Below are 57,671 nucleotides of genomic sequence, written 5' to 3'. Positions count from 1 at the left end.
CGGCAGAACTCAAAGGCCGCAACTGGTTTGACAACTGCCTGCCCGCCGAGAACAAGGATGAGGTGTCCGTTTTGTTCTCGCAGATCGTGGCGGGCAAGGTCGAGCCCTTTGAATACCATGAAAATGAGGTGATCGCCTGTAACGGCGAACGTCGCACCCTTGCCTGGCATAATGCTCTCTTGCGGGACGAGACGGGCGCCATTACCGGGGTTCTGAGCGCCGGCGAGGATATCAGCGAGCGCAAAATAATGGAGGAGCGGTTGCGGCATGTAACTGCCGTGTTAAGAGGCTTGCGCAAGGTCAACCAATTGATCATCCATGAGAAGAACCGGGAAATTCTGTTGCGCCGGGCCGGCGAAATCCTTGTCGAAACCCGCGGTTATCATTCCGCCTGGGTCGCCTTGCGCGAGGGCTTGGGGGAACTGCGGGTTGTGGCCGCAGCGGGGGTCGGCGACAATTTTGCCAAGTTGCGGAGTGAGCTTGAAAACGGCGTCTGGCCGGAATGCTGCCGCCGGGCCCTGGCCGGACCTGAGGTTGTGCTCGGGCATGGTACGAAAGCTGATTGCCATGTTTGTCCTCTGGCTCATACCTACGGCGACACGGCGGCCCTGGCCGGGGCTTTGCGCCATGCCGGCGAAGAGTATGGCGTCCTCGTGGCCGCTCTGCCGGTTGGGGTGGCAGACGACGTCGAGGAACGGGCTCTGTTCGCAGAACTCTGCGGCGACCTCGCTTTCGCCTTACACGGTCTTGCCGTCGATCAGGAACATGATAAACTGCGGACTCAGCTCAACCAGGCTCAGAAGATGGAAGCCGTCGGCCGTCTGGCCGGAGGCGTGGCCCACGATTTCAACAATATTCTCAGTGTCATCATCGGTTACTCGGAACTGGCGTTGAATAAAGTGGCAGCTGAAACGCCGTTGCATAAGGATCTGCAGGAAATTCTGGCCGCGGCCGCACGATCCCGGGATATCGTTCGGCAGTTGCTGGCCTTCGCCCGCAAAGAAAACATTGCGCCCCAGGTTCTCGACCTGAACGCCGGGGTGCAGAACATGCTTAAGATTTTGCGGCGACTCATCGGAGAGGATCTTGACCTGGTCTGGCATCCGGGAAATGATTTGTGGCCGGTGCTGCTGGACCCGTCGCAACTCGATCAGATTCTTGCCAACCTCTGTGTCAACGCCCGGGATGCCATCAGCGATGTGGGCAAGGTCAGTATTGAGACGGCCAAGGTAAGCTTCGACGAGGCTTATTGCGCGTTGCACGCGGAGGCCGCGCCCGGCGATTTTGTGTTGTTGGCCGTCAGTGATGACGGTTGCGGCATGGACCGCGAGATCGTGGCGCAGATCTTCGAGCCTTTTTTTTCCACCAAAGGGGCCGGCCGGGGCACCGGCATGGGGTTGTCCACGGTGTACGGAATCGTCAAACAGAACCAGGGTTTTATCAATGTTTACAGTGAACCGGGCGAAGGCACCAGCTTCAGGATTTATCTGCCGCGGTATATGGGGGCAGAGCTTCCGGAGAAGCCTGTGCCGGTTCCCGAAAAGATTCATCCGGGCGCCGCTGAAACCGTGCTGGTGGTGGAAGATGAATTTCCCATTCTTGAGCTGGTTAAAACCATTCTCACCCAACTCAACTACAGGGTTTTGACCGCGCCGACCCCTTCCGACGCTTTGCGGATGGCCGCCGAGCATGACGGCGAGATCGACCTGTTGCTTACCGACGTGGTGATGCCTGAAATGAACGGCCGGGAACTGTCCGGACGCTTGCAGGCCCTGTACCCAAAGCTTAAGTGTTTGTACATGTCGGGATATACCGCGAACGTGATCGTGCACCGGGGGGTGCTCGACAAAGGTTGCCAATTCATTCAGAAGCCTTTTTCAACCAGGGATCTGGCCGCCAAAATCAGGATGGTGCTGGCCGACAAATGATGGGGTTTAACGCGTGTGTTTCCGGCAACGGTTGACCGGGTTTTCTTGAGCTCGTCTTCCCCCGTGGTCAGGCCGGAAATCGCGGCGCGGGAGCTGTTTTTTAAGATTCAAAATGGCCCCGATTATAAAGGAGCGTTGTCATGGACTGGTTTAGACATCTCAGGGGTAAAGTCAAAGCTGTTATTGAGCTTTGGGGTCATGGGCGCCCTGCTGGTCGGCTTGTCCCTGACCGCCTATGATAAACTCGCCCTGATGCAAAGGCTTGAGCGCTAGATGGTTGACCAGAGTTATGCGGCCTTGATGGCCTTACTGGAAACCCGCTCCGATCTGAATCGCATTCGGGGTTCCTTGCTGGGACTGCTGGTAGCCGAGAATGTCGCCGCCACGAGTACTTTAAAGCGCGAAATTGAGGACAGATTGCAGGAGATTGACCTTGCCGTTGATCAGGTCAAGACCTTTTTGCACAAGCATGCGCTCGCCGGAGAACTCAAACTGGTTGCCGAACTGGAGCATGATCTGGAGGCCTATTGTTTGGATCTCGCGCAACAGCTTAAACTGATTGGCGCCGGTAAAGCCGACGAAGCGCGTATGATCGGCACGGGAGCGCAAAAAGCGCGTTTTGAACGAATGCGTGCAACTTTGATCGCGGTTGACGAGGGGCTGCGAAAATATATCGCCACCAGGGTGGGCGAATCCGCGCGTCTGCTGAACCACGCGGTCATCACGTTTGTGATCATCGCGCTGGCGGCGATTTTATTTGCCCTTTTCATAGCCTGGGTAATGAACCGGGTGATCGCCTTTCCGTTACAGCAAATCACCGCCGCGGCGGAGCGGGTCGCCGCGGGCGATCTGGGCGTGCGCACATAAATTTTGACTCGTGATGAAATCGGCGGGCTCGGCGCGGCTTTCAACGACATGGCGGCTAAACTGCAAAGACAGGAGCGGCTGCGCGAGGGGCGGAACCGGCTGAACGAACACCTGCGGGGTGAAAAGGACCTCGTGACGCTCGCCGATGAAATTATCGCCTGTGTCGTCGAAGTCGTTGACGCCCAGTTGGGGAGCGCTTTTTCTGTTTGTTAACGGCCGGCTTCGTCTGACCGGTCGCTATGCCTACCGTAAACACGAGGCGGTGTCGGAGGTCTTTGCGGTTGGTGTGAAGGGTTGGTGGGGCAGGCGGCGGCCGGGAAAAAGCCGCTGTCGCTGCACGATGTGCCGGCAGACTATGTCATGATCGGATCGGCCCTCGGCCAACTGGGCCCCCGGAATATTCTCGCTGTGCCCTTCCTGTTTGAGCAGGAGCTCATGGGGGTTATTGAAATTGCCTCGCTTAAGCCGTTCTCGGCTCTGCACCGGGACTTTTTTGACCTGGTGACCGATTCGATCGGGATCGCCGTCCAGACCGCCCAATCGCGGGAACGCATGAAGGAACTGCTCGAGGAGTCGAAGCGCTTAACCGAAGAACTTCAGGTTCAGCAGGAGGAGTTGAGGGTTGCCAACGAGGAGTTGGAAGAACAGACTTTGCGCTTGCAGGAATCCGAGGAAAATCTCAGGCGGCAACAAGAGGAATTGGAGCTCACCAATGAGGAGCTCAAGGAAAAAAATGATCTGCTTGAACGCCGGACCCGGGAAATCGAACGTGCCGGAAAGGTCGTGAAGGAAAAAGCCGAGGAAGTGGCGCTGGCCAGCAAGTACAAGTCCGAATTCCTGGCGAACATGTCGCATGAACTGCGAACGCCGCTGAACAGCCTGCTGCTGCTCGCTCAAGGTCTCGCCCGAAACCAGGATGGCAATCTGGCCGCCGATCAGGTGGAGTCGGCGAAGATTATTCACGCCGCCGGTAACGATCTTCTGAACCTGATCAACGAAATTCTGGATCTGTCTCGAATCGAGGCCGGGCGCATAGATTTGCGTTTCGGACCGGTGTCGGTCAGCGAGCTTGCCGAACGCGTCCGCACATCTTTCGGGCATCTGGCCGAGGAAAAGGGGATCAGCCTGAAGGTGGTGATCCGTGAGGACGCGCCCGACGAAATTACCAGCGACCCCAAGCGCGTCGAACAGGTGATTCGCAACCTTGTCTCCAACGCCGTCAAATTCACGGAGACCGGCGGCGTCACGGTCACCTTCGCTCAGGGTCGGATCCGCGCTCCGCGACAGCTCGCCATCAGCATCACCGACACCGGAATCGGCATCGCCCGGGAACAGCATAAGGTGATTTTCGAGGCCTTTTAGCAGACCGACGGCAGCACGGCGCGAAAATACGGCGGCACGGGACTGGGGCTGTCGATTTCCCGCGAAATCGCAACCCTGCTGGGCGGTGAAATCCAGCTGGATAGCGAACCGGGCCGGGGATCGACGTTTCGCCTTGAACTTCCGGTTGAAGCTCAGACAGCCCCTGAAAACGGAGCGCGGTCGGCGAAAAAACATGCCGATGTCCAGACTGCAGAGCCCCGGATTCCACCCCCGATAAACGACGATCGTGATCTTCTCAGCGCCACTGACCGGGTTATTCTGATTATTGAGGACGATTTACGTTTTGCCGGGCTCCTGCGGGATAAATGCCACGAGAAAGGCCTGAAATGCCTGGCCGCGGCGACCGGGGAAATCGGTCTGGAACTCGCGGTCAAACATCTGCCGGAGGCGGTGATTCCCGACATCGGGCTTTCCGGTATGGACGGCTGGACGGTCCTGGGGATGCTCAAGGAAGATGTTCGCACCCGTCATATTCCCGTTCATGTGGTATCCGTTGAAGAACCCACGACCGAATCGCGCAGCCGCGGCGCGATCAGCCACGCCGTCAAACCTTTGAACGCGGAAGAACTCGAACTGACTTTCCGCCGGCTCGAACAGGTTGCCGCCGAACATTCCAAGCGGGTGCTGGTGGTCGAGGATGATCCGGAGATCCGTCATGCGACGGTGGCGCTGGTCGCCAGCGCTGACACCACGGTTGACGAGGCCGCGACCGGGGCCGAGGCCATGACCGCGCTGCGTGCGGAAAACTATGACTGTCCCGTTCTCGATCTGCGGCTGCCGGACATGGACGGCAACGAGTTGCTCACCGAGCTTGAACGCGAGGGGGTTGAATTACCGCCGGTGATCGTGCATACCGCCCGGGATCTCAGCCGCGACGAGGAAAACAGATTGCGCGAACACGCGCAATCTGTTTTGATCAAGGATGTGCGTTCCCAGGAGTGACTGCTGGATGAAGTCTCGCTGTTTCTGCACCGGGTGGTAAATCGCATGCCGGAGGCGTAGCAAAAGGTCATTCACGAATTATACGAAACGGATGAAAGGTTGCGGGGCTCGCTTCCCGTATTAGGGCAAAAAACAGTGCCGGTAAGGGTGGCTGAATGAGTTGTAAAGCTGAGATGGTTTTGGCGGAGAGGACTTGATATGGCTCAGAAAGACAACCGCAATCAAGACGTTTTTCCCGCTCCGGAGGTAGGCGCGCACATTTTGACCGCGAAGTCTTGTGGGCTTGCCTCAACTCCTTTTCGTCCGTTACGGCAGAAGGTTCTGATTGTGGACGACCACCGGGAAAACCTGGTCGCCCTGCGTCAGGTCCTGAGCGCCGTGGATGTCGAAGTCATCGAGGCCGGCAGCGGGAATCAGGCCCTGACCATGACGCTCTCGCACGATTTTTCCCTGGCGATTCTCGATGTGCGGATACCCGGCATGAACGGCTACGAGCTGGCCGAGTTTTTGCGGGGTGACCCCAAAACGAAAAATCTGCCCGTTATCTTCATGACCGCAGCTTACGGCGAGGAAGAAGACCTGTTCAAAGGCTATGAACTGGGCGCGGTTGAATATATCGTGAAACCGTACAAACCGGCCGTCTTGTTGGCTAAGGTACGTGTGTTTCTGGAACTGCAGCGTACCCAGAAGGAACTGGCCCGGAGAATCATGGAACTGTCCGCCTCTGAAGAAAGATATCGGACCCTGGTGACGACGATCCCCGACATCGTCTACCGTATCGACACCGAGGGCCGTTTTACGTTTCTGAACGACGCCGTGAAACTTTTAGGCTACAGCTCTGAAGAATTGATCGGGCTGCCGTTTGCCACGATTGCCCTGCCCGCCGAGGTTGAGAAAGTCAGTCGCTAAGCTGTCCTTCCCGGATTAGCGGGCCGGAAAACCGGTGACGAGGAAGCGCCCAAGCTCTTTGATGAACGTCGAACGGGTTCCCGCAAGACCCTGGCCATGGAGTTGCACCTGCTTGCGTGCGGAATCGATCAACCCGTGCCCGCGGAGTTGCACCGTGGCGGTCAAACCGGGTTCATCGGCGAGGTTAACAGTTCCGGCCTGTATGGCGCCGTTAATGGCGGTTTACCCACTTTTCTGGGCACGGTCGGTATTATCCGCAACATCTCCCGACGCAAAAAGGTCGAGGACGAATTGGCCCGGTACCGACAGGGACTGGAGGAAATGGTCGCGGAACAAACCGGAAGAATCCAGTTTCTGAACGAAGTTCTGCAGGGTGTCCGCAGCGTCAATCAGCTGATCGTGCGGGAAAAGGATCGTGACCGCCTGATTCAGGCCGTATGCCGGAATCTGGTTCGTGAACGCGGGCTCAGGGGCGCCTGGATTGTGCTGAACGATCACTTGCCGAAAAAGGTTGAGGGGGCGCAGAGCGGATTTGACCCCGATGCCTTCGCTCGTTTTTTGGGCCGGGCCGCGGAGGGGGAAAATCCTGTCTGCTGCGAGGGGGCACTGACCAATGATCCGGCGACCTCCTGCGAAAGCTGTCCCCTGGGAGGCCAATATGAAAAATGCGCCGGCATGACCCTCGCGCTCAGGCATAAGGGCCGGCAGTACGGCTGTCTGGGGGTTCTGGCGCCGCCGGAATTTGTGGGTGACGCTCAGGAAACCTCGCTGCCGACCGAAATCGCCGGTGACATCGCTTTTGCGCTGCACGGAATCGAGGTGGAGGCCGAGCGTCTAAGATCGGAACAAACCCTGCGCACCATCTTCGATTCGGCCGGCGACGGCATTCTGTTGGCAAAGGTCAAGTCAGGCCGTCTGGTCGCGGGCAATGAAGCGCTCTGTCGCATGCTGGGCTACTCCGTTACGGAACTTCACGAACTCTCGGTTTCCGACTTCTGCCCGGTGGATCGGCTGGCGGACTTTCGGGCACGATTGGCACCGTCGCCCCGCGATAAGATCGTGGTCATGCAGGATGTTCAGCTCAAGCGCAAGGACGGCAGTTTCTTTTCAGCCGATATCAACGCCGTGTTGGTTGAATTGGACAACCGTCTTCATGGCGTCGGCATTGTCAGAAATATTACCGTTCGCAAGAACCTTGAAGCTCAGCTTCACCAGGCTTAGAAAATGGAATCGGTGGGCCGTCTGGCCGGAGGCGTGGCCCATAATTTCAATAATATGCTCAGCGTGATTATCGGTTATACGGAGATGGCGCTGGAAGGGCTGGACCCGTCCACGCCTCTGTATGCCGATCTGGAGGAAGTGCTTGACGCCGCGAACCGCTCCGCGGCGATGACCCGGCAATTGCTGGCTTTCGCCCGCAAACAGAAGATCAACCCCAAAGTGCTTGATTTAAATATGACCGTGGAAAGTCTGCTCAAAATGCTGCGTCGGCTTTTGGGTGAAAACCTTGATCTTTTCTGGCGTCCGGGAGTGGGCTTGTGGCCTGTTTATATGGACCCGTCTCAGGTCGACCAGATTCTGGCCAACCTCTGCGTCAACGCCCGGGATGCCATCACCGATGTCGGCAAGGTCACCATTGAGACCGATAACGTATCCATTGACGAGGCCTACTGCGCCGCTCACGCCGGATTTATTATTCCCGGTGCCTTCGTTCTTTTAGCCGTCAGCGATGACGGCTGCGGCATGCCTCCGGAAATCATCGACAATATTTTCGATCCTTTCTTCACGACCAAGAAAGCCGGCGACGGCACCGGCCTGGGTCTGGCCACGGTTTACGGTATCGTCAAACAAAATAAAGGTTTCATCAATGTTTACAGCGAACCGGGGAAAGGCTCAACCATCAGGATTTATCTGCCTCGTCATCAGGGTGAAGACGAACCGGGCGCGGAGCCGGAGGTGACGACAGTTCCCGTGGGTCAAGGCGAAACCGTGCTGCTGGTCGAGGATGAAGTTTCCATCCTGAAACTCGTCAAGGCGATCCTCGAACGGCTGAATTATCGAGTGCTGGCCGCCGAGACCACGGATCAGGCTCTGAACCTGGCTGAGCGGCACGCGGGTGAAATCAGCCTGCTGATCACCGATGTGGTCATGCCGGTCATGAACGGTCGTGATTTGGCGGAGCAACTGCGCCGTCAGTATCCGGCAATGAAAGCCATGTTTATGTCCGGATACTCGGCCAATGTTATTGTCCATCGGAGCTTGCTGGATCAGGGGGTGATTTTTATTCAGAAGCCTTTTTCAAATCGGAATCTGGCGATCAAGGTGCGCGAGGCTTTGAACGGATAAAACGAAAACGGGTCAGGGCGTATGCCGCCCGTCACGGAAGCTAATTTGTAACCCTGGATAGACAGACGTGAGAATTAAGTTTGATGACTCAGCCTTTACTTGAAATCAAGAATCTTTCCGTGGCTTTCGGACGCGGGCCGGAACCGCTTTTGGCGGTGGATCGACTGTCCATGGCGATTGCTCCACATGAAATCGTGGCCCTGGTGGGCGAAAGCGGTTCCGGCAAATCGGTGACCGCCCATTCGATTTTGCGCCTGCTGCCTTATCCGGAAGCCTGGCATCCCGGTGAGGGGCACATCTTTTTCAAGGGCCAGGAGATTTTTACCCTGCCGGAAAGCCGCATGCGGAATCTGCGCGGTAATCGAATCGGCATGATTTTTCAGGAACCCATGACCTCGCTTAATCCGCTGCACCCGATTGTCCGCCAGATCGGGGAAAGCCTGAGACTGCACGGGGGGGGCGAGGGCCGCCGGGAACTGCGGCAAAAGGTTCGTGAACTATTGGAAATGGTGGGTATCGAAGACGCCGCTCGCCGTCTTGACGCCTATCCGCATCAGCTTTCCGGCGGTCAGCGGCAGCGGGTCATGATCGCCATGGCCTTAGCCAATCAGCCGGACCTGTTGATTGCCGACGAGCCGACGACGGCTCTGGACGTGACTGTGCAGGCCCAGGTACTCGACCTGTTGCGCGATCTGAATAAACGTCTGGGCATGGCGATGCTGTTGATTACTCACGATCTGGGAGTGGTCCGGCGTTATGCCGACCGGGTCGCGGTCATGACCGGTGGCCGTATTGTCGAAACCGGTACCTGTCGAGAGATTTTTGCCCGCCCGCAACATGTTTACACCCAAAAACTGTTATGCGCCGAACCCTCCGGCCGGCCCCCGGCTTTGAAAACGGGAAACGACTACCTTCTCGAAGCCCGTGATCTCAAGGTCTGGTTTCCCCTGCGTCGAGGTTTCTGGCGCAGGGTTCGGGATCATGTCAAAGCCGTGGACGGGGTTTCGCTGGCCATTCGCGCCGGGGAAAGTCTCGGCCTGGTGGGTGAGAGCGGCTCGGGAAAATCGACCCTGGGCTTCGCCCTGTTGCGTCTGCTGGCGGCAAAAGGTGAGATTTGTTTCGCCGGCCGTGATATCACCGGATTGAAAGGTGCGGCGCTGCGCGCCTTGAGACGTGATCTTCAGGTTGTTTTTCAGGATCCTTTTTCCAGCCTGAGCCCACGCCTGACGATTGACCGAATCGTCGGCGAAGGCCTGGCTCTGCATGGTCTGGGTGATTCCCGGCAACGCTTGCGGAAGGTGATCGCCACGCTGGCCGAGGTCGGTCTCGACGAAAGCTGTCTACGCCGTTATCCGCATGAGTTTTCCGGTGGCCAGCGGCAGCGGATCGCCATCGCCCGAGCCCTGGTTCTCGAGCCCCGGTTGCTGGTTCTGGATGAACCGACGTCCTCGCTGGACCGGTCGGTTCAGGCCCAGGTGGTCGATCTGCTGCGGGCCCTGCAGGAAAAACATAATCTGGCCTATCTTTTTATCTCGCATGATCTTAAAGTAATCAGGGCTCTGTGCCATCGCATCATGGTGCTGCACGAGGGAAAAATCGTTGAAAGCGGAGCGGCCGCGCAGGTGTTTAACCATCCGGTTCATCCATACACGCAAACCCTGCTGGCGGCGGCGCTGACCTGATCAGCCCAAGGAGTGACCATGCCGAAAAATCTGGTCCTGGTCGGCGGCGGGTATGCTCACCTTAAGACCCTGGCCGGTCTGCATGAGTTTGTCCGGCGCGGACATCGGGTAACGGTGATTCAGCCTTCGCCCTGACATTACTATTCCGGTATGGGACCGGGGCTGCTCGGCGGTTTCTATGAGCCCGAGGAGATCCGTTCCCCGACCCAAGCCCAGGTTGAGAAAAATGGCGGTTGTTTTATTCAGGAGCGGGTCGTGCGCATCGCGGCCGAAAAACGGGAACTGGAGCTTGAATCCGGAGAAACGCTGGGCTACGATATCCTGTCGTTGAATACCGGCAGCTACGTCCCGCATGGCATGATCAGGGAAAAAGCCGCCAATATCTTCATGGTCAAGCCGATTGCAAGTCTGCTCGCGGCCCGGACCTTTATTCGTGATCGCCTGCGAAAGCGCAAGCTGACGGTCGCCGTGGTCGGCGGCGGCCCGGCCGCGGTCGAGATCGTGGGAAATCTCCGGCGTTTGGGGGATAAGGCGGGTTGTAATCGTCTCTGTTTTAAGCTTTGCGCCGGCAGAAAACTGCTGGCTCGTTTTCCCGTCGGCGTCAGACGGCGGGTTACAGCGTCGCTGAAAGGACGCGCTATTGAAGTGCTCGAAGAAGGTCATGTCAACGCGGTTTATGGCGATCAGCTTGAACTTGTCTCAGGTTTACGGATTAATTTCGATGCCGTTCTGATTGCCACCGGGGTCCGGCCCCTGGTTCCGGCGGTGGAAACCGGCCTGCTGGTGCAAGGGGGTGGAGGCCTTGCGGTAAACCGTTTTCTTCAGTCCTGGTCTTGTCCCGAAATTTTCGGTGGGGGCGACTGCATCGCTTTTACGGAACAGCCGCTTGATAAGGTCGGGGTCTACGCCGTGCGGCAAAATCCAGTACTTTTTTATAATCTGCGGGCTGCCCTGGAGAACCGCCCACTGCGCCCTTTTTCCCCCGGGGGCGACTATCTGCAGATCTTCAATCTCGGCGACGGTAGTGGCTTGCTGTACAAATGGGGATTGACCTGTTCCGGCAAAAGCGCTTTCAGGCTCAAAGATTACATTGATCGCCAGTTCATGCGCCGCTTTACATAAAATAAGAGTACCTATTCAGCCAACCAGAATATCCTGCTTTCCATGGTTATATACGAGTGTCTAAGCGCTTGGCTGAATGAATTACAAAGAAGATTGACAGCTGCGGAAAAGGAGCGCGCCGGGCGAGAGCGGCCTCGTTTTTTCACCGTTGCCCGGGTCAAGGATGTATCACCAGGCAGTTTAAAAGGCGGGTTTACATGAAGGTAGCCCCTTATCAGAAGACCGCGACTGAGCTTTTTGCTGAATTAGTTTGTGACGGGCAAGGCCTCTCAGAAACCGAGGCCACCGCCCGGCTCGAAAAATACGGCTTCAATCGACTCAGAGAAATGCCGCCGCCTCATCCGCTGCGGATTTTTCTGGAGCAGTTTAAAAGCTTCATTATCTATATTCTTCTCTTTGCCGTGGCTTTCGCTCTGGCTATCGGTGAGTATGTCGATTCCCTGATTATTGTTGCGATAGTTCTGGTCAATGCGTTTATCGGGTTTTTTCAGGAATTCGGGGCGGCGCGTTCGCTGGCGGCATTAAAAGAGATGACCGAAGTCGAGGCCACGGTGCTGCGGGACGGCAACTGGCGCAAACTCAAATCACGCGATCTGGTCCCGGGCGATCTGGTCAGTCTGGTGGGCGGCGATCGGATTCCCGCCGATGCCAGGGTCCTGGAGGCGAATCGCCTGCTTGTCGATGAAGCCGTTCTGACCGGGGAAAGTCTGCCGGTAACTAAGACGACCGAGGTTCATACTCAGGTTCTGGAGCTCGGCGACCGTAAAAACATGCTCTTTGCCTCAACCGCGGTCGTCAGCGGTCGGGGGCTTGGGCTGGTGGTCGCCACCGGCATGGAAACCGAGATCGGCGCGATTGCCGGCCTGGTTGAGAGTGCGGTCGAGGAAGTAACCCCACTGCAACGCCGCCTTGATCGCTTTGGCCATCGTTTAGGCCTGGTGATCATTTTCATTTGTCTGATGGTCATGGTCCTTTCCTGCGGCAAGGAATATCTGCAGTTTCATAATGTCAGTCGTGAGTCGCTGATCGCCTTTTCCTTTATCGCCATCAGCCTGGCGGTGGCGGCGGTACCCACGGCCCTGCCGGCGGTGGTGACCATCGCTCTGAGCATCGGGGTTAAACGCCTGCTGCGCCGCAAGGCCTTGGTCCGGCGGCTGGCTGCGGTTGAAACCTTAGGCAGTTGCGATATTATCTGCAGTGATAAAACCGGAACTCTGACTTGTAATCAAATGACCGTGGTCAGGGCCTGGACCCTGAATCGGGAAATAGCTTTGGATGGGGAATCGCTTTCCGGCGCCTTGGAAGAGGTTGAGAAACTGCTTTTTACGGGTGGAGCTCTTTGTAATGACGCTGAAATCAAAGCGGGGGCGTCAGGCCGGGAAAAACGGGGTGACCCCACGGAAATCGCCCTGCTGATCAGTGCCGAGCAGGCCCATTGCCGAATCAGTGCGGCTCGGGTTGATGAAATTCCGTTTGACGGGCAGCGTAAAATGATGAGCGTGACGGTGATCGAGAACGGCGCTTTCAGGCTTTACGCGAAAGGAGCGCCGGATTCGATTCTGAAGGTTTGCGCGCAGGTTCTGCTAGACGGTGAAGTTCTGCCCCTGGATGAGAACCTGCGGCGTCTGATCGCCGGTCGTAACGATTTTTACGCCGGACAAGCCATGCGGGTTCTGGGCTTTGCCGTTAGTCCTTTGTTGCAGGCCGAAACCAGTCTGCCGGCTCGGGAGGAAGGGTTGATTTTTATTGGTTTGCAAGCCATGCTAGACCCCCCACGTGCCGATGTCAGAGCGGCAATCGTCAAAACCTATGCGGCCGGCATCAGGGTCATTATGATCACCGGAGATTACCGCGAGACCGCCCGGGCTGTCGGCAAGGAGGTCGGTATTGAGGGCGGTATTCTGACCGGAGCCGAGCTCGCCGGGATGAGCGATGCCGAACTGCGCGAACGTCTGGCCGGAGACACTAACATCTTTGCCCGGATGGTACCCGAACACAAACAAAGGATTGTCACCCTTTTACAGGAACTTGGCCATATTGTGGCCATGACCGGGGACGGGGTCAACGATGCTCCGGCCCTGAAAAAGGCCGATATCGGCATCGCCGTCGGCAGTGGTACTGATGTTGCCAAGGAAGCCGCCGATTTTGTTCTGCTGGATGACAGCTTCACTCATATCGTCAATGCCATCGAAGAGGGCAGGGGCATCTATGACAATATTCAGAAATCAATCATGCTCCTGCTTTCCGGTAATCTGGGCGAGGTTCTGATTATTTTTTTGGCGGTGCTGCTGGGCTGGAACCTACCTCTGACCGCAGTTATGCTGCTCTGGATCAACATGGTTACCGATGGGGCTCCGGCGCTGGCCTTCAGTGTCGACGGTTACGGGCGCAATATTATGCGGCGACCACCCAAGAAAAAGGATGAGCCTTTGCTGACCGGAGCCAAGTTGGGATTGATTGCTTTTATGGGGGTGACCGGCACCTTGCTGGGGTTGTTTCTCTTTTACCACTTTGGCGGGGTTGCCAGTTCGGAGGACCAGCTCAGCAAGGCGCGAACCGTGGTCTTCAATTTTGTGGTTCTTTATGAGATGATTCTGGTTTTCCTGATTCGCAAAGAATATGAAGTTCCCTTTTTTTCCAACCTGTGGGTCTGGAATTCCATCATCTTTTCGCTCTTACTGCAGGGTGTCCTCATGTATACGTCGTCGCTAGCGTTCTATTTCAGGATCACTCCTCTGAGCTTTTTCGATCTGGCCTGGATTGTGTCCCTTGGCTTGTTGTTCAGTCTTGTTTTTCTGGTTTACCGGTTTTCCCGGAGCTTATCTCTGAAGAAACCATCGCTCTGAGCCTTGTCGTAAAACGTCAAGCCAGCGCCGAAAGTTTGTTTCTGCAGATGCAATCTATCGCCGCCAACCTGAAGTTGGATTTGACTTGGTTGAGATAGACCTGGTTTGCGCAAGGATTATTTTATTTTGCCGTTTACCGGTTTTATGGTATCAGTGGATACTGTAAATCTGTTTTAAGGGCTTTGGTTCTGGGCCGTTCTCCAGAAGGATGGTCCCGGGGAGAAATGGAAGATGAAAAAAATTCTGGTAGTCGATGATGAAAAAGAGGTTCGGGAACTTTTTCTGCCGGGCTCTGGCTTCGGCACATTACAAAACAGAATCCGCGGCAAGTGGGGAGGAGGCCTTAAAGATCATTGAAAATGAGAATTTTTATCTGCTCTTTTTTGATCTCAATATGCCCGGGATGAATGGCATTGAGCTTTGCCGCAGGGTTCGTAAATTACAGTCTATCTCGATTATCTTCGCGATTACCGGTTATGCCTTGATGTTTCACCTGCATGAGTGCCGTGAAGCCGGTTTTGATGATTATTTTATCAAGCCGGTTTCTATTCGCACCCTGCTTTCCGAAACCGATGCGGCTTTTAAAAAGATCGATCGCTGGCTTGAGCGAACAAAATAGGTCAGGTAGACAAGTCTGACTTAGTTTGTTTTTTCGATAATTGACAAAGGAAACTTCTTTCACTAGAAGTCTGTAGCCTCTCCGCCGGCTGGCGGAGAAAACCAGGTCGGGGGAAAATAAATGTCCGGTAGACTTCCTGGTCGTGAAGACTGGTTGCTTTTGGCGGTGTCCGGCGGTGGTTTGGGCGCCTTGCCGCGAGCTCCGGGGACCTGGGGGTCTCTGGGCGCCTTGCCGTTATGGTTGATTTTTTCCCGGCTGGATCAGGCTGCATACCTGCTGTTGGTGCTGCTTTTTTCCGGAGTTGCCGTCTATCTTGCCGGGGCGGCCGCTAAGCCTCTGAAGACCACCGACAGTCCGGTAATCGTCATTGATGAAATCGCCGGTCTGGCCCTGGCGCTGACCGGAGTGCCGCTGGGATTAGGTAACGCCGTGGCCGCATTTTTACTCTTTCGTTTTTTTGACATCGTCAAACCCTTTCCCGCCGACTGGTGCGAAGCCAATCTTCCCGGAGGTTTCGGGGTTGTCGCCGACGATCTGGCGGCCGGCGTTATGGCCTGGCTGGTTCTGCAGGTAAAGATATTGATCATCTAATTTTTTCTATATTTGCTGGAGGAGTTGTTCATGGATAAAAATCGGCATCGGGCGATGGAGATGGCGGTCAGTCAGATCGAAAAGGAATTCGGCAAAGGCTCGATCATGCGGCTGGGCGATGAGTCCCGGGCTCAGAATATCGAGGTTATCCCGACCGGTTCATTGAGTCTTGATATCGCGTTGGGAGTCGGAGGTATTCCCCGGGGACGGGTTATCGAAGTCTACGGCCCCGAGTCATCTGGGAAGACCACTCTGGCGCTGAGCATCGTCGCCGAGGCTCAGAAAGCCGGCGGGGTCGCCGCCTTCGTCGATGCCGAACACGCCCTGGATGTGATCTATGCCCGCAAGCTGGGAGTCAATGTCGATGATCTGCTGGTTTCACAACCTGACACCGGCGAACAGGCTCTGGAAATCACCGAGATCCTGGTGCGCAGTGGAGCTCTTGATGTTGTCGTGGTGGATTCGGTCGCCGCCCTGGTGCCCAGAGCCGAGATCGAGGGGGAAATGGGCGACTCGCATATGGGTCTGCAGGCCCGGTTGATGTCGCAGGCTCTGCGCAAATTGGTAGCCGCAATCAGCAAATCAAAGACCACAGTCATTTTTATCAATCAAATCCGCATGAAAATCGGGGTTATGTTCGGTAATCCTGAAACGACGACAGGAGGTAACGCCCTTAAATTTTATGCAAGCGTCCGCCTTGATATCAGAAAGACCGGCAGCCTGAAAAAAGGCGATGACGTCTATGGCAATACGACTCGGGTCAAGGTCGTGAAAAATAAGGTGGCCCCACCTTTTAAAGAGGCTACATTTGATATTTTGTTTGGTGAAGGAATTTCTAAGTCCGGCGATGTTCTGAATCTGGCCGCTGACTGCGGGATTATTGAAAAAAGCGGCTCCTGGTATTCATATGATGGTGAACGGCTTGGCCAGGGGCGTGACTTTGTCAGTAATCAGCTACGGGAAAATCCTGAGCTGATGTCGGCAATCGAGCGAAAAGTTCGCGAATTTTATGCTATTCCGGCAGCGGTTGCAACACCTCCCCGGACTCCTGAAGATTCTGAATAGTCTTGTTTGTGGACGGCAGCCATGGAATTTTTTCACAGCATTCTTAAGACAGCCCTTAAATATAAGGCCTCCGACATCCATCTGAAGGCTGGGGCTCCGCCGATTGTCCGGGTCGACGGCAGACTTTATCCTTTCAAGGATTTTCAGCGGCTGGGGCCAGAGAATCTAAGAGCTATGGCGGAAATCATGATGGGCCCGACCCAGAGAGAATATCTGCGGAATTTTCATGAGGTTGATCTTGGTTATGGGGTGAGCGGCCTGGGGCGGTTTCGCGTCAATATCTATCAGCAACGCGGATCGCTGGTTATCGCCATGCGCACCATATCCTTTGATATTCTGGATCTGACTACCCTCAACATGCCGCCGATCGTCGAGAAACTGGTTGAGGAACAACGTCGAGGTCTGATCCTGGTAACCGGTACCACCGGGAGCGGGAAAAGCACGACCCTGGCGGCCATGATCGATTATATCAATAAAAACCGCAGTGAAAATATCATTACCATCGAGGATCCGATAGAATATCTGCACCGCGACAAATTAAGCCTTATCAATCAGCGCGAGGTTGGTTTCGACACCACATCTTTCGCGCTGGCGTTAAGGGCGGCTCTGCGGCAGGATCCTAATGTCCTTCAGGTCGGAGAAATGCGTGATCTGGAAACCGTTGAGATCGCCCTGACCGCCGCCGAAACGGGTCATCTGGTTCTGAGTACCCTGCATACCGTGGATGCGACGGAGACTATCAACCGCATCATTTCGGTTTTTCCGCCGCATCAGCAGCCGCAGGTGCGTTTGCAGCTGGCCAGTGTTTTGCGCGGAGTTATCTCGCAGCGGTTGATTGAACGCTGTGATTGTAAAGGACGGGTTCCGGCGGTTGAGGTCATGATTAACACGCCGCTGGTGCGAGAATGTATCGCCGACCCGGCCAAGACGATTAAAATCAAGGACGCGATTGTCAAGGGACATTTGATTTACGGCATGCAATCTTTTGACCAATCGATTCTGGGTCTTTACCGTAAAGGTTTGATTTCATATGAAGAAGCGCTTAGACAAAGCAGCAATCCGGACGATTTTCTGCTTAAGATCAAAGGGGTCAGTTCCAGTTCGGATACCAGCTGGGATGCCTTTGACGCCGCTTCGCAACCTGAGCCAGAGGATACCGCAAGCACTGCCAGGGACGATATCGAAAGATTCGCGAGATGAGTCGGGCCCCGGTTTCAGCTTGGTGGAAGGCCCAGGAACTGCTTGCCCGCCGAGCCCATAGCACCGGTGAATTGATTGAAAAGTTGCAGGTCAGAGGCTTTTCCGCAGCTGAAACAGAGTCCGCGATCAAGCGATTGCAGGAGTCGCGCATCCTTGACGACGAAAGTTTTGCCCGGGCCCTGACGGACGAGCTTTGTCAGCGTCGGGGTTATGGTTATCACGTTGTCGTCCAGCGTCTGCGGCAGAAAAAACTGCCCCCTGAATTAACTGAAAACGTGGTTCGGGGCTATTTCGCGGAGCTGGGTGAGTCCGCTTTAACCCACCTGATAAAGCACCTGGTTGAACGCCGTCGACCGTATGAAAGTGATCGTAAACGCCTTTTTGCTTGGCTTTTGCGCCGTGGTTTTCGCGGCGCTGAAATCGCTCGCGCCCTGGAATGCGAGCCTGAGAATGATTTTTAATGACTTCATCAAATAGTTCGCCGACTTTGTCTTCATTGGTAGCTATTCAGCCCGTTGAGATTATCTTCTTGGATTAAACCGCGAAGATCAGGACGTCCAGGTCCTGATTCCCGGAAAAATCGGGGTCGTGTACCCGGAATATCGGGTGTCTTGATAGTTACTTTTTATTAATGTTTTTCATGATAAAAGTTTATTGATTCCTAAGGAGATTTATGCTGATGACCGGAAATGAGATTCGCCGGAGGTTTCTGGAATATTTTCGCGGCCATGAACATACAGAAGTGGCCAGCTCAAGTTTGGTGCCGACCAACGATCCGACCCTGCTGTTTACCAATGCCGGCATGAACCAGTTTAAGGATACCTTTCTCGGATTGGAAGAAAGACCCTACAAGAGAGCGACGACCTCGCAGAAATGCGTGCGAGCCGGAGGTAAACATAATGATCTGGAAAATGTCGGGCGTACGGCCCGACATCATACTTTTTTTGAAATGTTGGGGAATTTCTCCTTTGGCGACTATTTCAAAAAGGAAGCAATTGCCTATGCCTGGGATTTTCTCACGGGAACCATGGGGCTGGCTAAGGATAGGTTGTGGGCGACGGTTTATCTGGATGATGATGAAGCTTATGGACTTTGGCGGGATGTGGTCGGCGTTCCGGAAGGCCGTATTGTCAGATTGGGCGAAAAGGATAATTTCTGGGCCATGGGTGATACGGGACCATGCGGGCCATGTTCCGAGATTCTGTACGATCAGGGCGAAAATATGAGCTGTGGCCCGAATTGTGGTATCGGCAGCTGCGATTGCGATCGTTATCTGGAAATCTGGAACCTGGTTTTTATGCAGTTTAACCGGGATGACACGGGCGAGATGAAACCTCTGCCCCATCCCAGTATCGACACCGGAATGGGCCTGGAGCGACTCGCCGCCGTAGTCCAGGGGGTTCAGAGTAACTACGATACCGATCTTTTACGAAACATAATCTCCGCCGCGGAAGCGCTCAGCGGCAAGGTCTACGGCGAAAGCGAGGAAAGCGATGTTTCCTTGCGGGTTCTGGCCGACCACAGCCGGGCCGTGACCTTCCTGATCGCGGACGGCATTCTTCCGGCCAATGAAGGCCGTGGTTATGTGCTGCGGCGCATTATGCGCCGGGCCGCGCGCCATGGGAAAATGCTTGGTCTGAACGAACCTTTTCTCTTTCGTTTGGCGCAGGCGGTCGCAGAAAATATGGCGACGGCCTATCCCGAGCTGAAACAGTTACTGCCTTTTGTCAGTCGGGTTATCAAAAGCGAGGAGGAGCGTTTCGGCGAGACCCTGGATCGCGGGTTGAAGGTCTTGGATGAGGAACTGGCTAAACTGAAGGCCGGAGGCCAGAAAACACTTTCCGGAGAAATTACCTTTAAGCTCTACGACACCTTCGGTTTTCCCGTCGATCTGACTTCCGATATTATTGCCAAGGACGGTTTCGGCGTTGATCACGCGGGTTTTTCCGAGCAGATGCAGCGACAGCAGGAACTTTCCCGTAAGGCCTGGAAAGGTTCGGGCGAGGAAGCGATTGGGGAAATCTACAAGAATATGCTCAGTGAAGGTTTGCGCAGTGAATTTGTCGGCTATGAGAAATTTGCCGCTACCGGTAATGTTATCGCAATCTTGCATGACGGAGAACGGGTTTCCCGGGCGGAGAAAGGGCAGGAGGTTGAATTGCTTTTCGATCGCACTCCGTTTTACGGCGAATCCGGCGGCCAGGTCGGCGATGAGGGCCGGGGAGAGAAAGATGGGGCGGCATTTACAGTCAAGAGCACAATCAAGCCCCTTGACGGGTTGATTCTGCATCGGGCTCTGATTCTGGAAGGAGAACTGCGCCTGCTTGATTCTTGTTATTTGGTCGTGGCCCGCGAAGAACGCCTGGCGACGGCCCGCCATCATTCCGCGACTCATCTTCTTCAGTTTCAGCTGCAAAAGGTTCTGGGAGAGCATGTGAAACAGGCTGGATCAATGGTTGGACCAAGTCGTTTACGATTTGATTTCAGCCACTTCTCGCCTTTAAGTGATGCAGAACTTGAAGAAATCGAGAGGCGGGTTAACCGTGAAATAATGGCTAATCTGCCGGTCCATACCGAAAATACCAGCATGGATGAGGCGGTCAAAAAAGGGGCCATGGCTATTTTTGGGGAAAAATACGGTGAGCGCGTTCGCATGGTCAGTGTCGGTGAAAACAGTATTGAGTTGTGCGGGGGGACCCATGTCGAGGCGACCGGCGATATCGGATTTTTCAAGATTGTTAGCGAAACCGGCATCGCGGCCGGGGTGCGCCGGATTGAAGCTCTGGCCGGCCTCGCGGCCTGGAATTATATCAATCAGCGGGAAAAAATCATACGTAAAGCCGCGGCCTTGCTGAAAGGGATTCCCGACGAACTGGTCGCCAGGGTGGAGAGGTTGCAGGAGCAGAACAAGGAACAGGCCCGGGAAATCAGCAGTCTGAAAGAAAAGCTGGTTAATGCCAATGTCGGAGAAGGCGTTTGCGAAGGAGAAGGCGGGCTTGAGGAAATTAACAAAATTCCGGTTCTGATCAGACGGGTTGAGTGCGAAGATCCCAAGGACATGCGTCGCATTATGGATATTTACAAACAGAAAAACAGCGCGGGGATCACCGCGCTGGGCGCGACCCATGCCGGCAAAGCCCTTCTGATTGTACATGTCGGCGCGACCTGGCAGAAGAGATATCCGGCCGGCACCCTGGTGCGCGAACTGGCGGCCCAAGTGGGGGGGCAGGGAGGGGGAAAGCCTGAGCTGGCTCAGGCCGGAGGCCCGGATGGGGCCCGTCTTGAACAGGCTTTACAGCATTTGCGCAAGCTTCTGGAGGTTGAATAAAATAAGCTGCCCTCTAAATAAGTCCGGGAAAACGTGGATATGAACCCAGGATTTTCATAAAGAGACAAATTCCCCTGGTGCTCTCAAGCATTGCCGCAATTTTTTCGTCCCGGCGGTGCCCCTCGAAATCGGCAATAAAAAAATAACTCCATTTTTCATTGCGGGTGGGGCGTGATTCTAGTTTTACCATATTGACTCCATATTCCGCCATCGGGGTCAGGACTTGGTACAAGGCTCCGGGCAGGTGAGGAGTCACAAAAAGAATAGAGGTCTTATCGTGTCCCGAAGGTGGGCTGTCTTTCTGGCCGAGAACCAGAAAACGGGTGGTGTTGCCGGAGAGATCCTCAATTTGGGCGGCGACAACCTGGAGATTGTAAAGCCCTGCGGCGGCGGCTCCGGCAATCGCGGCGCTACTACCGCCTGCGGCGGCAGCGCGCCGGGCCGCTTCGGCTGTGCTGCTGCATTCGATCAGGACCGCTCCGGGTAGATGGCGGCGAAGCCACTGCCGGCATTGGGCGAAAGCCTGGGCATGCGAATAAACCGTGCCGATTTTTTCCAGGGGCAGGTTTGTTTTTGCGAGCAGGTCGTGAGCGATAGTCTGGTAATGTTCGGCGCAGATTTTCAGGTCGGAACTGAAAAAAAGATCCAGCGTATGGTTAACCGCCCCCTCAATGGAATTTTCAACCGGCACCATCCCGTAATGGCAGCTGCCTTTTTCCACCGCTTGAAAAACCTCGGCGACATTGTTTTGTGAAATCGTGCTTGTGCCCCCGCCAAAGTGCCCCAGGGCCGCAAGATGAGTATATGAGGCCTCCGGGCCGAGAAAGGCGATCCGGTGAGGGTTTTGCAGCTCGCGTGCGGCGGCCATGATCTCCTTGAAAATCAAATGCAGGCCATTTTGAGTCAGTGGACCCTGGTTGAGCCGGTCAAGGTTTTGCAGTACCTGGCTTTCACGGGCATTATTGAGGGTCGTCAGACCCTCTTTTTGTTTCTGTTTACCGATTCTTCGGGCCAGTTCCAGGCGGCGATTGATAAGTCTGAGAATCTCCTGGTCTAAAGTATCGATTTCCTGTCGCAATGAATCAAGTTCCATGCTTATTCCTCAATTGATGAGAATTTGATATAGGCGGCCTTTGCGGCCTGGGTTATTCTCTGATGAGCCCAGCGTAAAAGTTCTGCCGTCATTTCCCAGGAGATGCAGGCATCGGTAACCGAAACCCCGTACTCCAGCTCATTTGAATCTTCCCGGCAGGGTTGACAGCCGGCAAACAGATTGCTTTCCAGCATCATCCCTACCAGGGCCTGATTGCCTTCGAGGCGCTGACCCAGAACATTTTGCAAAACGGTTTGCTGGACCTCGGGTTTTTTGCGGGAGTTGCCGTGCGAACAATCGACGATAATGGTTTCTTCCAGGCCCGCCTGGCGCAGCTGCTGGCAAGCCTCCTCGATGCTTACCGAGTCATAATTGGGCCGCAGGCCGCCGCGCATGACGATATGAGTCCAAGGGTTGCCGGCGGCAGAAACAATACAGCTTCTGCCGTTTGGATCAATCCCGATGAAACTCTGCGGGGTTCGGGCCGCGACCAGAGCATGAATCGCCTTGCTCAGACTACCGTCCGTACAATTTTTAAAGCCCACCGGCATTGAGAGTCCGCTGGCCATCTCTCTATGGGTCTGCGATTCCGTGGTCCGGGCGCCGATTGCCGACCAGCAGACCAACCCGGCCAGATACTGCGGGCTGATGGGGTCAAGCATTTCGGTTGCCGTGGGCAGCCCCATTTCAGTAATGCTGAGCAGGATGCGCCGCGCCCGGCGCAAGCCTTCATTCATGTCGCAGCTGCCGTTCATATAAGGGTCGTTAATCAGGCCTTTCCAGCCGATGGTGGTGCGCGGTTTGTCAAAATAGACACGCATGACGAGAAGCATGCTGTCAATTACTTCACGCTGTAATTCGGCCAGGCGTCCGGCGTAATCAAGGGCTGCCTTTTCATCATGAATTGAACACGGTCCGACAATCATCAGCAGGCGCGGGTCGCGATGCGCCAGGATATCGGCAATTCTCTGACGGCCAATGGTGACGACCTCGCGACTGGCGGAACTCATCGGTAGCTCCTGTTTAAAGCTGTTAGGATCGGTCAGGGGTTCGAAACTACGGATATTTACATCATCGGTCTGGTTACTAAGCATGGCTGTGACTCCTAAATCGTTGAATGCTGAGTTCTTATTTTCTATCAACCAATAAAAAGGGCCGGAGAGTATTTCCCACGGCCCTTAAAAGAAAAGCCGCAGCGGGTTTGCCTGCGGCTTGTATCGATTTTCTGTGAATCGTAATTCTACCGGGCAAACCTCTCCTTATCATTGCTAAAATAAAACCAAAAAAAGCAAGACAGAGAAACCGGGCGCACCATGATCAGACTAGACTATCCTTAAAATTGTGTAAATACTTCTTCGAGATCAGACCTGAAAGGCAGGATGGTCTCCTCTAAACCATTCCATTTCTTAAGTCAAGAAATTTTTCCTGAACATTCGGGCAAGCAAAAGCTGGTTTTTAACCTTTGATTGTGCTATCTCTGCGGCGTTTTTCAGTCGTGGCGCCGGCTGGGGTTTAAGCGCTCTTCGCAGTTGTTTAACTACCAGGAGTTATCGGGAAATGATTAAAGAAAAAATTCCGGTTTATAGAATGATTGTTTTCTTTATGACATTTTTATTAACCGTCGGTCTTTTTCTGTGGATGATCAAACCTTTTTTCTCGACACTGATCCTGGCGCTGATCATGGTTGGTTTGTGTTATCCGGCTTATCAGAAGCTGATTAGACCTTGCGGTGGCCGCAACTGGCTGGCTTCAGGTCTGATCTGCTTGGCAATTTTTATGGGAATTTTCGTTCCCCTGGTTTTTCTGATCAGTTCCCTGTCCGTCGAAGTCGCGGAATTTTATAACTATCTACGCCGCGAACTAACGGTTGACACCCTTAACCAGCTGATTGCGGCTCATTCCAGCAAGGTCGGCCGTTTTACCGATCTGCTGGATCATCTCGGTATCAATTATGATCTTGCCGACATCCAGAATGATATCATTCGGTTGAGCAAGGATATCGGCTTGCGGGCTTATAATTGGACTCGAAGTATGGCCGGACAGGTGATGAATTTTTCAATGCATTTTATTTTCCTTATCATTTTTGTTTATTTTCTTCTGCTCGAAGCCCCCCGGGTGAAGGCCTATCTGTTGGCTCTCTCTCCTCTGCCCCATAAACAGGAGGAGATTTTGTTACAGAAATTTAATGACATGACGGTGGCCATGGTAGTTGGCAATGGTGTGGCAGCGATTATTCAAGGGATTGTCGGGGGCTTCGGACTGGCTTTTTTTGAGATCAAATCGCCGATTCTCTGGGGCACGGTCATGGCGATTGTTGCCTTTATTCCGTTTATCGGCATTTCAGTGGTTTTTATTCCGATCGGAACTTATCTGTTGCTGACCGGTGAAATCGGCCGGGGCATCGCTTTTCTGCTCTCTTTCGGTTCTCTTTCACTGTTTGTCGAGTATCTGTTCAAACCTAAAATGGTGGGTGACCGAGTCAAAATTCATGTTTTATTGATTTTTATCGCCATTTTTGGCGGGCTTGCCACTTTCGGTGTTCTCGGAATTATTTTCGGACCGTTGATAACCATTGCTTTTTTGAGTATGGTTGAGATTTATCATCAGAATTATGGTAAAAAATAATGCGGGAGCGATTCCGCAACCCAAAACGGCCTTCACAGCCCATACCTAAAGGTATTTCTTTTGGTCAGTGCTCTTATCAGAACATCTTCTTGTTTTTGTTGTCGTAAAAAATGTTGAAAAAAATAAGACAATAACCTGTAAGACACTGATGCGGACAGAAGCCCGTAACCTCAAGGCGTTCTTTTGCTCCGCAGCGGGCGGTCTTCCCGATGACCGCAAATAAGTATTTTACCGGATTCTTTTCTGGTTTTTAAATCGAAAAAGGTAAACTTTTCAAGCGATATCATCACCAACTATTTTAAGGATTATGAGTTTTGCAGAAAAAACGGAAGTCAATTCTTTGTCCTGGTTGCCGTAAACTCATCAACCGCGACGAGCTTTTTTGTCCCTTTTGTGGTCTCAAACATCCCGGTCGGCATCTGCCCGATATCTTTCAACGCTGGAGTGCAACTCCCGCCGAGATTGTGCGTCCGTTGATCATTATCAACGTCGCGTTCTATTTTCTGACCCTGATGATGGCCCCCCTCCAGTTTGACGGATTGCATAATCCTCTGCGTTTCCTGGCCCCCGGCAGCCAGTCATTGCTGCTGGTTGGCGCCAGCGGTTCGATGCCGCTTTTTCATCTGCACCGCTGGTGGAGCTTGATTTCGGCGTCATTCCTGCATGGCAGCCTCCTGCATCTGCTGTTTAATATGGTTGCCCTCAACCAGTTGGGAAGAATGGCGGCTGAAATTTTCGGTTTATATCGGTTTTTGCTGATCTACCTGCTCAGCGGCGTCATCGGTTTCTATCTTTCATGTCTCGCCGGGGTAATGCTGACTATCGGGGCCTCAGCTTCTCTCTGCGGTTTGATCGGAGCCCTGCTTTTTTACGGCCTAAGTCGAGGCGGGGAGTTTGGACGGCTGGTCGTGCTGCAGGTTCGCGGCTGGATTGTCGGCTTGGTTCTGATCGGTCTTTTTCTGCCGGCGATCAATAACTGGGGGCATGGCGGCGGGCTGTTGGCCGGAATTGGCTTGGCGGCTTTGCTGGGTTATCAGGAACGACGCCAGGCAGGGATGTTCATTCGGCAAACTTGCGCCGTCGTGGTGATTATCTCGTTGCTGATTCTGGCCTGGGCCTTTGCCCAGGCCCTGTTTTACCTGTTCTGAAGGTGCTCGATTTCTGCCAGGAGTTGGTGGGCGGTGTTCGCGGTTTTCGGGTCCGTGGCTGATTCCAGTGCTTCATGCAGATAATAGGCGGCTGCGGTCAGCTCGCCTGCCGCAAAACGGATTTTCCCCAAATCCAGAAAGATCAGAGCCAGATCAGAACTTCCGGCATGAGTTTTGACAAAACTACGGAGCAGCAGGTCGGCGCTTTGCTGATGTCCGTCCTGGCGTACCCAGGAAGCCAATAAACTGGTTTCCTGGGCGTTGAGCGAGTTCAGGTCGCTGGGGGCAAGCAGGGGCAGGACCGTCATGGCGGAATCCCGATCCTGTAGAGCCAGGGCTTCGCGCAGCCGTTCAAAGGGAAGTGGAAAGGTTTTTTCTCGGGATTTTCGAAAGTCTTGATAGGCGTGCATTTTCCATTTCCGGTTCCAGATGAGGGCGCCGGCCAGACCGCTGATAAAACCACCGATATGGGCTCCATAGGCAACGCCTCCGCTGCTCGCCATGAGAAACGGAAGCACGTTGTCAACCAGCAGGTAAAATCCCAGCACCAGTCTCGCCGGAAGTCTGACAACATTAAAAAAAAACGGGAACAAGGCAAGAAAGACCTTGATTTGATTCCGGGGAAAGAAAATAAAGTAAAAACCCAAAACCCCCGAGATCGCGCCCGAGGCTCCAATCAAGGGGGTCATCGAGGTCTGGGTGAAGATGGAGAAAAAGAGGGTCGCCGCAATTCCGCAAAACAAGTAAAGAAGAAAATAGGGCAGGTGACCGAGACGATGCTCGACGTTGTCGCCGTAGATCCATAAGAAAAGCATATTGCCGGCCAGATGGAGAAAACTGCCGTGCAGAAACAAAGAAAAGAAGAGATCTTCAAGCTGCGGAGCTCCGGCTTTATAGCCATTGGCGAAGACAAAGACCTCGTAGGCCGAGATGCGCTGCAGCATGGCGGTCAGAGGCAGGTTATGCGGTAACCTTGGCGTCAGAAAACGAAGATATTCCTGCAGGGCCGGATCGTACAGATTCGCCGGCTGTTGCGTCAGGGGATAGGAGATGAAGATATAAACGGCAAAATTGGCCGCAATCAGCAGCCAGGTTGCCCACGGGGTATAATTTTCAGGGTTGGGGGAGTCTCCGATCGGCAGCAGCATGGTCGAGTGGTTCAGCTTTCCGAAAGATTATTGCCCAGCAGTTTCATGATCAGCTGCATGTCTTCCCAGGTTTCTTTTTTTCGTTCAGGACTGCGCAGCAGATATGCCGGGTGAAAGGTCGGTACCAGCCGACAGAGGTTTTTGTAGTTATAAACCTGTCCGCGCAGCCGGCTGATTGACTCACTGCTGGAGAGCATGGTCTGGGCCGAAAACTTACCCAGGGAACAGATGATCCGGGGGCGGATGGCCTCTATCTGGCGATCGAGAAAAGGAGCACAGATGGCGATTTCATCGGCTTCTGGGTTTCGGTTGCCCGGAGGGCGACATTTAATAATGTTGGCAATATAAACCTCTTCCCGGGTTTTGCCGATAGCCGCGATAATCTTGGACAGCAGTTGTCCGGCCCGACCGACAAAGGGTTCCCCCTGCAGATCTTCATCCGCTCCGGGGGCTTCGCCGACAAACATCAGTTCAGCCTGAGGATTGCCGGCCCCGAAAACCAGATGATTGCGGGTTTCACAGAGTCGACAGCGGCGGCAGTCGATAAGTTCCCGGTGAATGTCCTCCAGCTTCGAAGGCGGTAGCGGTTTATTGTTCAAGCTGATCTGATTTTCAATTGCATCCTTTCCGAGCTCGTTTACCTTTGGTTTTTCCGTTTTCCGGCCTGGTGTGAACGTGTTTTTTTTATCTTTCATGATGCCCTGATTTCTCAGTTGAAGCTGGCGTTCGAGATGATCTTTGAGCGCGCTTAAATCTTCCTTGAAACTACGGTCCATGCTCAAACCCCGGGCCCTCCGCGCCGGCGGCGCTCGCGTTTCAATTCAAGCAGGTGGTCAAAAATGATTCCGGCCACCTTTTCCTTGCTCATCAAAGGAAAATCAAGCACCTTTCCGTCCCGGTCGATGATCTTGATGATGTTGGTGTCAACACCAAAGCCAGCTCCCGGAGCCGTGACATCATTGGCGACAATCATATCCAGGTTTTTGCGCCGGATTTTATCTTTGGCATGGTCCAACAGCATGTTGGTTTCCGCCGCGAAACCAACCAGAAAAGGTTTGTTCTGACGCTGTCCGAGACCGGCCAGAATATCCGGATTGGGCTCAAGCTCAAGGCAAAAGCGGCCCTCGCGCTTGATTTTTTCGACGGCTTTAGTCGCCGGCCGGAAATCGGCCACGGCGGCGGCCATGATTACCGAGGTGACCCCTTCCAGATTCGCATCAATGGCCGCCGCCATTTCTACGGCGGTTCTGCAGGGAATCACCTTGATTCCCCACGTTTCGATTTCGGCGCAGGGACCGGCTATGAGCGTGACCTGGGCCCCACGTCGCCTGGCGACCGCCGCCAGGGCATACCCCATTTTGCCGGAAGAACGATTGGTCAGACAACGGGCCGGATCAATCGCTTCCTCCGTGGGGCCGGCGCTGATCAGAATCTTTTCTCCGCGCAGATCGTCCGGGCTTAACAGGGCTTTGATTTCATCCATGATGGCTTCGATATCCGCCAGCTTACCGCGGCCGACAACCCCGCAGGCCAGCTCGCCTTCGGCCGGATCCATGAAATTATAGCCCATTTCTTTGAGACCGGAAATATTTTTCTGGACAACTTTGCTGGCCCACATATTGGTATTCATGGCCGGAGCAAACAGAACCGGAACCCGGGTTGCCATGACCATGGTAGTTAAAAAATCATCCGCGATTCCGTTGGCGATCTTGCCGATAATATTGGCCGTGGCCGGGGCAATGACGAGTAGATCGGCCCGGCTGGCCAAAGCAACATGACCAATTTCCGCAGAGGCAAAGAGGGTGAAGATTTCGGTTGTGACCGGGTTGCCGGACAAGGTTTGAAAGGTCAGGGGCCCGACAAATTCGGTGGCGCTCTTGGTCATGATAACATTGACGTTGGCCCCCTGTTTAGTCAGCTCACGCAGCAGTAAAACTGATTTGTAGGCGGCAATTCCCCCGGTGACCCCGAGCAGGATCTCTTTTCCATGCAACATGATCGGCTGAGCTCCACTTGGAAAGTTTTCTGAGTTGTTGACTTATTCATGGTAAACAGGTTAGGCAAGTCCTCTGGCCGAAGATGACGGTTTATATCATGACCGGCGGTCTCGCCCGGCCCGGGTCCAGGGCCTGAAGATGTTATCCATGTTATTAAAATTACATTGCAACCTAACCCAAATTTTATTTTGAGACAAGGACATTTCGAAAAATTATGGATTTTTTGTCATCGTTAACCCCTCCGGCCTGGTTGCCTTTTGTGGTGCCGCCGTTATTTGGTGCCGTAATCGGCTATTTTACCAACTACCTCGCCATCCGTATGCTGTTCCGCCCTTTGAATAAAAAATATATCCTGGGTTTGCCTCTGCCCCTGACCCCGGGAATCATTCCGGCCCGCCGCCGGGAATTGGCAAGACGCATTGGAGAGATGGTCGGCGACCATCTTCTGACGCGTGCGGTAATTCTTGAACGTCTGCAGAGCCCGGCCGTTGATGATGCTCTTTATCGCTGGGTGGCGGGGCGCTGGAAGGCCGTGGTTGATGCCGATTGCGGTCCTCCGCTTGAATTGATTCCGGATGATCTGCGGGCCGCCTGGCAAGCCTGGTGGGGGCGAGGCTGGCGTCCGGTTTATCAGTTTGTGAATTGGGTCGTAGAACATCCTGAGCTGAAAAGTTTTCTCCGCATTCCTGTTTCACAATTGCTGGGTCGCCTGCTTGAAAGCGAGCTGAAAAGTTTTTTGACTCCGTCGCAAAAGGAAAGCTTGCGGCAAAAACTTCACATCATCATCGAGCATGCCGCGACTTCTCCGACCTTGAAAAAACGGTTTGAAAAAGAGTTGGATGAATTGGGCCGAAAACTGCTCAGCGCGGAAAAATCATTAGGTGAAATTCTGCCGGTTGATCTGCAAAGCGCCTTGTTAAACGAACTTCATCGGGAACTTCCGACCCTGTTGGTTCGCTTCAGTCGCCTGCTTTACGATCCGGAAATCAGGAGTCGACTGAAAACTAAATTATATCAGGGCATCAGTGTTTATATTGAAAATATGGGATTCTGGCGGCGCCTGATTACCAGTCTGGCTATGTCGGATGATGAAATAAAGCTCAAGATCGACCAGCTGGTTGATGATATTGCCGGTGATCTCGCCGCCTCCTTGCAGCAACCTGAATGGCAGGCAAAGATTTTCGATTTACTGGCCGAGCGGCTCGCAGCATTGCTGGCGATGTCGCCGGCAATGATCTCCGGTCGGCTTTCTTTTACCCGGGTCGAACGAGGTTGGATTTTTTTTCGCAGAAAACTGCTCGCCCACTTTCCCCTAAGTTACTGGAGCCAAAAATTGAAGCCCGCTGCCGAACCGTTATGGGATTATCTTGAACAACAAACCAGCGCCGGAATTCTGGAAAAACTGGGGCTGACCCCGAACCGGGACGTACTGACTGAACGGCTGGTCGACAGAATCAGTCAGCTCCTGCGCTCGCGCCGGGTGAAACGCCGACTGGCGGCAGTGATTTCCCGCCGTCTCAATGACTGGCTTCATAAACAGCCCTTAGGCCGGCTTTCCCATTACCTGCCCGGCAGTGTGCATGAACCCTTGACCACTTTTTTTTATCAATTGACGCGCCGCTGTCTGGCCGAGGAGTTACCCCAGTTAAGTGAGCGTTTCGCGGTCAAAAAGGTAGTCGAAGAACGTATTAATACCTTACCGGTGGAAAAGGTCGAAGACCTTCTTCTGGGAATTATGCGTGAGCATTTTACCTATATAAATCTATTCGGAGCCCTGGTCGGCGCTCTCATCGGCGTCGGCCAGGTGCTTCTATTTTATGTCAGTGCCCGGTAATCCAGGGCGTACTTTGAGCAGGATTTCTTTGCGCACGGTTACGGTTCCAGGTTTGGCTCCGCAGGGTTTGCCGACAAATTTTGCTTTGCAGCAGGTGACCGCGACAATCCCGCCCATCCGCGCCTTGCTGTGCCAGGCGGCAACCGCCGCCGCCTGCTGCAATCGTTCTTTGCCGGGATCCATCGAGCTGTTTGCCGGTGCCTGCAGAATGACATGACTGCCCGGCATGCCCCTGACATGAAACCACCAGTCTTCCGGGCGCGCGACCTTAAGACTGAGAATATCGTTATCAACATCCTTTTTCCCGGCCAGAATCGTCCAGCCGTCCGCCAGACAATATTCGTAAACTTGCAGGTTGTCGGTTTTCATAAAGATCTCTCCCTTTTTTTCTCAGAAGTCGCATTCCCTGCGACTGGCGTACTGGTGCAGCAGGTCCGGATTGATTACCTGGTAAACAGGCTTTTCCGCCAGGGGGAGAATGAATTTTTTCCTAACCAAAATATCCAGGCCGTCGGTTAGTTGCTGGGCCCCGAAAGCAGGGTGGTTGTCAAGCAGGATCTTACTGGAAAAAATGTTCTGTGTCGGTCCGGAATCACAATGATGAAGAATCATCTGGGCAAGCTCATAGGTCGGGGTCGAACGAATACCATCTCTGACCCTCAGCAGCAAGGCGCAGCTGAAATCTTCCAGGTCAGGGATCTGATCGGGGGCGACTGTGATCGGGGATCCCAGGTTGACATAGGTGGCGGTTTTTTTGAAAGAGCCATATTCGCGATTGAGTCGGGCCAGCTGCTGAATAAGATCGCCATGGCTGATATCGGTGCCCTTGCGACTTTCTTCAATCTCCAGATCCTCCGGAACGCAGGTGTAGGAGAGGGACACCGGCACGAAATGGACGGCCCGCTGGTTTTTTCTGACAAAATCAAAGATATTTTTGATGATCCCGAGCTTGGGTTTAAGTATTTTTCCAGATCGGGAACGACCGCCTTCCGGATAGAACAGATAGGGTTCATTGTGAAGCCAGGCATACTGATTGTGTTGCTTGAAGGTTTCGATATAGACCGGATTACCGAGCCACTTGATTTTTTTTTCGATCATGTCATCGCGCTTGAGCTGACAGACATTGAGTTTGGGGAGCAGGCGGGCGGAAAGTCCATGATAGAGGTTGCTGCCGCCGATAACTACCGGCGAAATCAGTCTGAATCGGTTGAGGGCAAAAAGAATCGGCAGATGATCGGCATTGGAAATATGATTGGCGATAAAGAAAACCGGTTCTCTTCCGATCAGGGTGCGTATTTGTTCGATTGTCCCCGGCTGGGATTCAACGGCTCTGATTGATTTGATAAAGTTATTAAACAGGCGCTGAGCCACGGTTCTAAAGATGAGCAGAAAAACCGGGTTGAAATCAGGAGCGATATCCTCAAGATACAGTTTGACGAGAAAACCAAGACTCTCCGGGCCCTCAAGCTGTTTCAGAGACTCAATTCGTTTTTCAAGGTTTCGGATCGAGCTTTCGTACCTGACGCGACGTTCGCCGTCCTTGTCCTGAAGGCGGCTTTTGAGCCGATGAAGAAGCATGTTGTCATGCATCAACTGCAGATTTTTAGCTTCAAAAACCGAAAGCTCGCCCAGTATGCCACCGCTGCCGTATTGCTGCAGTATCTGAGTCGTGACCGTGTTGATCAGATGCTCTCTTTGAATTCGACATTTATTGACCGCAAAACAGTTCGCCAGCTTGAGCAAAAACGGATTGCGACTGATTTTTAAAAGGATTTCGAAAACGGGCTCAAGCTGCATTTTAGAGGAGTTTGTATGTCTCGCGCAAGGTTGATGAAATTTGCCGCAGTTGGCTGAATGCCAGAGTAACGGTTTTTTCCTGGTCCGGATTGACCAGACAGCAAGTCGCCGGAGAGAGCAGGCTCCTCTCAAACAGCAGATCGCGATCGAGACCGTCGTCAATCAGGCCCTGCCAGGTGGTTTCCAGCAAGGCGATCAACCGATCCGGGGTTTCTTTTTTGAAGGGCTCGATATTAGTCGGCACGATTCCCCAGACAATCGTGCCACCCCGCTTGATAAAGTTGATGATTGAGCGCCGGTAAAGAGGCAGAATCCGGGCATTGGAATAGAGATCGATGGAAACGATATCCATGTCAAAAGCAAGGAGGAAATCCCAGTCGGGATTACCGCAGAGATGGATTCCCCGGGGACGGTCGATCAGGGCAAGAAAATTCGCAATATCATCCCTGGCTAAAGTGTCGCTGTATCCTGACATGGCACTGAAAAGGAACTGCAGTCCGGGTTCATCGACAAACATGAAGGCATTGGCGTTTCTGCGTTTAAGGCGGGCGAGTTGAACATTGACCCGCCGCGCCATGAATTCATAAAGAAAAGGTCTGACCGTATCATCAAAGATGATAGGTCGATCATCCTCTTCGTTTTTAATAAACAAACCGAAACTTACCGGTCCTTCCAGTTGTCCCCGGATAGCCGCCCTTTTCTTGAGATCAAGTTTAAGAAAACGATGATAGACCACCGAGTATTCAGGGCTGACATCAAAATACTCAGGTTCTTCAAAATGAGCCAAAGTTTCTTCTAGTTCACGGATAAATTTAGCGGTTGAAAAACGCAAGCTCTCCTTTTCCAGATCGAGAATAATTCCTGGAAAATGCTCGGCCGCCTGGACATACATATCTTCACGATAATCGTAGAGGGGCAGTTGAGGCCAGAAGGGGATATCAAGCGAGAGCGCGAGGTCAAGGGCTGTATCAAGCTCGGTATGCGGCATCACCGCCATCGCCGTCGTCTGTAGCTTGCCTGGTAAGCTCACGCCTGGCCTCCGGTTTTCTCTAGCACGACAAAAGCCAAGGCGAATTCCTGCTCATGAGTCAGGCTCAACCAGGCGGTCGCCCGATTGAGTTCATTGCAAAGTTTGTCGGCCTTGTTATAAAGTTTAAGCTCCGGGCGACCAAAGGCGTTATTGACGACCTCGATGTCCCGCCATTCCAGGCCGGCGCCGAGACCGCGCCCCAACGCTTTAAGGAAAGCTTCCTTGGCGGCAAAGCGGGCCGCCAGATGGAGCGCCGGCCGTTTTTTCGGGGATGCATAGTCTATTTCCCGGGCCGTGAAAACACGCTCTGAAAAATGCTCCCGATAACGTTCGAGCAAGGCTTCGATTCGACTGATCTTGACCATATCGCTGCCGATTCCGATGATGGTCATGGCAGCAGAGCTTTCATCTCCCGCACGGCTCGTTCAAGGCCGACAAAAACCGCGTGTCCGATAATGCTGTGTCCTATATTAAGTTCCTCGATGCTCGGCAGATGGGCGATGGGGGGAACATTGCGATAGTTCAGACCATGTCCGGCATTGACCCTGAGACCGAAATTAGAAGCGGTGATGCATGCCTGGTCAATTAGGGAAAACTCTTTCCGGATGTCTTTTTCATGGACGGCTTCACAGTAGCGGCCGGTGTGGATTTCGATAAAATCCGCTCCGATCTCGGCTGCGGCCTCAATCTGGCCGGGATCCGGATCAATAAATAAACTGACAATCAGACCCTGGGCCTGTACATTTTTGATGACCGGTTCCAGACGTTTGTAATGAGTCACCACGTCAAGACCGCCTTCGGTGGTCAGTTCCTCACGTTTTTCCGGCACAAAGGTCAGCGAATCAGGTTTTATTTCCAGGGCGAGGTCAATAATTTCCGGAGCCAGTGCCAATTCCAGATTCAGCCTGGTTTTGACGGTCTGTCGTAGGAGCCGCAGGTCCCGTTCCTGAATATGGCGTCGGTCTTCACGTAGGTGAACCGTGATGCCATCGGCTCCGCCGAGTTCGGCCAGCACGGCGGCGGCTATCGGATCGGGTTCGCCGATTCCCCGGGCCTGCCTGATAGTCGCCACATGATCGATATTAACCCCAAGTTTCACCATTAATCATCTCCCTTCAGTCCAGACCACCGGAAACTGTAAATAGTTTCTCCGGTTAAATAAGATTTTTCCAGCGAATAGATTTTCTCCCGAGGCACCATAGAGTGAAAATCGTCTGCTTGTCAAGCCGGCTGACCGTTGGCGGTTCATAAACCCAGATAAGGGAGTAGTTTGATAATGCCGATGACCACTAAGGCGATGGCCGCGAGACCGACGAGGATCTTCAGGATGAAAGCCCCGATGCGAAAAGCGATATAGAGCACCAGAGCTCCGGCAATTATCATCAGGATACTTTGCCAGTCGAACTGCAGGTTGGCAAAAAATCGGTTCAAATCATGCAGATTATCCATGTTCAGGTCCTTTTTTATGAGGGCTTTAGCGATCTTATTGCGAGAAGTTCAAAGGTTCAAACCGCCCGACCAGCGCCGCGCAGAGTCCTTGTTCAATGTTTTATGGTAGCGTTTGTCTTGCGCTCGTCGCTTTTTATGAAGCGCTGATTGATAATAAAAAGTTCTGTATAAAACAGAAAGCTTATTCAAAACCCTGGTCGCCACCACCGCTTGAACGGGGCCGATCAGGTGACTTCGGAGCTCCGCCGGCAACAACCCTGGGGCTCAGGTTGTTGATAATGCGAGCTACGAGAAGGGCTGCGATATCCGGAAGTTGCTGACGCAGAGGACGACCGCCGCTGACGGTCAGAGGCGGCAGCTTGAGGACTCGGCGCTCCTTATCCCCAACAAGACTGGCCTCTCCGTTAAAACCGGCCGTGATTGAAGAGCTGAGACGGTCTTCGTCACTGTCCCAGCTTTCCTGGATTTCAATTAATTCGACACGTCCGGAAAGAGACAGGAGCTTGCCGGAGAGGTCGCGATCGGCATCGAGGGAGGCCTGTAAACGGGTCTTTGTCCATTGCGCCAGGCGATCGGCCAATCCGGAATTGCCTGAAAGGGTGATGGTCGGGCGCCGGGCCACAGCTTGCCGGTCAAGGTTTGCTTCGTTTCCATGGACTGGCCGGAGAGAGCTTTCTTGTGCCTGGCTTAGCGGTTCAGAAGTCGTTGCAACAGCTGTCGGCGAAGAAGTTGTATGGCTTTCAGATGGCTGTTTGATGTTTTTAAAAAAAGCCGGGGAGGAAGATGGGCTTTGACCTGCATCGGAAAGCGTCGGCCGGGCCGCAAACTTTACGGCATCAGATTTTTGTGAAAAATTAAAGCTTTTGAAAATCGCAAAGGTCATCAGAATGATTGCCAGCAGGAACGGCAGAAAATGCTTGTAATATTGTGCGCTGCTTTCGGCCGCAGACTTAGGTAGTAAATTGGTTTCTGACTTGCGGCCGACTAAACCGGCGCTTTCCGGGACAATAAATGCCAACGCTTCAGCGACACTGTTAACCGGCAAAGACCGAATTTGCTTCTCGGCCAAGGCCTGTTTTAATTCGGCGCTGAGCTCCGGGTCGTTCTCTGCCGGGTAGAGAAAATAACTTCCCGGGGAAAGCCGGGACAGCGCAGCCCGGCCTTTGGCTTCAATCGCGTCGATTTTTTGCAAAGGGCCGCCATCGGTGCTGCGGGAGATTTCCCCGGTAGCCGCCAGGGAAACCGGCGTCAGCGCCGGCCAAAGTCTGCCGGCCAGGGCCAAGGCCAAGGCCAGACCGCTGCTCTGGCCAACGATTGAGGCACCGTTTTCAAGCCCTTGCAGATCGAAACCGACTACCGTCGGTGGTGGGGCACAACCGGCCTCATGGGCAATTGCGTAAACCGTTTCTGCCGCACGGCTGGCACTCCGGCTGAGATCGTTGCCCAAATCGCTGACCATGTAGGCTTCAATCGGACGGCTGCGCTCCGTTGCCGGGTTATAGAGTGAAAGCTCTATCCTGGCGCTGTTTCCGCTGGCAAAAGGCAACCAGACTGGTGAATTCGAGCGGCCCACTTGCACTTACCCCCGACACACCGTCCAGAGACTTAAGTCCAAAGCGCTGAAATCAGCGCAGGGACGGGCCAGCCGACCATTTTCAAGAAAACCGGTCAGAATCTCCCGCCCATTGCGATCCCGAACCGAAAATTTCCCCGCAGCCTTATGCTTTTCGGCGCGCAACACGATTAATCCTTCCTTCGGATTTTCCCGGTTTGGCAGAATTTCAAGCCGATAAGCGCCGCAGCGACTTTCCAGAACCAAACCCTGGGTCGTTATTGAGGAACTGGCTGCAGCTTCGAGATAGCCGTAACCGCCATCTATCTCAGAGCTCGGAGGAAAATCCTGTTCCTCCATGTCGGCTCCGGCTGCGAAGCTGAAAGCCCTTCGCCAGGCCGACCAGGCCGCAAGGCAGGTGGCACAGTTGTCGAGATGCCTGAGCTCTTCTTCCTCGGCCTCGGCTAGTCCCCGATCCGCCGCCAGTCGGATCAGGGTTTTTTCGTCGAAATGGCGAGTCTCGGCAGAGGGGGAAATTTGTTTGGGATGGTCGCGCCAGAAAATGAAAATATCTTCCAGACTCTTGTTAGCAATTTCATTAGCCATAGTCAATTCCACTCCATAGATATTTCAACCCGGTTTGGTGGCTTTGCTGAAATCTATAAATCGAGGTGCAAAAACAAAACGTGCAGCTTAGCGGGGGGCTGCCAGCCAACCATGTCGTTGCAGACATTCCCGCAACTGAAGCAGCGCCGTCTTTTCACGTTTGCGGATGGATTCGATTGAACAGTCAAAAGCTTTGGAGAGTTCCCGCAGGGTGATGTCTTCAAGCTTTCTTGCCTTGACGATAACGCGGTCGCGGGTCTCCGGCAGACTTTCCAGGCAATGCATCAGGATTTGCAAAAGTTCCTGGCGCAGCAGCTTATCGTGGGGGTCGGTTTCCGCGTTGTCGTCGGCCAGGATCACCCCCGGGTTGCCGTTCTCATTGTTATCGGGGTTGCACTCCTCGGCCAGAGGGCTCAGCGAAGGAACCAGAGCCAGATGTTGTGTGACCGTGTCGGTCGCACAACCCAGTTTCTTGGCAATCTCAATCGGCGTTGCCGGTAAGCCCTGTTGTTCAAGTTCATTTCCGGCCTTCCTGATCTCCCGGACCTGTTCTTGAATCTTTTGCGGCAGCCTGATCATCGGCGCCTTGCGAATATGATCGAGCATTTCACCCTCAATTCTGAAGGCCGCGAAAACCTCCCAGGCCACCCCTTTTTCGGAAACGTAATTTTTTTGCGCTTCAAGTAAACCGATAACCCCGTAGTGAAAAAGTTCCTCGCGGGTCAAAGCCCGTCCATTACTGCCGCCGGGCGTGTAGCGGATAAAGACGCGGTTGGCAATTCTCTGGATCATCCTTTGGTCGCTTGCTTTCAGTCGGGGGGTGATTTTGGTTCGCATCACGGCAATCAGATCCTGCTCCGAGAAGATTATCGAAAAAAAAATGACCTTTTCAACCCGATAATTGATTTTGCGCTATAAACTTCAGGCTGAACCTTTAATCCCGTCGTCAAGAATTCGAAATCCGTTCAACCGACAATGATAGTAAATGCAAAATCGCACTATATAAAGGCAGTCATCGTAAATTGCAAGCAAGTTCAAACCAGGAGCGGCTATCCGTTTTCATTCCTCGCCCCATTGAGGATCTTCTTAAAAATAAACTTCGGCAAGTTGATCGCTTCTGCATATTTTTTTTGAAAACTATTTTTTCTCTTCGATAAGGAAGTCAGGTGTAATCGCCATCAGCGCGGCAAAATAAATAATGGGGGTTCGGCAATCCTAAACCGGGGGGGGAATTATTATGGAAAAGAGAACATATCGCAACGGCTTGATCTTGATGATGGGAGGAATTTTTCTGTGGCTTATGGGTTTGACAGGCTGTGCCTCTCACAATACCACGGCCCTGGCTCCACCCAGCTGTGAAGTAGCTCTGGGTGAGAACTATTACAGGTTAACTGATTTTGAAATCGTCCGCCTGCTTGATGAGGCGTTGCTCGAAGAATGCAATGGATGTATTTATAATTGCTGGATTCCTTTGATGGAGAAAGCTCTACAAGACGGTCGTGATTTGCCCCGTAAACATCTTTTGCAGGCGGTCAAAGTGTTTAATCAAAAACAGTACGACAAGTTTTTTCATCTTGCGGTGTATCGCTATTTCGAGAACCTGGATCGCAGCCGTGAAGCCTATCGTGAGATCGACCGTAAGTTTCTGCGAGCCTACTGCGCCACACTGGTTAATCAATCCAGGACTCGCGATGACCGGCTCCTGGTCAAAACCATGGAGCTTTGTCGCCGTCTTGACCAGGAACTTTATCGGAAAATGTTTCAGTGATAATCAGGCTCCCCGTTGTTAACTCTTTACGTGCTTTAAAATTTTTAGTGCTAGCAAAAATCAAGGAGAAAGCCATGCGAAACATGTTTCTTAACGCGCAGGGGAGGAGTTTTTTCCGGGGCTTGGCCGGAGCTCTGCTTCTGCTGAGCCTTCCCGTCGTGGGACAAGGCTCCCTGACCGCCGGGCAAACCCCGGATCGCGCTGTTCAGATCGCTCAGAAATCAAGATTGCGGGTTGAGCGTAGCGGCAATGAGGTGAAAAATTCTTCGCAGCTTCTTTTTCAGGAGTTTTCCGAAAGTACGGTTGCTCTGCAGGAGCTTCTTGACACTCGCAACCAACTGGAAGCCTCCGACTTGCTCAATCCCCATGAGCCGGAAGGTGCGGCCCGCCGGGCCCATCTCAACGGTCGTATTTTATCTGAAGTCGGCAGGTTGAAAGATGCCTGCGACCAGAACCTGGAGCCTCTCCTGCTGGCGCTGGATCAATTTGATCAGTCCGTGGCGGCTTCATTGGTTGACAGTCAGGCAACCCGATCCATCAACACAAACTACGAACTTGCCCTGGAATACTACCTGGAAGATGAAAAAGGACGTTTTGCCGAGGCCTCCGACGAAGCCCAAAAGGCCCTTGAAGAATATCAGGAAGCCGAAAACGAAAAAGACCAAAAACGTCTGTTGCAGAAGTACAATCGAATCAAGAAACGTTTGCTTCAGGTGGAACAGCGGCGGCGTCTTTACGAAGCCAGGGTCAAGGTTGCGACTATGAACCAGCAGTATTCAGGTCTCGTTCGTGAAAAAATCAGGGCTGATGGCAGTGATATCTCAAATCGCTTCCGCGATCTGCTGGCTAATCTTTATAATGTCTTCGCCAAGATAACCCCGGTTGCCGAAGTCGGGGGGACGGGGACTCCGGGACTGATGGCTAATCTGGGATTTCCTAATGTTGAAGAATTGCGGAATACCCTTTCTTTAGTCAATAGCGCCACCAACAAACTGGGTGGGGTGCTTGATGAAATGGTCAACGATGTCTTGGCTGGCCTGGGAGAAATCCGAGTGGTCAGCAGTACTGGCATCAGCGGTGAGGTTTTGAGTGTTGAAGAAGAACTCGACTTTTTGCGACAGGCCCGTTTGAGTTGGCAGTAACAATAACCTCTGAGGATAGACCGACAAGGAGTTTGCCATGAAAAAAAAATTACTATTGATGATTATTCTCGTTTTTTCGGCTGGAGTGAGTCTGGCGGCTGCCAACGACGCTCACGCCGCCTCACTTTATGAATACTACGCGGAAGCGGCGTTACCCGAGCTTGAGAAGGAAACCGGAGAAATGGGGGGCAGGCTGAAACAGAAATTCAGCCAGGAAAATATTTATAACAATCAAAGGAAAATAGATTTTGCCACCTATGTCATCAATCTCAAAAAAGCTGTGCTCTATGGCACTAAACTAGCCCGTTACAGTGATTATAAACAGGATTTGGATTTTGCCAGGGATAACGAGGTGTTCAAGGGACTGCCCGAAGATTCCCAGGATCTGGCCGCGCTTCGCACCATCAATACGCGCAGAAAGTTTACTCAGGAAAAATATCTGAGAACGAAAATCAACGTTGAGGAGGAGATCGATATCTATCTGGATCTTCTGACGCAAGCGCTTGATATCTGTGAAGCCATGACAAACAACGATCTGAGTGGTTTCAGTGACCTTGAGGAAAACCGCAGGATCGTCAAAAAATGGCTTAACGGGGAGCAATTCTCAGCTTACCAGGCCAAAGCCGTCGATCTCGGTCGGACTTGGCCGGAAATCAATCTTAGGATTACCGGGCAGTGCGATCTTTGGCGCGAGCGGTCAGAGACCCCGGAGTCGCCGATCATCAATGCCAGGCTGGTTGATGCCCTGTAAAAGCAGTTGTTGCCGGCGGTGAACGCGTTAGTTTTCCGCCGGTGAGTTAACCGTTTCTGATCTTGATCTCTATGGGTAAGTAAGGATTCAGCTGATGCACTCATTTTTTGTATACAACAATGGCAGACTTAAAACCGGCCGCGTCAGCCTGGTATTTTTTCTGGTTTTTATCGGGGTTTGCGGTCTTCTTTTTCAGTTGCACCGGCCCGTCGATGAGGCCGTAGTCATTGTTCGACATCTGTTTACTCCCGAAAAAATGGCCGCTGAGCGGGCACCCGTTGCGCTGAAAAAGAAGGGGTCGCCGGTGGAAACTCAGGCATTCGAACCGGAAGCGGATCTTCCCACAGAGGCTCAATCCGATCCCTTGCCACCAACGGGAAAAATCGAAAAAACAGAGTCGAAAGATCTGGTTGCGACAGCCGCGTTGGCAGCTCCAGAGGTAAAACCTGAAAGCAAGGGCGAGGATACTTCGCTGTTTGTCGCCGGTGAAGAGTTGGTGGGTGAGACGGAGAACCAGGTTGAAACGGAATCTTCGGCTGTTCTTTCGCAAGATGATGTCCTCGATCCGGAACCGGAAATCCTAGAGAATAAGGCTGAAATCGTCACCGACCTGCATAGCCGTAACCATGTTGCAGCTGACTCAGGTAAGACCGCAGTTCAGCTTTTATCGGAATCAGACCGGCAGCAGCTGCGAAGTTATGCTGAAAGTTTGGTGAAAAAAAACTTTCCAACTTTACAGGAAGATGAACTTCAAAAAATCCGCTCCTCTCAGGACCAGGTTTCACCGAAAACAGCCGAAAAAGATACGAATTCCATGAACATGGAGAAACAGCCTTTGTCGTCTCTGACAAAAAAGACAAAGATGACAAAAACGACAGTTCTTCCCAAATTGAAGCTTGATCGAAATAAATATACCCAACTCCATCAGGCCTGGCGCAAGGAAGGAGAAAAGGAGCGCTCGCCGCAGCAAATAATTCCTTTACGTATCGAAAATCTGCGGGAATCATATAGCTTTCTGCAAATGAAAGCCGTGGCCCTGCTCAAGGATGGTCGTTGTCTTGACCTGGATGACGGCAGTTTGATCCCCGCGGCCTCACTGGAAAGTTTTTCCAGTACGGTGATCGAGGTTGATAACCCCTGGCAAAAGTGGGGGCCGGAACTGAAACGGGCCGGGCTTTATCCGGAGCAGATTTCCGCTGTTCGTTATTATCTCTACGATTTCGTCAAGCGAGCGATTTATACCAGGGTTAACCAGGCTTTTACCTGGAGCCTGGAAAAAGGTCTGCTGAAGGCTGGGGTCAAACCGGAAGAAGTTGATGTTCTGGGACGAACGTTCGTACTGGAAGGTCCAGGGGGGGGGGCTTTCGGGGTCTTCGTTCCTCTTTCTCTTGCTACGCACGATGGTCGAAGCATTGAGCTTGATCCATGCTCGTTCTGTAACGCTCCTGATCTTGCGGCCTTGCATGCGGCGGGCTTAATCTGAACCTGACGGGGATAATCATGCAGTTTGCCAGCTGGTTTTTACATAATTTCGGCGTCTTCTTCGGTTTGATTTTTTTGTTTTATCTCTATCTGATGGTACATCGTCTGACCTTGATCTACGATTATTTACGGGGGGTGGTCGTTGCCGATGAAAGTTATCAGGAAAAGGTCGGCAAACATGCTGCTCTGGTTTTTCTGGTGCCGTTATTCCGGCGTCTGCAAGCCACTGAAGGTTCGGCCCGGGAAGCTATTGTTGATGCCATCTGGTCGGAAGTGGAAAGTCGTATCGGCATTCATTTTACGGCCCTCAACGGCTATGTCAACACCTTGATTCTGATTGGTTTTGCCGGCACCATTTTTGGGTCAATCGGAGCCTTTAATGAAATGTTCGCCGGTCTTGCCGGGGGTGAGAGCGCAGCCGTGGTTTTCGCCGCAGCCTGGAACCATGGCTTGGCGACGGCGCTGTACACCTCCCTGGGCGCTGGTGTGATTGGCGGGCTGACAGTGACTTTGATCTATTCAAGATATCTGATGACGAGAATGAAACGGCTTGAAACCCTGATTGGACTGCGTATCGGTGAAATATGCAGTGAAAGGATTTAAAAATGGGGCATTATCGCAGAGGCGGCATGAGCCGGCTAAACCAGAACGCGCTTGATCCAGGTAAAGATCTTTTCGCCTATCTTTTTATCTTAGTCATGGTTTTTACCTTTATGTTGCTAATGACAACCGAAGAACGCCGTTCCCGAGAAGCGGAGCTTAAAGCTCCGCAGAGTCATCAAGCCGGTAATTCCCGTTTCGCTGCCGTTGAAAACCACAAAATCGGCCATCTGGAAAAAAAAGGCTCTGAAATCAGCCTCGTTTTTGCCGGGCGCAGCTATCATCCCTGGAGGGATCTGGAAGCCTTGCGCAAGGATGGTCGAATCTCCCGACTAACGCAGACCGGGGGAGGTGCGGAAGAGGTTATCTATCTGGCTGCCGACAACATCAACCACGTTTCTCTTGCGGAATATTTCGCCGCCTTCAGATATTTGGGTGAACAGGGAATTAACATTGCGTTTGCCGAAAAGTTGCGTTGATCATGAAATCACCACAAAATTTAGGTGTTTTTTTTCTGATTCTTCTTCTCTTGGTCTGGACCGATGCGGCTGCCCAGGAAGACCAGGATCCCTGGATACGCCTGCAGCATAATTATGCAGGGGAAAAGGACAAACGGAGGAGATTTTCCAAGCCCCAGGAAAATGATGCAAGCGATCCCTGGGATCGCTTGCGCAAAGTATTCATTCCCTTGGAGTCTCCCGTTCCGGCGATCACCAACCCCAAGGCTGGAGCAAAACACTCTGATTATAATAAAAACGTCACCACTATAATTCAAAAAAAACTTGCCCCCTGGCAGGAATCGATTGATCAGGCGGCCAGAATCTTCAATGTGCCGCAAGCGGTTATCAAGGCAGTAATAATTATGGAGTCAGGGGGGGATCCCAATGCCCGGGCCGATTCAAGCAGTGCGGCCGGCTTGATGCAGACCATCAAAGCAACGTTTGCAGAGGCTCATCGTAGGTTAAGTGAGCGCGGCATTGTTTTGGTGAATAATCCCCTTGATCCCCACGCCTCGATCATGGCAGGGAGCTGGTATTTGGGAGAGATGTTTGAAGAAGCTGAACAGGATGGCAAGCCTGGAGTGGGGTCTCGAACCGAGCTCTCATCCTGGCGTCATGCTCTTGAGTATTACTATGCTGGGCCGTTGCATGGGCGCAAATCGTCCCCTCGTGTTTTAATCTATCGCAACGGGAAAAGTTTATTGATCGATAAAAAAGCTTATTCAGATAAAGTTTTGGAGTGGGCTGCGACGCTGGTCTGAAAATGAAAATAAACCGCTGCCAAGCTTAGCAATCTGAGACTACCGCCTGATTTAAATCCCCGCAGCGTAGACTGTCCCGACAATTGCCATGGTTTACGAAGGGAGAGTAATTTCATCTTCGCGATAGGATTCAGTTTGTCGCCATAAAAATCTGCTGGTTTTTCTATAAAAACTTGACTTCTTCTAGTTTTCGTTTACTATTCAGATGTTATCATAGGTTGAAATCATAAGGATGTAGCTTTGCAATTCGCCTGCAGCCTGAGATTGGTAAAAGTTTGCGTACTTTTATTGTGGTAAATATTTTTAGAGGATTGAGAATCTATGAGTGATTGTCCTTGTGGTTCGGGAAAAGATTATAGTCAATGCTGTGAACCCCTTATCGAAGGTGAATCCAAAGCGGATACTGCGGAGGCTCTTTTACGGGCCCGTTACAGCGCCCACGCCAAAATGGAAATGGATTTCGTCAAGAATACAACCCATCCCGATCAACTACCTAAGTACGAAGCGACCACGGCCCGCAACTGGGCTGAAAAGTCAACATGGGATCATCTCGAAATCATTAATGTTGAAGCCGGACAGCAAGCCGATGAGGAAGGCAGAATTGAATTTGTTGCCCATTTTCGGCAAAAGGATAAAGCCAAAACTCATCATGAGCTTTCATCGTTCAAACGCCATGAGGGTGACTGGTATTTTTATGACGGACAAGGGGTGGTTCCCAGACAGGTGGTCAGAGAACATAATAAAGTCGGTCGTAATGATCCTTGTCCCTGCGGGAGCGGTAAAAAATATAAAAAATGTTGTTGCGCATGAACCAGGACTGTTTACAGGTTAAAAGGGAGGAAATACTTCCCTTTTAACCTGTAAACTAATATGCTCAACTGCTCTCGGGTCATATTTTTGTTCGAACCATCCAGACCAGGCGGCCCGGGGAAAGATTCGAGTTTGGGCAGAGAAAAGTTTACGAACAGCAAGAGCTGCTGGATCCGCAGCCGGAACAGCTTCCACCCCCCATTTTACTGAGGTCAAGATTCGCAGAGATGGTGAAACCGACGTTTTTAAAATCAACTTTGATCGGTTTGACCTTTTCCATGAAATCACGATCGACAAGGAATGTGAAGTTCTCGATATTGTAGGTTTCGTCGTTGGGGCGTTCCTGATCCATGACCATGGAAAGAGACGGGCCACCTCAGCCGCCTTCGTTCAAAAATATTCTGATGGGTTCCGGTTCACGATTGGTGAAATAGCCGGCAATCTGTTCGACTGCGGCACTACTGACTTCCAGCATTAGGTGCTCTCCTTGATTTTCGATGTTTGAATTTTAAATTATAGAGTAATCCTATAAGTAATGATAACTTTATATGAAAAAAGAATAGTTATTGAAGATGATTCTGTCAACATTCTTTTTAAATCATGAAGGTTCTTTTTGCATAATTTTTTATTATTGATTCAATATGAAGGGGTAAAATGCGGGTCTTAGTCAGTGGTGGAAGCGGCTATATCGGCAGTCATACTGTCGTTGAACTTCTCGCATCAGATTATGAAGTCGTTATTGTTGATAATTTAAGCAACAGCTCACCTGAGGTTCTGGCGCGGATAGAAAAGATAACCAACAAGCGGGTGGGGTTCCATAAACTTGATCTGCGTGACCGGCCCGGGCTTAACCGTCTGCTGGCCGAAGGTAATTTCAATGCGGTAATTCATTTCGCCGGTCTCAAGGCCGTCGGCGAATCAGTCAAAATGCCGCTGACTTATTACGATAATAATCTCTGCGGTACCATCAGCCTCTTGCAGGCCATGTCTGAACATGGTGTCAAAAATCTGGTATTCAGCTCCTCCGCCACGGTTTACGGTGACCCCGTGACAGTACCGATTGACGAGACCGCGGCTTTGCGACCTACCAATCCCTACGGGCGCAGCAAGTTGATGCTTGAAGACATGCTGCGCGATCTACAGATTTCAGATAAGGACTGGAATATCGTTTTATTGCGTTATTTTAACCCGATCGGAGCGCACGCCAGCGGTTTGATTGGCGAAGATCCACAAGGCATCCCTAATAACCTGCTGCCTTATATTTCTCAGGTAGCGGTTGGTCGGCGGCAACGCCTGGCGGTTTTCGGTAATGACTATGATACCCATGATGGTACGGGCGTCCGGGACTATATTCATGTCGTTGATTTGGCGCGCGGGCACTTATGTGCTCTTGAAAAAATGCAGCTGAATCCAGGCCTGATTTGCTGCAATCTGGGCACGGGCCGTGGTTACAGTGTTCTTGAGGTGATAGAGACCTTTACAAAAGCCAGCGGGATTGAAATTCCTTATTCGATCGAACCCCGTCGAGCTGGAGATATCGCGGTTTGTTATGCCGATCCTACTTGGGCCGGCGATGTCTTGGGCTGGAAAGCAGAGCGTGATTTACTTTCAATGTGTACCGATGCTTGGCATTGGCAGACAAATAATCCTGATGGATATGGAGGAAAAGATGAATAGTCAAATTGGTGTGGACGCCGGCAGAATCTGGAAGGAACTCGAAATTAATGGAGAAATGACCAGCGGTCAGCTGAAAAAAAATCTTGCTCTGGCGCCAGTCGATCTTAACCTCGCACTGGGTTGGTTGGCCCGGGAAGACAAAATCGGTCTGAGTCGCAAAGGGAACCTGATTAAAGCAGGGTTGAAATAAGGCTGTTTCTGGTCTGATTTGGTACCAGAAGATACTGACAAATTTTGAGTGCTAGTTGAGGGGTGTAAATTGTTGAAAATTTTAGTTTTATATCATTCGCGAGGTGGTAATACCCGAAAGCTTGCGGAAAAAATAGTTGCCGGAATAGAAGCACAAGGTGCTATTGCGATCCTGAAAAGTACGGATGAAGTGGTTAAAGATGATTTTCTGGTCGCTGCCGGTATTATCGCCGGTTCACCCGTATATTTTGGCGGGATGGCGGCGGAATTGAAAAAAGTATTTGACGATTTTGTCGGCCTTCGCAAAAAAATGGAGAATAAGGTCGGAGCCGCATTTGCCACCAGTGGCCATCACACCGGGGGTAAGGAAACCACTATCATGTCGATAATCCACTGCATGATGATTTACGGTATGATTGTTGTCGGCGATCCCCTGCATGCCTCCGGGCATTACGGGGTTGCCTGTCTGGGAGAGCCTGATGCCGGAGCGGCCGATGACGCCGAAAAACTGGGTTATCGGGTAGCCGAACTGGCAACCAGAATTGGTCGTGAATGAACACAAGAAGGGTGTATTTAGCGACTACTGCAAAGTATGACAGCAGGATAATTGCCGATATTCTGCGTCAGGGACTCACAACGTTAGGTTTGGAAGGAACTGTAAGCCGAGGCGACCGGGTTCTTCTGAAACCGAACTTGGTGATCGGCAAAGCCCCAGAACTGGCTGTGACTACCCATCCGGAAGTTTTGCGGGCAACCGCGATGGTGCTGCAGGATTGCGGAGCCCGGCTTTTTCTCGGTGACAGTCCAGGCTTCGGTGCGCTCGAAAAATGTTTGCTTAAAAGCGGTCTGCAACCGGTGATGCGGGCGCTGGCCATCACCACCGTTTCTTTTGAAGAGCCTAAGAAGGTTGCGCTGACAAATAGTCTGGTGGCTAAGGAAATAACCTTGGCTGACAGGGCTTGCGATTTCGATAAGCTTATCAATCTGCCTAAATTAAAAACCCATGTGATGATGGGTACGACCTTGGCGGTGAAGAATCTTTTTGGCCTGGTTCCGGGCCTGCGCAAACTGCAATGGCATTTACGCGCCGGTCATGACCGGCGACTGTTTGCCCGTATGCTGCTTGATATCTACCGGCAAATGCCTCCAACCTGGAGTTTTCTTGATGGGGTTGTGGGCATGGAAGGGGAGGGGCCAACTAATGGAACCCCCAGGAACTGTGGTCTTCTGGCCCTGTCCAACGGTGCCCCGGAACTTGATTATCAGGTGGAAAAATGGGTTGGTTTCCCTGGCTTGCCCCCAATCAGCCAAGAGGCTTTGAATCTGGGGATACTCGAAAAGCGGATTGAAACTGTCGGACCGGCTGCCGAATCATACCTGGAGCCAGCCATCAAACCTGCTCGCGGAACCGGACAGGCGACCTTTTTCGGCCAGCGTTTCTGGGGTAAGTTTTTTATTTCAAAACCCAAAATTACCATCAGTCGCTGCCATCTTTGTCAAGTCTGCGTCATTCATTGCCCGGCTCAGGCCATGAAGCTGATGGATCGTAGAATTGTTATTGACTATAAACGCTGTATTCGTTGTTACTGCTGCCAGGAACTATGCCCTTATGGTGCGGTTCTGGTTAGATGAAAGGTCTTAAAAGGTTTTTTAATGAATCTCAACAATCTCAATTGCCTTGACCTCGACCAGCCTCAGTTGGAAGGTTTCAAACAATTCTTGAGCGCCTGGCTTTACCGGGGGGGAAAGTTTACGTTTCTGGTCGATCCGGGCCCCTTATCCACCATCCCGCTTCTACTGGCTGAGCTGCGCAGAAAAGATATCAAAAGGATTGATTATATTTTACTGACCCATATTCATATTGATCATGCCGGCGGTACCGGTGAATTATTGAAAAACTATCCCGAAGCTCTGGTAATCTGTCATCCTGAAGGGGTAAAACATCTGGTGGACCCGGAACAGCTCTGGCTGGGATCATTGAAAGTTTTGGGTCGTATGGCTGAGGTCTATGGAGAGATTATCCCTGTACCGGCCGAGAAGATTGTTTTTGCGGAGGAAGTCGGAAACACCGGAATTCAAGTTTTTAAGACCCCGGGACATGCTCAGCACCATCTTTGTTTTCTTTTGGATGATGTACTTTTTGCGGGGGAGGTCGTCGGTGTCCGGAGCCCGGCCAAGAGTGGTATTTACATGCGGCCGGCGACCCCGCCTCGATTTTTATTGGATGTGGCTCAAACTTCAATCGATAACATGCTTGAGCTTAAACCTCGTTATCTGGTGATGGCCCATTATGGGTTGGTTGAACCGGCGCTGGAATATCTGCAGATCGGCCGTCGGCAACTTGATTTATGGGTCGAAGGTGTAGGTCAGATAATCGGGGTAGGTCAACGGCCTGATAAAAATCATGAAGAAAAACTTTTTAACTGGCTCTTGGAACGTGATTCCAATTATCGCCGAATCCATGAGTTGGCCCCGGATATTTATGCCCGGGAGCGTTATTTTCTGGGCAATACGATGCGAGGCATGAGCGCCTATCTGAAAGAAGATAGGCGCTAGATTTCACGCTCGGTAATAATCTGGTTCTTACCTCTTCTTTTTGCTAAATAAAGAGCATCATCGGCACGCTTAATCAAACCGTCAATGTTGTCACCGGCAGAAAACGAGGAAACGCCAATGCTGACCGTAATTTTTAGCGAGATAGCTATCTTTTTGTTGGTCAAGGTACTTTGCGAGAGAAGGTTTCTGATTTTGTTCCCAACCTGAACTGCCTGCTCTAAATCGGTGGACGGCAACAGACAGGTGAACTCCTCCCCTCCCCATCGAGCCGGAAAATCTGAATCTCTTAAATTCTGGCGTAGGAAAGTACCCAGTCCTCGCAGAATTCCATCCCCTGTCTGGTGACCGAATTGATCGTTGACTGCCTTGAAATCATCAATATCGATCACCAGCAAGCTGAATCCATGCCCATAGCGGGTTGCCCGCGAGAGCTCTTCGGAAAGGCGGCAGAAAAGAGCCCTGCGGTTATAAAGTCCGGTCAATTCGTCGACGGTTGCCATGTCGGCGACTTCCTGCATTTTATCCTGCAGGCGCTTAACGGTCTCCTGCGCGTCTACAATGTGGTCGTGAATTTTAGTGTTACTGGTGATGACTTGATTGAGCTCCGCCGTAATCTCATCCTTCAGCTTGGATAGATCAGAAAATTTATCCGTGACCTTGATCTTCAGGAGATGGTTGTCGAGTTGTTCAATGTGCTGGCCGGCGATTTGGTCAAGTCGGCCGATCAGGCGTTCCAGTTCAGTCATCAACTCGAACCCCTGATCCTGCTGAGTGATAAGTTCGTCGAAACTGTTCTGTTGCTGTTGCTCGATCAGTTGCTGGGAGTCATGGTCACTTGCGGACAAAAATTTGTAAAAATGGCGAGAATATATGTCGGGCAGCATCGGGATGCGATGTTCAACCATATGGTGCAGGGTCTTTTTTGCCACCCGGGCCACCGTCAAATAAAAGCGCTCCATGAATAGACCTGTTTTCGATAAGATTTAAAAAGAATAACCCTTAATGATTATAGTTACTTATTTGCCTGTCGTCAAGACAAAACAAACCCCGTAAAGCCGCAGTGAAAGGCTTTTGTGAAGTCTGGTGCCTGAGTTTATGAGGTTTCCTCCACCAGAAGCGTTTAAGAATTATTATTGATGAACTCGTAACGACTTTTGAAAAGCGCAAAAAACAGGATGGCACTATAACCGCTCCGAATACGAGGCGCCCGAAACCTGAGGTATGCGGTGAACATGGAAGTGCGCCGCAGTGACGCTCATCCGGCTTTAGCCGGGAAGGCTGAAGGGGAAACGAAGCCGGTGGAATGGTTACGAAGCCATCATTTGGGGCCGCCAAAGGATTTGATACTATGGATATCTTTCATATCGACCGAGCTTACCGCAACATCAAACGCTATCGGCAGATTATCTCGGTTTTCATAAAGTACGGTTTCGGCGGACTGCTAGAGCAACTTAATCTTGATTCCTATCTGGCCTTCGGGAAAAGTCTGGTCACCCTTCGCGGGATTAAACATGGCGATCTGATTCGTTACTCCAAAGGCGAGCGCCTGCGACTGGCTTTTGAAGAATTGGGTCCAACCTTTATCAAACTCGGGCAGCTTCTTTCCACTCGTCCTGACTTGATTCCCGCAGATATTCTGGGTGAATTACGTAAATTACAGGACAGGGTTCCAGGTTTCAGTTTTTCTGCAGTCAAAGCTCAGATAGAATCATCCCTGGGTGACAAGCTTGAAAATATTTTTCCCGAATTCTCTCATGAACCGGTGGCCGCAGCTTCAATTTCACAAGTTCACCGCGCCCGCCTTGTCAACGGCACGGAAGTGGCTGTCAAGGTGCGGCGTCCTGGAATTGACGAGCAAATTGCCGCCGATATTGATATCATGTTCAATCTGGCCGAGCTTGCGACCCGGCATGTAAGCGAGATGGAAACTTATCAACCGGCCCAGATGGTACGGGAATTTTCTAAAAATATTCGCCTGGAATTGGATTTTCAGATTGAAGGGCGCAACCTTGATCGCTTTGCCAAAAATTTTGCCGACAATCGAAACATTCATATTCCTGCCGTCTTCTGGTCCCAGAGCAGCCAACGGATTCTGACTCTGGAATGGATAGACGGAATTAAAATCGATCAAATAAAGACGACCACCAATGGTGCGTATGACCCAAGACTACTGGCCTCAAGTGGGGTTGATTTCATGCTCAGGCAGATTTTTGAATTCGGGCTGTTTCATGGCGATCCTCATCCCGGAAATCTTTTTGTTCTGCCTGGCAATATCATTGCCCCGATTGACTTCGGTCTGGTGGGCCACCTTGATGAAGAGTTGAGCGAAGCCTTGCTTGAGTTGCTGCTTGGAATTCTGCGAAAGGATGTTTCGGCGCTGCTGCGAGCCATGTTCAAAATCGGGGTAATTGATGAAGATAAAATCAACCTGCGCGAACTGAAGGGCGATCTTTATGATTTGCTGGATCGTTACACCGGAGTTTCGTTGGCCAACCTGCACTTGAAAAACTTGCTCCAGGATTTTCTTCGCGTCATAACTTTCCATAAGATCCGTTTTCTTCCTGATTTTATGCTGCTTTTGCGGGTTCTCCTGACTTTGGAAGAAACTGCGCGTGCACTTGATCCAAGGTTTGATTTTCTTACTCATGCAGCCCCACTGGTTGAAAAAATCGGAGAAAAAAGATTTTCCCATGAACATCTGGAAAAGATTGTGGGTCGACAGCTGCATGAAACCATGGCCTTGTTTGAAATCATGCCGGGAGTGACTCGGGATATTCTGAAAAAGTTAAGCCGCGGTAGACTGCGCTTCGAGTTTGAACATCTGGGACTTGCTTTGTTCAGCAAGAACCTGGATCGAATTGCTAACCGCATCTCGTTTACAATGGTGGTTTCGGCGATAATTATCGCTTCATCCCTCATCATGTCGGCCGACAACGGATCTAAACTTTTTGGTTATCCGCTTCTGGGCATAATAGGTTATGTATTGGCAGGGGGGCTGGGAACCTGGCTGGCGATCGCGATCTTGCGCTCCGGCAAAATGTAAAGCGGTGCGGAATCGTGCAAAAGAATATGAATCCCCACCGGAAAGTCTCTCGGAATCAACTGCCGAGTTTTTCCATGACGTAGTTTTTTACAACGTCGGTCTCGGCGGCAACACGGTTATAACGACAGGGAAGTTCGTCCAGTGAGGCAATGCTTGCAGGCGATGGAGGCATTTTTCCGATCGCGTTTTTGACCGCATCCGGGAATTTAGCGGGATGGGCGGTCGCCAGACAGACTATCCCCGAGCTTGTCTGTCCGCTCTCAAGATACTGACGGGCGGCACAGACACCTGTCGCTGTATGCGGGTCAAGAATATAACCCTTTTCCTGCCAGACCTGTTTGATTGTCGCCAGAGTCATGGCGTCATCAACCCGGGATGCGGCAAAATCCCGACGCAGAAACTCAAACTGCTCAGCACTTATCTTAAGTTTTCCGAAACCGGTAAAGTCAGACATCATTTTTTTCAGGACTTCTGGATCTCGATTCACCAAAAAATAGAGATAGCGTTCAAAATTACTGGCCCGCTGAATATCCATTGACGGGCTCAGCGTGCTCACTACCTGGTCGACCTGATAGCTTCCGCTGGTGATGAAACGATAAAGAATGTCATTGGCGTTGGTTGCCAGGATCAATTTCTTAATTGGCAATCCCATTTGCTTTGCAACCCAGCCCGCAAAAATATTGCCGAAGTTGCCGGTCGGCACAACCACCGTGAAATCATTCCGATCTTTGGCTGAAAGCTGCGTCCATGCGCTGAAATAATAAACAATCTGAGCCATGATCCGAGCCCAGTTGATTGAATTTACGGCCCCGAGATGGTAGCGTTGTTTGAACTCAAGATCGGCGAAAAGCTCCTTGACTATCCTTTGTCCATCATCAAAATTTCCCTCTATCGCCAGATTGAAAACATTGTCGTCAAGGACCGAAGTCATCTGCTTTTCCTGTACGGGACTGACCTTGCCGTATGGGTACAGAATGAAAATATTAATGTTTTCCTTACCCCGTAGGCCATGAATCGCGGCGCTGCCGGTATCTCCTGAGGTTGCTCCGAGGATATTGAGGTGATTTTTTTCACGACGAAGCAGATATTCGAAAAGATTGCCGAGAAACTGTAGAGCGATATCCTTGAAAGCCAAGGTGGGGCCGTGAAAAAGCTCCTGAATATAAAATTCCCCCACTTTTTTTAAAGGGACAATTTCGGTTGCAGCAAAGCTCGAATAACTTTTGGCGATCAAGGCACGCAGGTCGGCGGCGGGAATATCATCATCAATGAAACGAGCAAAGATGGTATAAGCCAGCTCGTTGTAGGACAGGGTCGTGAGTGCGTCCATTTGAGCCGGAGAAAAGACTGGAATATCCTTCGGCAAAAGTAGCCCGCCATCACTGGCGAGCCCCATCATTACCGCCTGATTAAAGGAGATCGGAGCGATTCCGCCCCGGGTACTGATATACTTCATGCCCCTACCGTCGTAGTTGAGTTTAATCTAGTTTAGCGAACGGAAAACTCATGTACAGCATCAATCATGGCCTTGGCGTGGTCAATCGGAGTAGTTGGCAGGATGCCGTGGCCAAGATTGAAAATGTGACCGTTGCGATTGGCGGCCTGATCGAGAACCATTCTTACTCGTCTGCGAATTTCAGGAATCGGAGCAAACAGGACAAGCGGTTCGAGATTTCCCTGAACCCCGCATTCCGGACCAATGATTTCCCAGGCCGAAGAAATGTCTTGGCGCCAGTCCAGACCAATGACATCTCCGCCGGCGGCAACCACCTGTTTAAGAAGGGTCGAGGCTTGGTTGGCAAAGTGGATTTTGGGGATATCAAATTCCGCAAGCGCCTGAAAAATTTTTTGGTTGTAGGGGAAGACGTATTCTTGATAGTCAAAAGATCCAAGACAACCGACCCAACTGTCGAAAAGCTGCACGGCCTGAGCCCCAGCTAGAATCTGGGCCTTAAGATAGGAAATCACGGTTTGCGTAATCATTTCCATCAGTCGATGGTAAACTTGAGGGTTTACATACATCATGGTTTTGATGTGCTGATACTGTTTTGAGCCACCGCCCTCAACCAGATAGCTGGCTAAGGTAAAGGGGGCCCCGGAAAAGCCGATCAGAGGCACCTTGCCGTCAAGTTCACGCCGCAGGATTCGGATAGCCTCCATCACGAATGGAACTGTTTCTTCCGCCGCAACGACTTTTAGGGTTTTCAGGTCTGCAGCCGAACGAATCGGTCGTTCCACCACCGGTCCTCGACCTTCGTGAAATTCAATGGCTGAGCCCATGGGTTCAAGAGGAACCAGAATATCGGAAAACAGGATGGCAGCGTCCAGCTCCATGCGGCGCAGCGGTTGCAGGGTAACTTCGACCGCAAGCTCCGGGGTTTTGCACATTTCCCAAAAAGAGTGTTTTTCACGTAAAGCACGATATTCCGGCAGGTAACGCCCAGCCTGACGCATCATCCAGACCGGGGTGCAGTCAACATCCTGACGTCGGCAGGCTCGTAAAAATCGATAATCATTTTTCATCTTGTCAATGCTCCTGTAAAAGCTTATATCTCCGGCACAAACCTGCGGCGCGCATATCCGTGTTCTGTAATTGGCAGGTGTAACTATCATAGTTGACCGTACCATTCAAGGAAATTGTCAATCTGATATCTCTGGCGGATTTGATTTTCCGAAGTAAGGAGAGGGGAGAGCGAATGCTCTTTTTACCTGCATGGATCGTAAATTATATCATCAGGAGGAAATAAGCTTGTGAGTGAGGAACTTTTGCTGACCCCGCAATTCTGGCGTGACTACGTTCTTTCCCGTAAACGTTCCCTGAAGCGCAGCAAGGTAGCCACCGGGGGAAAATGGGATCAAATTGCGGGGCATTACCATAGTTTTGAGAATGATGCGGCTTTCCTGGCCGAGCAGCTGTGGATCAAAGAAAAAATGTTGGCCCATCGAATGTTAAGCCCGCAAACAGAACTGATTGATATAGCCTGCGGTCCGGGAACTCATTGCTTTGACTTTGCCGCAATTTGCCGTCAAGTCACTGCCGTGGATGTTTCAGAAAGAATGATCGCACGGGTCATAGCTAGAAAAGAAGCGGAAAAGACGGAGAACTTAACGGTTATATGTCATGATTTTTATGGGTTTAATCCCGCTTGTCAGTATGATACGGTTTTTGTCTCAATGAGTCCGATTTTAAATGAATTAGAAAATATTGATCGTCTTCTGGCCATGAGCCGCCGCTTTGTCGTCCTTGTTTATTGGGCCGGGATCAGAGACAATCCTCTTTTTCAAACCTGCTACAAAATGGTTTACGATGAAACCTACCGGTGGGATGCTATGGATGTGACCGTTATTTTCAACTATCTCTATGCCCTTGGTCATTCTCCCGAGATTTCTTATCTGCACCCGGTTTGGAAACGTTATGACAGCCTTGAAAACACGGTTGAACATATAATCTGGCATCTCGAATTTCAACGTTCTCTGAGCTCTGATGAAAGGCAAATGGTTTATGAAAGGATAGCCCGTGAAGTAGATGATAAGGGCATGGTAAAATATCAAACCAGAGTCCGTAAGGGAGCTTTGTTTCTTGACCTTGAAGCCGGAAAAGAGGTAGGGGTTTCAGCGTAATTTTTGGTCGGACATGAGCTCCGCGAAGATTCCGGTGTAAATATTTTTTCAAGTACCGCGGTTGACAACCGATTTTATTTACTTTATTATTCAGATAATTTTTATCCCCTTATCATTGTTCATTCAACTTTTTTGTCGTCCGGGCCGGCCGGACTTGGAGGAAACAATGGCTACGGCTGAAAGTAATTCCGATAAAGCAGTCAAGATCATCGACGGAGTCTGGTGGGTCGGTGTCAATGATCATTTCAATCCTCTTTTCGAAGGCCTGTGGGCCCTGCCGCACGGAATAAGCTACAATGCTTACCTGGTCCAAGGCAAAAACAAAACGGCTTTGATTGAGCTTTCACGCAACGGTTTCGCGGAAACATTTATAAAAAAAATTGAGCAGATAATGCCTCTGACCGAAATTGACTACATCGTCCATAATCATCTTGAACCGGATCATTCCGGTATTATCCCAATCATTTACAAAGCCTGTCCGCAAGCCGAAATCATCGCTTCTGGAAAAGGTAAAGTTTTTCTTGAACAATTTTACGGAGAGGGGAAGCGGGTGAGAGCGGTCGGTGACGGCGACAGTCTTGATCTCGGAGGACGAACCTTGCGTTTTCTCGGTTATCCTTGGCTGCACTGGCCAGATACCATGTTTAGCTATTTGGTAGAGGATAAAGTGCTTTTCCCCTGTGATGCTTTCGGTGGTTTTGGAGCTCTCGACAGAGGTCTGTTTGACGACGAAATTGATCTCGCAAGCTACTGGCCTGAAGCAAAACGCTATCTGGGAACTATTGTCGCCTCTTATTTGGGGCACGTGATCAAAGCCATCGATAAGTGGGTTAAGGGCGGTATGGGTATAAATATCCTTTGCCCATCGCACGGGCCGGTATATCGCAGCAATCCGATGTCGATTATCAGTCGTTATCAGGAGTGGGCTCGCAATGACAAGCAGGATAAGGTCGTAATGGTTGTCGGTTCAATGTGGGGTAATACGCATCAAATGGGAGCCATCGTTAAACATCGTTTGGAGCATAATGGTTTTACAGTCAAATACTTTGACGCCGCGTTAGCCGAGCCAGGCCAGGTATTAGGAGAAATGCTCAATGCCGGGGGGATTGTTTTTGGTGGGCCGACTTATGATACAAATATCTACCCGCGTCTTGAGTATTACCTGATGCTCTTTAGAGGCAAAAAGAAAAACGGTTATCCGGTGGCAACTTTCACCCAAAACAGCTGGAAGGTCGACATAACTCCAAAGATCAACCGGTATCTTGAAGATTTGAAAGCTCAGGTTGTTTCACCTCAGGTTGTCGCTCAGGGTCCACCTGACAACATAATCAAAAAAAAGCTGGAGTTGCTGGCTGACAATCTCGCAGCTAAGATTAAAGACAGCTGCTTTATCCCTGAAGGATGATATCGGGCGGCGCCAACGGGTAATATGTCAGTGAGTTGTCTGTATTGGCAGGCCATCAATATTGACTCGCCACCTTTTTTGTTGTTATAAAAAGGTGTTGCGACAAAGCGTTTTTTTTAATTCACAGAGAATTTCGAGGCCATAAGCGACCTAATCTTAGTTGTTTTTCGCTTCGAAGCTCCTTATTCAGTCCGCCGGTTTGATTTTTTGCTACCTCTTAATCCCTTACGATGGGGATGTAGCCTTTTTAGGGCGCACT

The 57,671-nt window shown here is 51.8% G+C and carries 52 protein-coding genes and 3 pseudogenes (1 of these 55 running past the window's edge); 37 read left to right on the top strand and 18 right to left on the bottom strand.

The features are described 5' to 3' along the window. From ENN66_09300 to alaS, 18 genes and pseudogenes are all read left to right on the top strand, one after another. On the top strand, positions 1–1,928 hold the 3' portion of the coding sequence (locus ENN66_09300) for a PAS domain S-box protein (GenBank protein ID HDS16779.1). It extends 1,573 nt beyond the left edge of the window; the window shows 1,928 of its 3,501 coding nt (coding positions 1,574–3,501); the start codon falls outside the window, past its left edge; the stop codon is at positions 1,926–1,928. Positions 1,929–2,201: 273 nt separating this feature from the next. Next, complete coding sequence (locus ENN66_09295) at positions 2,202–2,795, top strand: HAMP domain-containing protein (protein HDS16778.1); 594 nt, start codon at positions 2,202–2,204, stop codon at positions 2,793–2,795. Positions 2,796–2,798: 3 nt separating this feature from the next. Further along, a complete protein-coding gene (locus tag ENN66_09290) occupies positions 2,799–3,008 on the top strand; it encodes a hypothetical protein (GenBank protein ID HDS16777.1) in 210 nt (69 codons plus the stop codon). A gap of 81 nt (positions 3,009–3,089) precedes the next feature. Next, positions 3,090–4,157 (top strand): GAF domain-containing protein, encoded by a 1,068-nt coding sequence (locus ENN66_09285; protein ID HDS16776.1) that lies wholly within the window; start codon positions 3,090–3,092, stop codon positions 4,155–4,157. Positions 4,158–4,199: 42 nt separating this feature from the next. After that, positions 4,200–4,307, top strand: a pseudogene (locus ENN66_09280) (ATP-binding protein). Positions 4,308–4,568: 261 nt separating this feature from the next. Beyond that, on the top strand, positions 4,569–5,120 hold the full coding sequence (locus ENN66_09275) for a response regulator (protein HDS16775.1): 552 nt from the start codon (positions 4,569–4,571) through the stop codon (positions 5,118–5,120). Positions 5,121–5,318: 198 nt separating this feature from the next. Then, entirely contained in the window at positions 5,319–6,029 is a 711-nt protein-coding gene (locus ENN66_09270) for a response regulator (GenBank protein ID HDS16774.1), read from the top strand. Between the two features lie 96 nt (positions 6,030–6,125). Next, a complete protein-coding gene (locus tag ENN66_09265) occupies positions 6,126–7,250 on the top strand; it encodes a PAS domain S-box protein (protein ID HDS16773.1) in 1,125 nt (374 codons plus the stop codon). Positions 7,251–7,253: 3 nt separating this feature from the next. Continuing rightward, on the top strand, positions 7,254–8,375 hold the full coding sequence (locus tag ENN66_09260; GenBank protein ID HDS16772.1) for a response regulator: 1,122 nt from the start codon (positions 7,254–7,256) through the stop codon (positions 8,373–8,375). An 83-nt stretch (positions 8,376–8,458) separates the two neighbouring features. After that, the gene (locus ENN66_09255) at positions 8,459–10,057 is read left to right on the top strand and encodes an ABC transporter ATP-binding protein (protein ID HDS16771.1); all 1,599 of its coding nucleotides are present in this window, start codon (positions 8,459–8,461) and stop codon (positions 10,055–10,057) included. A gap of 18 nt (positions 10,058–10,075) precedes the next feature. Next, positions 10,076–11,179 (top strand): annotated as a pseudogene (locus tag ENN66_09250) (pyridine nucleotide-disulfide oxidoreductase). Positions 11,180–11,376: 197 nt separating this feature from the next. Further along, complete coding sequence (locus ENN66_09245; GenBank protein ID HDS16770.1) at positions 11,377–14,025, top strand: cation-translocating P-type ATPase; 2,649 nt, start codon at positions 11,377–11,379, stop codon at positions 14,023–14,025. 231 nt (positions 14,026–14,256) lie between these two features. Then, positions 14,257–14,644 (top strand): annotated as a pseudogene (locus ENN66_09240) (response regulator). 120 nt (positions 14,645–14,764) lie between these two features. Beyond that, entirely contained in the window at positions 14,765–15,235 is a 471-nt protein-coding gene (locus ENN66_09235; protein ID HDS16769.1) for a phosphatidylglycerophosphatase A, read from the top strand. Positions 15,236–15,265: 30 nt separating this feature from the next. Then, a complete protein-coding gene (recA, locus tag ENN66_09230; GenBank protein HDS16768.1) occupies positions 15,266–16,300 on the top strand; it encodes a recombinase RecA in 1,035 nt (344 codons plus the stop codon). Positions 16,301–16,321: 21 nt separating this feature from the next. Then, complete coding sequence (locus ENN66_09225) at positions 16,322–17,500, top strand: type IV pilus twitching motility protein PilT (GenBank protein HDS16767.1); 1,179 nt, start codon at positions 16,322–16,324, stop codon at positions 17,498–17,500. Continuing rightward, positions 17,497–17,961 carry a regulatory protein RecX gene (locus ENN66_09220; protein HDS16766.1) on the top strand — a complete coding sequence of 155 codons (465 nt, stop codon included), beginning with the start codon at positions 17,497–17,499 and terminating at the stop codon, positions 17,959–17,961. Before ENN66_09225 ends, ENN66_09220 begins: the two co-directional genes overlap by 4 nt. A 218-nt stretch (positions 17,962–18,179) precedes the next feature. Next, a complete protein-coding gene (gene alaS, locus ENN66_09215; GenBank protein HDS16765.1) occupies positions 18,180–20,828 on the top strand; it encodes an alanine--tRNA ligase in 2,649 nt (882 codons plus the stop codon). A 13-nt stretch (positions 20,829–20,841) separates the two neighbouring features. On the opposite strand, the gene pheA is transcribed toward alaS, so the two are convergent. Next, a complete protein-coding gene (gene pheA, locus ENN66_09210; GenBank protein ID HDS16764.1) occupies positions 20,842–21,921 on the bottom strand; it encodes a prephenate dehydratase in 1,080 nt (359 codons plus the stop codon). Between the two features lie 2 nt (positions 21,922–21,923). Continuing rightward, positions 21,924–23,015, bottom strand: a complete 1,092-nt coding sequence (locus ENN66_09205) for a 3-deoxy-7-phosphoheptulonate synthase (protein ID HDS16763.1) — start codon at positions 23,013–23,015, stop codon at positions 21,924–21,926. A 463-nt stretch (positions 23,016–23,478) separates the two neighbouring features. On the opposite strand from ENN66_09205, the gene ENN66_09200 reads away from it, so the two are divergent. Both ENN66_09200 and ENN66_09195 read left to right on the top strand, forming a co-directional pair. Further along, positions 23,479–24,546, top strand: coding sequence for an AI-2E family transporter (locus tag ENN66_09200; protein HDS16762.1), 1,068 nt, complete (start codon positions 23,479–23,481; stop codon positions 24,544–24,546). Between the two features lie 314 nt (positions 24,547–24,860). Beyond that, complete coding sequence (locus ENN66_09195; GenBank protein HDS16761.1) at positions 24,861–25,694, top strand: rhomboid family intramembrane serine protease; 834 nt, start codon at positions 24,861–24,863, stop codon at positions 25,692–25,694. On the opposite strand, the gene ENN66_09190 is transcribed toward ENN66_09195, so the two are convergent. The 3 genes from ENN66_09190 to coaBC are packed head-to-tail and all read right to left on the bottom strand — an operon-like array spanning position 25,682 to position 28,838. Then, positions 25,682–26,842: a rhomboid family intramembrane serine protease gene (locus ENN66_09190; GenBank protein ID HDS16760.1), complete on the bottom strand. Its 1,161-nt coding sequence runs from the start codon at positions 26,840–26,842 to the stop codon at positions 25,682–25,684. The two genes, ENN66_09195 and ENN66_09190, sit on opposite strands and share 13 nt — an antisense overlap. A gap of 11 nt (positions 26,843–26,853) precedes the next feature. Further along, positions 26,854–27,618, bottom strand: a complete 765-nt coding sequence (locus ENN66_09185) for a uracil-DNA glycosylase (GenBank protein HDS16759.1) — start codon at positions 27,616–27,618, stop codon at positions 26,854–26,856. A 2-nt stretch (positions 27,619–27,620) separates the two neighbouring features. After that, on the bottom strand, positions 27,621–28,838 hold the full coding sequence (gene coaBC / locus ENN66_09180; protein ID HDS16758.1) for a bifunctional phosphopantothenoylcysteine decarboxylase/phosphopantothenate--cysteine ligase CoaBC: 1,218 nt from the start codon (positions 28,836–28,838) through the stop codon (positions 27,621–27,623). Positions 28,839–29,053: 215 nt separating this feature from the next. Here coaBC and ENN66_09175 point away from each other — a divergent pair, with 215 nt between their 5' ends. Next, positions 29,054–30,673, top strand: a complete 1,620-nt coding sequence (locus ENN66_09175) for a DUF445 family protein (GenBank protein ID HDS16757.1) — start codon at positions 29,054–29,056, stop codon at positions 30,671–30,673. Here the strand turns inward: ENN66_09175 and ENN66_09170 are convergent. The 9 genes from ENN66_09170 to ENN66_09130 form a co-directional block, all read right to left on the bottom strand. Then, on the bottom strand, positions 30,650–31,042 hold the full coding sequence (locus tag ENN66_09170) for a DUF814 domain-containing protein (GenBank protein HDS16756.1): 393 nt from the start codon (positions 31,040–31,042) through the stop codon (positions 30,650–30,652). The genes ENN66_09175 and ENN66_09170 overlap by 24 nt on opposite strands. A gap of 21 nt (positions 31,043–31,063) precedes the next feature. Further along, a complete protein-coding gene (locus ENN66_09165) occupies positions 31,064–32,470 on the bottom strand; it encodes a hypothetical protein (GenBank protein HDS16755.1) in 1,407 nt (468 codons plus the stop codon). 1 nt (position 32,471) lies between these two features. Next, positions 32,472–33,500, bottom strand: a complete 1,029-nt coding sequence (locus ENN66_09160) for a hypothetical protein (GenBank protein HDS16754.1) — start codon at positions 33,498–33,500, stop codon at positions 32,472–32,474. Beyond that, positions 33,497–33,892 (bottom strand): holo-ACP synthase, encoded by a 396-nt coding sequence (locus ENN66_09155; protein ID HDS16753.1) that lies wholly within the window; start codon positions 33,890–33,892, stop codon positions 33,497–33,499. The genes ENN66_09160 and ENN66_09155 overlap by 4 nt, the downstream gene beginning before the upstream one ends. Next, positions 33,889–34,602: a pyridoxine 5'-phosphate synthase gene (locus ENN66_09150; protein HDS16752.1), complete on the bottom strand. Its 714-nt coding sequence runs from the start codon at positions 34,600–34,602 to the stop codon at positions 33,889–33,891. The genes ENN66_09155 and ENN66_09150 overlap by 4 nt, the downstream gene beginning before the upstream one ends. 143 nt (positions 34,603–34,745) lie before the next feature. Continuing rightward, positions 34,746–34,949 carry a hypothetical protein gene (locus tag ENN66_09145; GenBank protein ID HDS16751.1) on the bottom strand — a complete coding sequence of 68 codons (204 nt, stop codon included), beginning with the start codon at positions 34,947–34,949 and terminating at the stop codon, positions 34,746–34,748. Between the two features lie 181 nt (positions 34,950–35,130). Beyond that, on the bottom strand, positions 35,131–36,522 hold the full coding sequence (locus ENN66_09140; GenBank protein ID HDS16750.1) for a hypothetical protein: 1,392 nt from the start codon (positions 36,520–36,522) through the stop codon (positions 35,131–35,133). A 6-nt stretch (positions 36,523–36,528) separates the two neighbouring features. Further along, complete coding sequence (locus ENN66_09135; protein ID HDS16749.1) at positions 36,529–37,107, bottom strand: hypothetical protein; 579 nt, start codon at positions 37,105–37,107, stop codon at positions 36,529–36,531. Positions 37,108–37,194: 87 nt separating this feature from the next. After that, positions 37,195–37,947 (bottom strand): sigma-70 family RNA polymerase sigma factor, encoded by a 753-nt coding sequence (locus tag ENN66_09130; protein HDS16748.1) that lies wholly within the window; start codon positions 37,945–37,947, stop codon positions 37,195–37,197. Positions 37,948–38,344: 397 nt separating this feature from the next. On the opposite strand from ENN66_09130, the gene ENN66_09125 reads away from it, so the two are divergent. The 8 genes from ENN66_09125 to ENN66_09090 all read left to right on the top strand — a co-directional run bounded on the left by ENN66_09125 (position 38,345) and on the right by ENN66_09090 (position 44,921). Continuing rightward, a complete protein-coding gene (locus tag ENN66_09125) occupies positions 38,345–38,875 on the top strand; it encodes a hypothetical protein (GenBank protein ID HDS16747.1) in 531 nt (176 codons plus the stop codon). 74 nt (positions 38,876–38,949) lie between these two features. Beyond that, entirely contained in the window at positions 38,950–40,017 is a 1,068-nt protein-coding gene (locus ENN66_09120; GenBank protein ID HDS16746.1) for a hypothetical protein, read from the top strand. 37 nt (positions 40,018–40,054) lie between these two features. Next, positions 40,055–40,768, top strand: a complete 714-nt coding sequence (locus ENN66_09115) for a hypothetical protein (protein HDS16745.1) — start codon at positions 40,055–40,057, stop codon at positions 40,766–40,768. Positions 40,769–40,862: 94 nt separating this feature from the next. Continuing rightward, positions 40,863–42,251 carry a hypothetical protein gene (locus ENN66_09110; GenBank protein HDS16744.1) on the top strand — a complete coding sequence of 463 codons (1,389 nt, stop codon included), beginning with the start codon at positions 40,863–40,865 and terminating at the stop codon, positions 42,249–42,251. A 17-nt stretch (positions 42,252–42,268) separates the two neighbouring features. Next, positions 42,269–42,853: a hypothetical protein gene (locus ENN66_09105; GenBank protein ID HDS16743.1), complete on the top strand. Its 585-nt coding sequence runs from the start codon at positions 42,269–42,271 to the stop codon at positions 42,851–42,853. Positions 42,854–42,855: 2 nt separating this feature from the next. Then, positions 42,856–43,329 carry a hypothetical protein gene (locus ENN66_09100; GenBank protein HDS16742.1) on the top strand — a complete coding sequence of 158 codons (474 nt, stop codon included), beginning with the start codon at positions 42,856–42,858 and terminating at the stop codon, positions 43,327–43,329. A gap of 2 nt (positions 43,330–43,331) precedes the next feature. Further along, the gene (locus ENN66_09095; protein ID HDS16741.1) at positions 43,332–44,111 is read left to right on the top strand and encodes a lytic transglycosylase domain-containing protein; all 780 of its coding nucleotides are present in this window, start codon (positions 43,332–43,334) and stop codon (positions 44,109–44,111) included. 321 nt (positions 44,112–44,432) lie between these two features. After that, complete coding sequence (locus tag ENN66_09090) at positions 44,433–44,921, top strand: YchJ family protein (protein ID HDS16740.1); 489 nt, start codon at positions 44,433–44,435, stop codon at positions 44,919–44,921. Between the two features lie 148 nt (positions 44,922–45,069). Here the strand turns inward: ENN66_09090 and ENN66_09085 are convergent, their stop codons facing one another. Then, complete coding sequence (locus ENN66_09085) at positions 45,070–45,279, bottom strand: hypothetical protein (GenBank protein ID HDS16739.1); 210 nt, start codon at positions 45,277–45,279, stop codon at positions 45,070–45,072. Positions 45,280–45,575: 296 nt separating this feature from the next. On the opposite strand from ENN66_09085, the gene galE reads away from it, so the two are divergent. The 5 genes from galE to ENN66_09060 all read left to right on the top strand — a co-directional run bounded on the left by galE (position 45,576) and on the right by ENN66_09060 (position 49,343). After that, positions 45,576–46,598: a UDP-glucose 4-epimerase GalE gene (gene galE / locus ENN66_09080; GenBank protein ID HDS16738.1), complete on the top strand. Its 1,023-nt coding sequence runs from the start codon at positions 45,576–45,578 to the stop codon at positions 46,596–46,598. Continuing rightward, on the top strand, positions 46,471–46,788 hold the full coding sequence (locus ENN66_09075; protein ID HDS16737.1) for a hypothetical protein: 318 nt from the start codon (positions 46,471–46,473) through the stop codon (positions 46,786–46,788). The genes galE and ENN66_09075 overlap by 128 nt, the downstream gene beginning before the upstream one ends. A gap of 72 nt (positions 46,789–46,860) precedes the next feature. After that, on the top strand, positions 46,861–47,343 hold the full coding sequence (locus tag ENN66_09070) for a flavodoxin family protein (GenBank protein HDS16736.1): 483 nt from the start codon (positions 46,861–46,863) through the stop codon (positions 47,341–47,343). Then, entirely contained in the window at positions 47,340–48,419 is a 1,080-nt protein-coding gene (locus ENN66_09065; GenBank protein HDS16735.1) for a DUF362 domain-containing protein, read from the top strand. The genes ENN66_09070 and ENN66_09065 overlap by 4 nt, the downstream gene beginning before the upstream one ends. 21 nt (positions 48,420–48,440) lie before the next feature. After that, positions 48,441–49,343 carry an MBL fold metallo-hydrolase gene (locus tag ENN66_09060; protein ID HDS16734.1) on the top strand — a complete coding sequence of 301 codons (903 nt, stop codon included), beginning with the start codon at positions 48,441–48,443 and terminating at the stop codon, positions 49,341–49,343. On the opposite strand, the gene ENN66_09055 is transcribed toward ENN66_09060, so the two are convergent. Further along, positions 49,340–50,302: a GGDEF domain-containing protein gene (locus ENN66_09055; protein HDS16733.1), complete on the bottom strand. Its 963-nt coding sequence runs from the start codon at positions 50,300–50,302 to the stop codon at positions 49,340–49,342. The two genes, ENN66_09060 and ENN66_09055, sit on opposite strands and share 4 nt — an antisense overlap. 344 nt (positions 50,303–50,646) lie before the next feature. Between ENN66_09055 and ENN66_09050 the strand changes: the two genes are divergently transcribed. Beyond that, the gene (locus ENN66_09050; protein HDS16732.1) at positions 50,647–52,386 is read left to right on the top strand and encodes a ubiquinone biosynthesis protein UbiB; all 1,740 of its coding nucleotides are present in this window, start codon (positions 50,647–50,649) and stop codon (positions 52,384–52,386) included. A 55-nt stretch (positions 52,387–52,441) separates the two neighbouring features. On the opposite strand, the gene ENN66_09045 is transcribed toward ENN66_09050, so the two are convergent. Continuing rightward, on the bottom strand, positions 52,442–53,842 hold the full coding sequence (locus tag ENN66_09045; protein HDS16731.1) for a threonine synthase: 1,401 nt from the start codon (positions 53,840–53,842) through the stop codon (positions 52,442–52,444). Positions 53,843–53,874: 32 nt separating this feature from the next. Further along, positions 53,875–54,909 carry a uroporphyrinogen decarboxylase gene (gene hemE, locus ENN66_09040; GenBank protein ID HDS16730.1) on the bottom strand — a complete coding sequence of 345 codons (1,035 nt, stop codon included), beginning with the start codon at positions 54,907–54,909 and terminating at the stop codon, positions 53,875–53,877. A gap of 228 nt (positions 54,910–55,137) precedes the next feature. On the opposite strand from hemE, the gene ENN66_09035 reads away from it, so the two are divergent. After that, positions 55,138–56,007 carry a class I SAM-dependent methyltransferase gene (locus ENN66_09035; GenBank protein HDS16729.1) on the top strand — a complete coding sequence of 290 codons (870 nt, stop codon included), beginning with the start codon at positions 55,138–55,140 and terminating at the stop codon, positions 56,005–56,007. A gap of 166 nt (positions 56,008–56,173) precedes the next feature. After that, complete coding sequence (locus ENN66_09030; protein HDS16728.1) at positions 56,174–57,412, top strand: FprA family A-type flavoprotein; 1,239 nt, start codon at positions 56,174–56,176, stop codon at positions 57,410–57,412. Positions 57,413–57,671: the final 259 nt, after the last annotated feature.

It is taken from the genome of Pseudomonadota bacterium (assembly GCA_011049115.1).
Taxonomy (GTDB): Bacteria; Desulfobacterota; Anaeroferrophillalia; order Anaeroferrophillales; family Tharpellaceae; genus DSCM01.
This window is presented reverse-complemented; position numbering and strand designations above follow the sequence as displayed.

What these genes read in the sequence shown, in the direction of transcription:
- ENN66_09295 (HDS16778.1), top strand. Translation starts at nt 2,202, where the DNA reads ATGGTTGACCAGAGTTATGCGGCCTTGATGGCCTTACTGGAAACCCGC.
- ENN66_09270 (HDS16774.1), top strand. Translation starts at nt 5,319, where the DNA reads ATGGCTCAGAAAGACAACCGCAATCAAGACGTTTTTCCCGCTCCGGAG.
- ENN66_09265 (HDS16773.1), top strand. Translation starts at nt 6,126, where the DNA reads ATGGAGTTGCACCTGCTTGCGTGCGGAATCGATCAACCCGTGCCCGCG.
- ENN66_09260 (HDS16772.1), top strand. Translation starts at nt 7,254, where the DNA reads ATGGAATCGGTGGGCCGTCTGGCCGGAGGCGTGGCCCATAATTTCAAT.
- ENN66_09255 (HDS16771.1), top strand. Translation starts at nt 8,459, where the DNA reads ATGACTCAGCCTTTACTTGAAATCAAGAATCTTTCCGTGGCTTTCGGA.
- ENN66_09245 (HDS16770.1), top strand. Translation starts at nt 11,377, where the DNA reads ATGAAGGTAGCCCCTTATCAGAAGACCGCGACTGAGCTTTTTGCTGAA.
- ENN66_09235 (HDS16769.1), top strand. Translation starts at nt 14,765, where the DNA reads ATGTCCGGTAGACTTCCTGGTCGTGAAGACTGGTTGCTTTTGGCGGTG.
- recA (HDS16768.1), top strand. Translation starts at nt 15,266, where the DNA reads ATGGATAAAAATCGGCATCGGGCGATGGAGATGGCGGTCAGTCAGATC.
- ENN66_09225 (HDS16767.1), top strand. Translation starts at nt 16,322, where the DNA reads ATGGAATTTTTTCACAGCATTCTTAAGACAGCCCTTAAATATAAGGCC.
- ENN66_09220 (HDS16766.1), top strand. Translation starts at nt 17,497, where the DNA reads ATGAGTCGGGCCCCGGTTTCAGCTTGGTGGAAGGCCCAGGAACTGCTT.
- alaS (HDS16765.1), top strand. Translation starts at nt 18,180, where the DNA reads ATGACCGGAAATGAGATTCGCCGGAGGTTTCTGGAATATTTTCGCGGC.
- pheA (HDS16764.1), bottom strand. Translation starts at nt 21,921, where the DNA reads ATGGAACTTGATTCATTGCGACAGGAAATCGATACTTTAGACCAGGAG.
- ENN66_09205 (HDS16763.1), bottom strand. Translation starts at nt 23,015, where the DNA reads ATGCTTAGTAACCAGACCGATGATGTAAATATCCGTAGTTTCGAACCC.
- ENN66_09200 (HDS16762.1), top strand. Translation starts at nt 23,479, where the DNA reads ATGATTAAAGAAAAAATTCCGGTTTATAGAATGATTGTTTTCTTTATG.
- ENN66_09190 (HDS16760.1), bottom strand. Translation starts at nt 26,842, where the DNA reads ATGCTGCTGCCGATCGGAGACTCCCCCAACCCTGAAAATTATACCCCG.
- ENN66_09185 (HDS16759.1), bottom strand. Translation starts at nt 27,618, where the DNA reads ATGGACCGTAGTTTCAAGGAAGATTTAAGCGCGCTCAAAGATCATCTC.
- coaBC (HDS16758.1), bottom strand. Translation starts at nt 28,838, where the DNA reads ATGTTGCATGGAAAAGAGATCCTGCTCGGGGTCACCGGGGGAATTGCC.
- ENN66_09175 (HDS16757.1), top strand. Translation starts at nt 29,054, where the DNA reads ATGGATTTTTTGTCATCGTTAACCCCTCCGGCCTGGTTGCCTTTTGTG.
- ENN66_09170 (HDS16756.1), bottom strand. Translation starts at nt 31,042, where the DNA reads ATGAAAACCGACAACCTGCAAGTTTACGAATATTGTCTGGCGGACGGC.
- ENN66_09165 (HDS16755.1), bottom strand. Translation starts at nt 32,470, where the DNA reads ATGCAGCTTGAGCCCGTTTTCGAAATCCTTTTAAAAATCAGTCGCAAT.
- ENN66_09155 (HDS16753.1), bottom strand. Translation starts at nt 33,892, where the DNA reads ATGACCATCATCGGAATCGGCAGCGATATGGTCAAGATCAGTCGAATC.
- ENN66_09150 (HDS16752.1), bottom strand. Translation starts at nt 34,602, where the DNA reads ATGGTGAAACTTGGGGTTAATATCGATCATGTGGCGACTATCAGGCAG.
- ENN66_09145 (HDS16751.1), bottom strand. Translation starts at nt 34,949, where the DNA reads ATGGATAATCTGCATGATTTGAACCGATTTTTTGCCAACCTGCAGTTC.
- ENN66_09135 (HDS16749.1), bottom strand. Translation starts at nt 37,107, where the DNA reads ATGGCTAATGAAATTGCTAACAAGAGTCTGGAAGATATTTTCATTTTC.
- ENN66_09125 (HDS16747.1), top strand. Translation starts at nt 38,345, where the DNA reads ATGGAAAAGAGAACATATCGCAACGGCTTGATCTTGATGATGGGAGGA.
- ENN66_09120 (HDS16746.1), top strand. Translation starts at nt 38,950, where the DNA reads ATGCGAAACATGTTTCTTAACGCGCAGGGGAGGAGTTTTTTCCGGGGC.
- ENN66_09115 (HDS16745.1), top strand. Translation starts at nt 40,055, where the DNA reads ATGAAAAAAAAATTACTATTGATGATTATTCTCGTTTTTTCGGCTGGA.
- ENN66_09110 (HDS16744.1), top strand. Translation starts at nt 40,863, where the DNA reads ATGCACTCATTTTTTGTATACAACAATGGCAGACTTAAAACCGGCCGC.
- ENN66_09105 (HDS16743.1), top strand. Translation starts at nt 42,269, where the DNA reads ATGCAGTTTGCCAGCTGGTTTTTACATAATTTCGGCGTCTTCTTCGGT.
- ENN66_09100 (HDS16742.1), top strand. Translation starts at nt 42,856, where the DNA reads ATGGGGCATTATCGCAGAGGCGGCATGAGCCGGCTAAACCAGAACGCG.
- ENN66_09095 (HDS16741.1), top strand. Translation starts at nt 43,332, where the DNA reads ATGAAATCACCACAAAATTTAGGTGTTTTTTTTCTGATTCTTCTTCTC.
- ENN66_09090 (HDS16740.1), top strand. Translation starts at nt 44,433, where the DNA reads ATGAGTGATTGTCCTTGTGGTTCGGGAAAAGATTATAGTCAATGCTGT.
- ENN66_09085 (HDS16739.1), bottom strand. Translation starts at nt 45,279, where the DNA reads ATGGTCATGGATCAGGAACGCCCCAACGACGAAACCTACAATATCGAG.
- galE (HDS16738.1), top strand. Translation starts at nt 45,576, where the DNA reads ATGCGGGTCTTAGTCAGTGGTGGAAGCGGCTATATCGGCAGTCATACT.
- ENN66_09075 (HDS16737.1), top strand. Translation starts at nt 46,471, where the DNA reads ATGCCGATCCTACTTGGGCCGGCGATGTCTTGGGCTGGAAAGCAGAGC.
- ENN66_09065 (HDS16735.1), top strand. Translation starts at nt 47,340, where the DNA reads ATGAACACAAGAAGGGTGTATTTAGCGACTACTGCAAAGTATGACAGC.
- ENN66_09060 (HDS16734.1), top strand. Translation starts at nt 48,441, where the DNA reads ATGAATCTCAACAATCTCAATTGCCTTGACCTCGACCAGCCTCAGTTG.
- ENN66_09055 (HDS16733.1), bottom strand. Translation starts at nt 50,302, where the DNA reads ATGGAGCGCTTTTATTTGACGGTGGCCCGGGTGGCAAAAAAGACCCTG.
- ENN66_09050 (HDS16732.1), top strand. Translation starts at nt 50,647, where the DNA reads ATGGTTACGAAGCCATCATTTGGGGCCGCCAAAGGATTTGATACTATG.
- ENN66_09045 (HDS16731.1), bottom strand. Translation starts at nt 53,842, where the DNA reads ATGAAGTATATCAGTACCCGGGGCGGAATCGCTCCGATCTCCTTTAAT.
- hemE (HDS16730.1), bottom strand. Translation starts at nt 54,909, where the DNA reads ATGAAAAATGATTATCGATTTTTACGAGCCTGCCGACGTCAGGATGTT.
- ENN66_09030 (HDS16728.1), top strand. Translation starts at nt 56,174, where the DNA reads ATGGCTACGGCTGAAAGTAATTCCGATAAAGCAGTCAAGATCATCGAC.